Origin of the sequence: Pseudoalteromonas rubra (genome assembly GCF_005887115.1) — a bacterium.
Classification (GTDB): Bacteria; Pseudomonadota; Gammaproteobacteria; order Enterobacterales; family Alteromonadaceae; genus Pseudoalteromonas; species Pseudoalteromonas rubra_F.
The window spans coordinates 173015-230685 of the sequence record NZ_PNCJ01000017.1; the positions used below are offsets into that span (position 1 = coordinate 173015).

The following is a 57671-nucleotide window of genomic DNA, read 5'->3' on the forward strand; positions in this document are numbered from 1 at the left end:
AATTTAAAGTGGCCAATTACGCGCAACAGGTTAAACAAACCATTATGGAGCACGATGTGCCACCTGAGAAGATTGAACTTGAGGTCACCGAAAGTGTCGTGATGGACGAGATTAACACTGTGGTGCACACACTGAGTGAACTTAAGTCCTTCGGCGTTGAGGTCGCGATAGATGACTTTGGTACAGGGTTCTCGTCATTGAGCTATTTGCAAAAATTACCCTTAGCTCGACTTAAAATTGACCGTGCCTTTGTAAAAGGGATCCCTCAGGAAGACTCAGGTGCCATTGCTGAATTGGTGATTTCGCTAGGTCGTCACCTTGGCCTGAAAACTATTGCCGAGGGCGTGGAAACACAGGAACAGGTTGATATTCTGCGGGCATTAGGCTGTGATGAAGTGCAAGGGTTTTTCTTTGCCAGGCCGATGGCACAAGATGACTTGCTCGCATATTTGAAAAGCTAGTACTGGGAAGCTGTGGTGCTTTTCAGTATAATCCGCTTCTTTTTTCAGCATTGAGCCGTCATCATGAATGCGTTACAGGCAGAGCGCCCGCTTTTTTCTTATCCCAAGTATTGGGCCGAATGTTATGGTCCCGCCCCGTTTTTACCCACCAGCCGTGCAGAGATGGATGCGCTTGGCTGGGACAGCTGTGACATCATAATTGTCACAGGGGACGCTTATGTCGATCACCCCAGCTTTGGTATGGCGGTGATCGGGCGAGTATTAGAAGCACAGGGGTTTCGGGTTGGGATCATTGCTCAGCCGGATTGGTCGAGCAAAGACGCCTTTATGAGCCTGGGTAAGCCCAATCTGTTCTTCGGGGTGACAGCCGGTAACATGGATTCCATGATCAACCGTTACACCGCAGAAAAGCGTATTCGTCATGATGATGCTTATACACCTGGTAATGTGGGTGGTAAACGGCCCGATCGTGCCGTGGTGGTATATAGCCAGCGTTGTCGTGAAGCCTACAAAGACGTACCTTTGGTGATAGGTGGCATTGAGGCGAGCCTGCGCCGAATTGCCCATTATGATTACTGGCAGGAAAAAGTACGCCGCAGCATTATCTTTGATGCCAAAGCGGACTTGCTGATTTACGGGAATGCTGAACGCCCGCTGGTTGAAGTCGCACATCGTATCGCAAACGGTGAATTAATCGAAACCATACAGGACGTGCGTGGTACCGCTGTGATCCGTAAGGAGCCTTTGCCAGAATGGCGCGGTAGCGACTCAACGGCGATCGATAAAATAGGTAAAATCGACCCGATCCCTAACCCGTATGGGGCCGATGATGTGGGCTGCAGTAAGTCGGAATTTGTTCAGGCTGAAAAAGAACAGAGTGCAACACAGGCGCAGCCCATTGTGGTGCAGCCACCCAGGCTCAAACCTTGGGAAAAGGTCTATGTGAAGCTGCCAGCTTATGAGCAGGTTAGCGTAAACAAGCCGCTGTATGCTCATGCATCGCGGATCTTGCATCAGGAAACCAATCCAGGCTGTGCTCGGGCACTGTTTCAGCGCCATGGCGATCGCAGCGTATGGGTCAATCCACCTGCCTTTCCGCTGGAAACCGAGGAAATGGACGAAGTATTCGGGTTGCCTTATCAGCGTGTACCGCACCCCAGTTATGGCGATGAGAAAATCCCGGCCTATGACATGATAAAAACATCCGTGAACATCATGCGGGGCTGTTTTGGCGGGTGCAGTTTCTGCTCAATCACAGAGCACGAAGGGCGCATTATTCAGAGTCGCTCCGAGCAGTCGATCATCGATGAGATTGAACAGATCCGCGATAAAGTTCCAGGGTTTACCGGCGTGATTTCCGACCTGGGGGGACCAACGGCCAACATGTACAAACTGCGCTGTAAGAGTAAAAAAGCAGAAAGTACGTGTCGTCGTCTTTCGTGCGTGTACCCGGATATTTGTAAGCATATGGACACAGATCACACGCCAACCATAGACTTGTACCGTAAGGCCCGGGATGTTGACGGGGTGAAAAAGATCCTGATTGCTTCAGGTGTACGCTATGACCTGGCGATAGAGGATCCACGCTATGTTAAAGAGCTGGTGACACATCATGTTGGCGGTTATCTTAAGATTGCGCCTGAGCATACTGAGCAGGGGCCACTGTCGAAAATGATGAAGCCAGGTATGGGTACTTACGACAAGTTCAAAGCGCTATTTGATAAGTACTCCAAAGAGGCGGGCAAAAAGCAGTATCTGATCCCTTATTTTATCTCTGCGCATCCGGGCACCACGGATGAGGACATGGTCAATATGGCGCTGTGGCTTAAAGCCCATGACTTTAAGCTGGATCAGGTGCAGAACTTCTATCCGTCACCGATGGCCAACGCAACCACCATTTATCATACCGAGATGAATTCGCTGCGTAACATTAAAAACAACAAAGAAGTGGTGGCTGTGCCAAAAGGGGCTAAGCAGCGCCGCCTACACAAAGCCATTTTGCGTTATCATGATCCGGCTGGCTGGCCGATGATCCGTGAAGCGCTGAAGAAAATGGGCAAGGTAAACCTGATTGGACGCGGACCACACTGCCTGGTGCCTGAAGCTGGTCGCAATGAAGGTAAGAGCACTACCCGACGTAAGCCAGGCACGAAAGCACTGACCCGCCACAGTGGCTTTGGCCAGTTTAATCAGGCCAATACCAAGCCCAGAGTAGGTAAGAATAAGCCTTCAGGCCGTAGCGCCAAACGCTAGTATACTGAGTAAGAAAAAGCCGCTGTGTAGCGGCTTTTCTAGTTTAGTTACTGATTTCTTTACGGTAGGGGATCCCTGACTTGATCCAGTCTGCAGCGGGTTTGCCCATCAGATAGTGATCAAAGTAGTCCTTCATCCGGATGGAGTAGTCGACCTGGTTCGGGAACTGTTTCAGGTGGTGTGGCTCGCCTTCGTACTGCAAGAAGATCGCCTCTTTATTGTGACGACGCAGTGCCAGATAATACTGGATCCCCTCTTGCCAAGGTACCGCGCCATCTTTATCACCAAACATCAACAGAATAGGTGTATTCACCTTGTCGGCATAGAACACCGGTGAGTTCTCTATATATAGCTCAGGCGCTTCGGTGAGTGTTTTTCCAATCCGGCTTTGTCCGGTCTCATACTGGAACTGGCGTGCCAGGCCCGACTTCAGACGAATGCCGCTGTAGGCCGAGGTCATATTAGATACGGGTGCACCGGATACCACGGCTTTAAACATATCGGTTTGCGTGACGGCAAAGGCACTCTGATAGCCCGCCCAAGAGTGTCCCTGCAGACCAATTTTGCCAGGATCAGCCACACCCAGATCAATCAGCTTTTGTGCAGCATTGACTAATGTCTGCGTAGAGGAGCGACCCGGATAACCGATTTCAAACCGAATATCAGGCAGGAATATGGCGTAACCATTGGAGGTGAACATCGGCAGGTTTGGTCTGTGGTTTAGCACCATATGTGGAAAGTCGTACATGCGTTGGCTCATGTATCGATAAAAATAGAATACCACAGGGACTTTCTGGCCGGGCTGATAGTTAGCAGGTTTGATCAGCACCCCCTGTAATTGCTCACCATTGTATCCCTGATATTGCACCAGCTCCGGTTTTTGTCCCCAGGCAAAGGTACTCAGCTGAGGGTTCAGGTTGGTAATTTGGTTGCGTTTATCAAAGGTGCTGTCTGTGTGCCACAGGTCCGGAAATTCGTGATAACTCTGTCTGGTAAACAACAGCGTGTCTGCCTGCTTCGCTTTTTCTATCAGGCTGTACTTGGCTTCACCGGAGGTTAGAGTGGTTAGCTTGCCTGTTGCCAGGTTGAGTTTTGCAATGTGCGTTTGCTTGTTTGCCAGATTATGAGCTGAGAGATACACCTGCTCATCTGCAGTAAAGCCGACAAAGTCTTTATCCAGCTTGATAACCCGGTATTGTGTCTGGTGCTCCTTGCCTTGTGTCAGGCGTGTGCCCTGACCTGTTTTAGCATCAAACGCCCAGATATCGAATTTACTGTAGGCGTATAGTGTGCCGCCGTCTTGTTGCCAGCCGGCAAACCCATAGCCTGGGTTAGGCTCTGGGTAATCATGGCGATCATCTCCAAACAAGGCATCGCGAATGGCTTTGCTCACGGCCGTTTCTTTTTGCGCATGTAAGTCTTTGAGCCAAAGCTGATCATGCATAAAGTAAGCGGCGTGCTTGCCGGTGGGTGACAAGGTTGGGCGATTGGGCGCTTCTTTGACAATGAAGCTGCGTGCGCCAGTGGCAACCTGAACAGCATAATAGTCCGCATAGAAGCCCTTATACATGATCTGTTGCAGGTAGGGCTGGTCATTGCTGGCAAGCAGGAAAGTTGCTTCACGGTTGAGTGTGACATCACGGGCCGTTTCATCACTGAGCTGCGCAACACGTTGACTGTTCAAGTGGTACACCGCCTGGTAATTGCGATCACGATTTGTCTCTTCCCAGGTTTTGATCTCTCGGGGTTTGATCTGGGCGTCATTATTATGCCAGACCTTAAGTCCTGACTGCGCCATAATGGTATCCAGATCTGTCAGTGACGCCTGATCCTGATATTTTTTCTCAACCGGCTTTGGTGCCAATAGCGGGCGGTTTTCAAAGTAAAGTCGCTCGCCTTGTTCCGACCAGCTTAGTGCTGCTGATTTTGCACTGTACCAGCCTGGTGGTTGTGCGACCTCTGTCAAGCGGTCTACTTTGGCATCCCACAATCTAATCTGGTAAGCACGGCGGCGCGTATCGTCGTTGACATAATTACCCTGAGTAAAGGCCACCAGTGACGAGTAGGGGTGCCAGGCGATATGTGACAGGGTTACACCTGGTTCATCTATCAGCACACTGGCCTGAGCGCGAGCAAGGTCAAAGTACTGTACCTGATTGTCTGCGCCGTCATCACTGTGTTGGCTCATGAGTACGCCGTATTCTGCGGGGCTCAATGCATAACGGCCAACCTGCTCAAATCGGTGCTGCTGATCTGAGGTTAAGTCCACAATAACCAGTGGATAGGTTTTGTCTTTCTTATCGGCAGGGATTTTTGCGTCGTCGCTTTGCTCTGATTTTTCTGACGGCTCGGGTTTTACATCCTGGCGGTATGCCAGCCAGCGGCCATCGTCGCTCAGCTGATAGTCTTTGACCGCATCAAAGGTACGTTGTTCGCCTGTGAGGGTATTGACTAGTACCAGCGCACGTTTGAGTTCTTTACGGGCTTTTTTATCAGACGTTTCTGACGTCAGCAAGCTGGGGACTTGCGTGAAAGCAGCCCAGTTAGCGGCGCGATTAAGTTGAGCTTTGGTACCACGTTCAACGCTGGCAATCAGTCGGTTGGTTTTGAGGTCATAAACCTGGCCTGTGCTATCACCACGGTAGGGCTTGGCGCTGAGCGCAACAAAGCGTCCGTCTTCTGACAAGACTCTGCCTTGTGCATATTTAAAGTCAAATACATCACTAAACTCCAGATTGGGTTTAGCGGCCAGTGCAGAAGCGGAAAACAGCGCGGCCGTAAGTAAAGATTTAGCAAACGTCATAATATGATTCTTGTTCGATAGGAGTTGTAACTTTGTAACACTTTTATCTGGGAGACAAAACTGTGCTGCGTTGGGTGTGAGGAAAAACTGGATAAAGCCAGGCGGACAAGGCCCGCCATACAAACCACAAGTTAAAAACGTCAGGCACGCCTTATGGCAACCAGATACGCTGTAGCTCTTGCCAGTGACTGCTGAAGTTCGCTGCGGGTTTGGCTTTGAAGTCACTGCGAACAAACTGGTTCATTTTGCCTTCCACATAGGCCAGGAAAAAGTTTGCCAGGGCGGCTTCATCGCTGGCAAAGGTTTTGCCTTCGCGTAATTTGCGCTCCCGCAGTACTTGCTTGAACTGCGTCTCAAGCTTTTCAAACAAACCCTGTACACGCTCTCGTAATCGTTCCTGTTCACCCTGCAGTGCATCGCCAGTCAGAATACGGGTGATCCCCGGGTTTTTCTCGGAAAAGGTGAGTAACAGCATCAGAATGTTGTATACACGGCTTTGCGTTTCTTTCTCATTTTCCAGGATCAAATTAATGCGAGACAGTAAGGTATCTTCGATAAATTCGATCAGCCCTTCAAACATGCGGGCCTTGCTGGGGAAATGACGATACAACGCAGCCTCAGAAACACCGACTTCCGTCGCCAGCTTGGCGGTGGTAATACGCTGCCCGGGACTGGTTTCAAGCATCTGCGCAAGGGATTGAAGTATTTGCTCTTTGCGATTACTGCGTTTAGTCGCTGGCATGAGATTTCCTTTATGATTATCGTTATTTTAGTAGGAGCGGGCCCGTGAGCAGGCAGTCGTTACGCACACCTGAACGATTGCACAATGGGCCCTGTACTCAATTATCTGGCCATGTTAATGCTTTATTCAGCTTCTTTCCAGTCTTTTAACATGAACTTAATTAAGTTTACCCGCAATTGCTTTGACGACAGTAAGCGCTAACTCTGACTTGCTTGCCAGCGGTAAAGATTGTTGTTCCTTGTCCCAGAACAGGGTAAGTGCATTGTCATTGGCATTAAAACCAATCCCTGCCTGGCTCACATCATTCGCGCAGATCATATCTAACCCTTTGTTTTTCAATTTACCTTGTGCATATTGTGCGACATCCTGAGTTTCAGCGGCAAAGCCAACGGTATAGGGTCGCTGGGCGGTCAGCGCGGCAACATCGGCGATGATGTCGGGGTTCTTCACCAGCGTCAGCGTCATCTCGTCGCCCTGCTTTTTGATTTTTTGTTCGGCAATATCGGCAGCACGATAGTCCGCAACCGCGGCGCAGCCAATAAACACATCTGAGCCGGGTGCCAGCGCCAGGGCGGCTTGATGCATATCTAATGCACTGCTCACTGAATGGACGTCACAACCCCGAGGGGGAGTGAGCGTAACCGGACCTGAGATGAGGTTGACTTTGGCACCCAGTGCCAGTGCCGCCTCGGCCAACGCATATCCCATTTTGCCTGAGCTGTGGTTGCTAATATAGCGCACCGGATCGAGTGCTTCACGTGTGGGTCCCGCGGTGATGGTGACTGTTTTACCAGCCAGCAGCGGCACTTCGGGGGTGAGAGTTTTGAGTGCCAGTGACACCAGTTCATTAGGCTCCAACATACGGCCTTTTCCAACATCTCCACAGGCCTGCTCGCCCTGACCGGGCCCCCATACTGCAACACCTCTGCTTGCCAGTGTGGCGAGGTTACTTTGGGTGGCAAGATGCGCGTACATTTGCTGATTCATAGCTGGCGCAATGGCGACTTTAGCGGGGGTTGCCAGCAATAAGGTGGTTAGCAGGTCATCAGCGATACCGCTGGCCATCTTGGCGATGATATTGCTGCTGGCCGGGGCAACCAAGACCAGGTCAGCCCATTTGGCCAATTCAATATGACCCATGGCGGCTTCCGCTGCCGGGTCGAGCAATGAATCTGCAACGGGCTCGCCGGATACAGCCTGCATAGTCAGCGGGGTAATAAATTGTTTGGCTGACTCTGTCATCACGACTCTGACTTCACAGGCCTGATCTTTTAACCGTCGTACCAGTTCGGCACATTTATAGGCGGCGATTCCGCCGCTGATCCCCAGAAGAATACGCTTGTGTGTTTGGCTCATGCTCGGCCCCTGCAAATTGAAACTAGCGCTAAGATAGCATAGCCCGCCTGTGGTTTTGAATTATTCTGCTGCCCGTCTACACTCAGATCATCACAGTGACGTGATGATGAGCAATTTGCTCCCCTGTTCAGCACATTGACTTGGTTAACAAGGAGGAATTATGCAACTGATGGCAATACCGAAAGCACAGCGACCAAGAGAGCGTTTATTAAAGTGTGGCGCGGGATCACTGAGTGATGCCGAATTGCTGGCTATTTTTCTACGCACGGGTGTGGCTGGCATGAATGCGATAGAGCTGGCTCAGTCTTTAATCGAACAAAGTGGCTCGTTACACAATCTGATGAATGTCACCCTGGGTGAGTTCTGCGAATATAAAGGGGTCGGCGAAGCCAAATATGTTCAGTTACAAGCCGTGCTTGAGCTGAGTCGACGTTATTTGTTGGAAGAAGTGGTACGTGATGCGCAGTTTGGTTCGCCTCAGGCGGTCAGTGACTACCTGAAAATTCAGCTCAAAGGGCTGCATCATGAAGTCTTTATGGCGCTGTTTTTAGATAATCAGAATCGCCTGATCCGCGATGAAATTTTATTTTCAGGGACCATCAATGCCGCCAGTGTCTACCCTAGAGAAGTGGTCAAAGCGGCACTCAAATATAATGCGGCGGCTCTGATCTTTGCCCATAATCACCCATCAGGTGTTGCCGAACCCAGTGAAGCTGACAGGTTGATCACCAATAAGTTGCAGCGCGCGCTGGCTCTGGTGGATATTCAGGTACTGGATCACATGATAGTGGCAGGCAGTTGTTGCCTCTCATTTGCACAAAGAGGGCTGATATAGCGCCCGATTATGCGCTATTTGATTGGTTTTACCCCGCTTTCCTAGCATAAATTAAAAATAGTTTAATTTAAATGCAGTTTTTACTTTCCTAAGCGGCCATGGATCATTATAATTGGCCGCTATCAAATTTACCCATGAGCTGATTAGGATATCATCAGATCCTTGAACTCTGCCTGTAAATACTGTATAAAGAGCGCCCTTTGATTTTACCCAGGGCAAACAGTTTGAAGGCCTAAGGGGAAATTAAGCTCGAGCGAAGTTATTGGAGATATATAGACATGTCTAAAGTCTGTCAAGTTACAGGTAAGCGCCCGGTTGTTGGTAACAACCGTTCACACGCGCGCAACGCAACTAAGCGTCGTTTCCTACCTAACCTGCAAACACACCGTTTCTGGGTTGAAAGCGAAAAGCGCTTTGTTACTCTACGCACTACTACTAAAGGTATGCGTATCATCGATAAAAAAGGCATCGACGCGGTATTAACTGATATCCGTGCTCGCGGCGAAAAAGTATAAGGAGCTTAAATCATGCGTGATAAGATCCGTCTAGTTTCTACTGCTGGTACTGGTTATTTCTACACTACCGACAAGAACAAGCGTAACATGCCTGAAAAAATGGAGATCAAAAAGTACGATCCTAAAGTACGTAAGCACGTGATCTTCAAAGAAGCGAAAATCAAGTAATTCGCTTTCAGATTCGAAAAACCCGGCTCCGGCCGGGTTTTTTATTGCCTGTTTTTTGCCATGCTACTTTTCTTACTCATACCTACCTGTTTGTTAATTAATACCAATTTGCTTAATTAAGTGTTCTATTTTGAGGCGAGAAAATATGGTCGATAACAAGGCAAAAATTTTGCTATTTAGTTGTTCTAAATAAGAAATTTTTAACGCCGTTAGCGCCATATTAGCTCCGTCAAATTGAACATGTATTAAGTGAAATTGGTATAGGGCTTTTAGCCTGGAACTCCCACCTCTTTGAGACCTACCTGTTTAGTTGGACAGTTATTGCTTGTCAGGCAATCCCTTAGGCTATCTCCGATCGAATTCAAAAAGGAGATGGTAATGAAATATACACTGAAAACTCGGGAAAAAGGGGAAATCCAAATAGTCGAGGCGAATGCTGCACTGGGCTTGGATGCGTTGACACGAGAAGATGTACTGGAATTGGTGAAAGCCCATGGGGCGGTTTTATTCCGTGGTTTTGACACCACTCTGGATGCATTTTCAGCCCTGGTTTCCCGTGCCAGCGACAAAGTGACACTGGACCCCGCACGTAAGCATTTTTCTGACAATGCACAGCTGGTCGATGCCGGAACTGATCCGGTCGGACTGCACTTAGAAAATGGTAATGCGCCAAACCTGCCGGATCTCGCGTGGTTTTACTGTAAAAAAGCGGCGAAACGAGGCTCTCAAACAACTTACTGCGATGGCTATAGCGTGCTGGATGACCTGGATCCGGCCTACAACCAAGACTTTACTAAGCGACAAATCAAATATGCACGCCATTTACCGGAAGCATTATGGAAAAAGTATACGCTCAATGAAGTGGATGGTCTGGAGCGTATTGAGCAAGTGACCTTTGAGCACTTACAACAACTGGCTGCACATAATCCGGGTCAGACTTTTACCTTGCTTGAAGAGGGGGTGGTGTACTCAGAGCTGGTTGTGCCTGCAATCCGCCAGTCTAAGTTTAGTCAGGTTAAAGGGTTTGCCAATAGCTTGCTCGGTCCTTCCTATAACTACGAACCACCTAAGATCACCTTTGGGGATGATCAGAAAATTGATGAAGCTGTCTGGCAGCACATTAATGAGGTCACCGAAGCCCATACCAAAAACATTGACTGGCAGGATCATGATGTCGTGGTACTCGATAACACTCGGGTGATGCACGGTCGCCGCGAAATCATCGACACCGATCGCGAGTTATTCAACGCGCTCAGTTATGTGGCATAGGAGTGAACATGAAACAGGCTAAATTAACCGAGATTGTCGGACAATTTCTTCAAAATACAGAGGCGCAGCAGGTTGTTGTTAAGCAATGTGGCAGTGCACAGCAGCTGACGATGCAGGATTTTCGTCATGCACTGGCTCAGCTCAATACCAGACTAACTGCACAAGTGGCAGACATCGATCAGCATCTTGTCGCGATAGCCATAGATCCGAGTGCGAACTGGATTTTGCTGGATACCCACTGCATTGTGAGCAAAACAATCAGTGTTCCAATTCCAACTGAGTTCAGTGACGAGCAAATTGCGCATTTGCTTGAGCCGGTTGGCTACTGTTTTGTGGATGATTTTCAGGTGGCAAAACGGATCATGGCCGCAGCCCCTCAGGTTGGTGTGATCTTTTCAGATGGCACCCTGATCAAAGCCACTGAAAAAGCGCCTAATGCAGAGTTACTATCCCAGCTGCAACAGCAGGACGTGATTAAAATCATTCATACCTCGGGCACAACGTCAGCGCCAAAAGGCGTGCTGATCCGTGATGCCGGACTGGGTGGTCTGATAGACACGCTGGCGCAGGTTTATCAACATCTGGGTCCCTGGCATTACTATTCAATGGTGCCATTTTCGCTGCTGATTGAGCAGGTGCTGGCCATTTATCTGCCCTTTAGCAGCGGTGGTTCCTGCACTTTACTGCCGAGTGGTATCCGGCCTTTCAGTACCCAAAGCGGTATGGCGGGTGAATATCTGGAAAGTGTCCGTTATGCCGACTGCAATGTCCTTTACCTGCCCCCTAAGTTGCTTGAGGAGACTCTCAGCATATTACAGCGTGGTGAAATGAGTGTTGCGGATATCTTCGGTTCAAATCAGGTGCACGTTGTTACTGGTGGGGCAAAAGTGTCGGCACAGCTGCTGATTGACCTGCAAGCGTATGGACTGGAGGTCGATGAAGGCTATGGGCTGAGCGAAAACTCATCGGTGGTGGCGATTAACACTGGCGTCGGGAAAAAACTGGGCAGTGTTGGCAAGCTATTGCCCGGGCTTGAAGCGCGGATTGAAGAAGGTGAACTGCTTATCAAGAGTCCCAGTCTGTGCGCCGGCTACCTTAATCGCGATATCAGTGCGTGTGAGTTCAATGACGAAGGGTTTTTGCATACCGGTGATCTGGCTCACTTTGATGAACAGGGTTACCTCTATATTGAAGGTCGGATCAAGAATGTCATCATTTTATCCAGTGGCCGCAATGTCAGCCCTGAGTGGGTCGAGGCGACCTACAAAGAGCTGGATGATGTGGCTGATGTGGTGGTGTTCGGTGAAGCACAGGAAAGCATTTCAGGTGTGGTGTTTACGAACCAAGAAATGGACGAAGCACAGATCCAGACTGCCCTGGCACAGGTGGCCTCGAGACTGCCGTCCTATTGTCAGATCCAGCAAGTGCGGGTGCAGCATTTGAGTGAGTCACTCAGACGCCGCTACTTTACCGTAACCGGGCGTCCGATGCGGGACAAGATAGCCCAAGATTTCTTTGCCGATGTCGCGGCATAAAGGAGCAAATGATGACAGTAAAAACAACAAGCCGGACGCTGCAAAGCGCCTCTGGCGCCACTTTGACATTTGATGACGGTAGTACTGCAATTGACTTACGCAGTGGCGGTTTTGGTCATGGACAGCGCGAGATTGTCGCGGCGGTTAAGGCCCAGGTCGAGGCCATGCCATTATCAAACCGAGTAATGATCACGCCAGTATTGGCTAGTCTGGTGGACAAAATTGCACAGCTGGTGCCAGGCGAGCTGTCTGTCAGCTACATCTGTAACTCTGGGGAAGAGTCCTTTGATGGTGCGCTGAAGCTGGCCCGGGGTGCGAACCCGGATCGCGATCAGGTGGTGGTGGTATCCGGAAGCCATTTAGGTTGCCTGAGCTATGGCCAGTATTTCTCGCAATCAGGCGTGTCGCTGGATTATCTGCCATTGCGTCCTGTCTTTGTCGAAGCCAATGACAGTAAGGCGTTAGCCAGCGCCATTACTGCGCAAACGCTGGCTGTGGTCTATGAGCCGGTATTGACGCAACAGCAGCTGTTGCCGCTGAGCGAAGAATTCCTGACGACCATGCGCACCCTGTCCAAGAGTACAGGTGCCACCATGATTGCCTATGAAGTGAATACGGGCATGGGTCGTTGCGGTCGCAATTTTGCGACTGAACTGACCTCAGTGGTACCCGATGTGATGGTCATTGGTGGTGCTCTGAATGCAGGGTGTGTGCCGGTGGGTGGATATGTCACACACAAGGCACTGAATGATTTGGTCTACGGCAAGCAAAACCCATCGCTGCATGGCAGCACGACTGGCGGGAACCCGGCCAGTTGTGTGGCGGCATTACAGGCACTACTTGCGTTGGAGTCTCAGGGGATTGCGAACAGGCAAACTCAGGTTGGTGCGCAATTGGTGAGCAGCATAGGCGGACAGGCAAACTGTAAGCAGGCGGGGAGCCTGGTGCATGTTACGCTGAAAAATGCTGCACAAGCGGATGCGATGAAGCAAGCGCTCAGTGAAGCCGGGTTACTGGTTGCTACACGGGGGCAAGAACTACATCTGACTCCGCCTTTGATGATCAGCGACAGTGAACTAGCACAGGCCTGCACCACATTAAGTAAACTCATCAAGCAAATTAACGTCAAGGAGGCAGCATAATGGATCTGCAACAAACAGTAGAGACTTTAGATCAACACTGGAACCCGACAGCTGCAAGCCTGTATCGAGTGAGCCGTCGTACTATGGAACAAACCGCGCACAATACAGTGATCCGCGATCATCTTGGGAATGAGTTCCTCGACTTTGCCTGTAGTTACGGTGTATTCATCGTCGGTCATACCCAGCCTGAAATCCAGGCTGCGGTGACAGCGCAACTGGAGCAAGTATCCATTGGTGCCGTCGGGGTGGAAGACCAGCAAACACAGCGTTTGTCACAGCGTCTGGCAGAGATGCTGCCGGGCGACCTGAATCGTAGCTATTACTGTAATTCGGGTGCCGAGGCCAGTGAATTGTCTATGCGTGCGGTGATCACCGCTCATCCGAGCAGCGATCGGATCGTGGTAGCCCGTAATAGTTACCATGGCAAAACTTTGGGAGCGCTTAATATCCTTGGCCAGCGTGGTCATCGATTGCCATTTGGTAAGCTGGCAGATAACGTCGTATATGTTGATTTTGGCAACATTGCACAAATGCGTGAAGCCATTGCGGGAGGCGCCGCAGCCGTTTTCATTGAACCCATTCTGGGGGGGCCTTACCTGCAGGTGCCTCAGCTCGGTTATCTGAAACAAGTGGAAAGCCTGTGCCGGGAGTATGGCACTTACCTGGTTGCTGATGAGATCCAGACCGCGTTTGGCCGTTGCGGCAAAATGTTTGGGATTGACTATGACCAAGTGGAGCCGGATATTGTGATCCTGTCTAAAGGTTTGACCGGTGGACATGCAGCGATTGCCGTTGCGGTTTTCTCCGAGCGTCTGGACAGGCGACTACGCAATGACATTCAAGTGGATGAAGCTTTCTTCGCGACTGCCGGGGGCCACCCCTATAGTAGCAGTGCCGCTCTGGCAGCACTGGATTTTATCGAGCAGAAGCAATTGGTGGCGCGAGCGCAAAAGCAGGGTGAATATCTGCTTAGCGAGATGCGCCGGGTCGCTGCTAAATATCCTGAACTGGTATTAGATGTGCCCGGGGTTGGTCTGATGACTGGGTTAAAGTGCGCCAGTCCGGCGGTTGAAACGGCGATTACTATGATGATGGGACGTCACAACATTCATTTGGGTCACTCCATGAATGAAAAGGCAACGCATCCTGTGCTGAGGTTTTACCCGCCACTGACCGTGTCTCATGATGAGATCACCCGTTGCATCACAGCGTTGGAAGGGGTGCTTGCGACCTTAGGTAAACGTCCAAAACTATTTCTGAAGCTGATGAATGCGCTGATCAAACGTCAGTTCACCATGCCCAGAAAGTGGTTATATAAAATTACCGGTGTCAAAGCGGCGTAATCGAACAATAAAAAGACTGGCGCGAGGCCAGTCTTTTGGGCTTGGGACCACATTGGAGATGGAAGTTCACCCGCGATGACGCGGATGCACCCAATTAGTTGATCGGATAGTTAGGGAATGGATTTTGGTAACTGATATCCGGGCGTTGCTCAGTGAAAATGGAGCGCACTTTTAGCAAATCAATCTTCCACTCGCCCGGTTTAGTGGCAATCACGCCTAAGGTGTTATTGCTGACGAACAGCTGCGGCCCTAGCAGTGGTTCAAACGGCAGCTCAACATCTGTGGACTGTACAATTTCCTGATGAACCAGCACATTAAAGTTCAACTCCATTCTGCCAGTACCTGGGCGGTTACCTTCTTCATAATGGCTGATATAGAAAGAAGTCGGCGAAAAAGACGCATTTTGTCTTAGTTGTGCCAGGCCTTCTGTTGCGATCTGTATGGTGGAATCAATCCCGGTGGACAGACTGCCATTGAGATCCAGCTCAATCGCCGGGCTGACAATGTCATTAAAACAGGCTTTGACTTCATCAACCCGTACATAATCCTCCTTAAAGTTAGAGGCTTCCGGAATACACAGGAAAAAACGTCGCACAATCTGACTGCCCTCAAAATATGCATGTTGTTTATTGAGGCTGCGTAAAAAGGTTTTATTTCTGAGAATTCGTTTAATGTTAAATGGCGGCGCATCTTGTGCTTGCTGGTAAGCCATCTCATTGTCCTGCCAGTCATCGTCCTGCGCCATTGCGTTGGTTGTACCAAAAGTCAGTGCGGTGGTTGCTACCAGAGTCAGAAATTTATTCATTGTCTTTGTTCCTTAGTGTGGAAGTTGAGTTCGTTATTGTTGGTTGTCAACGTGGTGTTGACTTGCTTACCAGTCTGACCCGGAACTTTATTTCAGACTATTTCAGGGTATTTCTTTGCTTATCGCGCCATTTCACGGTGTACCTGAAACAGCGTGTTGGGTTGTGAAATATATTTCATGGCGATTGTTGATTTTAATGGGAGACACCAAAGCGGCAGACAGCAACAACAATATTGCCGCGGGCTTAATAAACCAACATCAACGGAGATAATCATGAAAACAGTTAAGCAAACCCAAGTACTGGTCGGGAATAAGTTCACTAACTTTGCACAAAACCCGGGCGTTACCACTTATGAACAAGCACGCACTATGCTGGAAACAAATGATGAACAGCTCTCGACCACCCAGTTTGTATTAGGTCAGGGGATTTGTGCGGATGCTTACCAGACGCTACTTAATTTGGCAGAGGAAAAAGGCATGGCAGCAGCGTTTGCAACTCCTTCCTTTAATAAGCTGAATAAACAGGAAACCCATAAACATCAAAAACGCAACGGTATGTTAGGGGAACCGCAACAAATTGAAGACAATGTATACCGTCTGCCTATTTATATCGACGATGCCTGCGATGAAATGGGTGACCATGTCACCGGGCACCATATTCAGGGCATGGTGCTGACAGAATCTGCACGTCAGGCGTTTTTGGCTATTACCGAACGCTATTTCCTGGCCGATGCTGAAAAAAGTTACTTCGTGATTAACTCGCTGGATAGTGAATATCTGAGCTTTGCATTTCCACTGCCTCTGGAGCTGGAATATCGCATTTTGAGCTTCACCGACAAAGGGCGCGGCACTTTGTGCTTCGATGTAGAGATGACCTTATCGCAAAACGGTCAGGATTGTGCTCGTGTGAAGACCAAGTTCAGTACCTACCCTGAGAAATTCTTGTCACGCAAAGAAGGCAGCATGGCCAAGCAGGCAGTGGAACACCTGCAAACGGCATTGGCTGAGCAAGGAGCCGTCTGTGATGTGGCAGCCTAATGTTATCGCGCAGAGACCCTGCGCGTTCTTTGACGTCGATAACACGCTTATCGACCTGAAAAGTATGTTTTCATTCGCCGATTTTTTACAGGACAAAGCGCTTTTGGTTCCGGTTGAGCGGTTCGGGGCCTGGCGCGAGCGCTTGGATCGCTTATTTGCAGCGCAGCGTCCACGCAGTGAAATCAATCGCTTTTACTACACCTTGTTTGAGGGGGTTGAAGTCAGTGCGTTTGCTGATGCAGCACAACTGTGGTTTACCACTTTACCAGCGCCTGATGCCTACACTAAGTCGGCTCCGCTGGCTGCACTGAAGGCATTACAGCAAGCCGGATATAACATCATTTTGGTTTCCGGATCCGGGTATCACCTGCTGGCACCTTTTGCGGCAGTGTGGCAGGTCAGTGATGTGTTGTGCGCGCCTCAACAGCAAAAAAATGGACGCTATACAGGCGAGCTGGATGACCTGCCGAGCATAGGTCAGGGGAAGGCACATTTTATTGCGCAGTTTTTACGTCAGCACCAGATCTCTGCCGAAAACTGTCTGGCTTTTGGTGATGACCTCAGTGACTTTCCTATGTTAAGTGCTGTTAATAAAGGGTTTCTGGTAGATCCGCCAGCGCCAACCCTGGTCGCGAATCGGGACGCCGGGTATGAAGTATTCACCACAGTTTCTGATCAGAACTGTACGTTCAGGCAGTACGTCTGCCTCTAATTTTAATCAACAATAAACGCAACTGGATAACTACAGCAGGATAACCAGAAATAAGTGCCCCGTCGCGGGGAGGCTGTTTCTGGCATCCAGGTAATGTAATTGAACACAATTTAACTTAACTAAAATGGAAGAGAATTATGTCTAAACGACTAGCAAACAAACTGGTATCTCCAATTGGCTTGGGCTGCATGGGAATGAGTGAGTTCTACGGTGAGCGCAATGATGCGCAATCTCTGGAAACGCTGCACGCTGCACTGGATATGGGTTATAACCATTTCGATACAGCGGATATGTATGGTCAGGGTCACAACGAATCATTGCTGGGCCAGTTTGTCAGTGACATTGGTAGTAAGCGTGATGATATCGTCTTTGCCTCAAAATTTGGTATTCGCCGCGATCCAAACGACAAATACAACCTGATCATTGATAACAGCAAAGAATATGTCAAAGCAGCGTGCGAGGCGTCACTGAAGCGTATGAACCTCGAAGCGCTGGACATTTATTATATGCACCGTCGTGACCCGAATGTGCCTATCGAAGAGCCTATGGAAGCGCTGGCTGAGCTGGTTAAAGAGGGTAAGATCAAGGCCATCGGTCTGTCTGAAGTCTCTGCCGATACGCTGCGTCGTGCAAACCAGGTACACCAGGTTGAAGCACTGCAGAGCGAGTATTCACTGTGGAGCCGTGATATTGAAACTGAGATCCTGCCAGCCTGTATTGACTTGGGTGTGCAGTTTATCGCTTACAGCCCGCTGGGGCGTGGTTTCTTAACCGGGCAGATCAGTAAAGAACAAATCGAGCAGGCGGACGTGGCTTCAGATTTCCGCGCCAAACTCCCTCGCTTCCAGAAAGAAAATATCGACACTAACCTGGCGCTGGTCAATAAAGTGGAAGAGATCAGTCGCGAGCTGGGCTGCTCAACAGGCCAGGTTGCACTGGCATGGCTACTGAGCCGTCATGAAAACGTCCATGTTATCCCAGGCACCAAACGTGTGAAATATCTGCGCGACAATTTTGCGGCACAGAACGTCACCCTGTCTGACTCGATCATCACGTCTCTGGATGAGCTGTTTTCTCGCGATAATGTCGCGGGTGAGCGCTACCCGGAAGCGATTCTGGCAGGCACTAACCTGTAATCCAAAGTTCCGGCACCCAGGTTTGGGTGCCCCTCAACAAAAGAGTATGTGTAATGGTTAAGCAAGTCTTAATTGTAGGGGCCGGACCAACAGGTATGGTGCTGGCGCTACAACTCAAACGTTTAGGCGTTAATGCAACCGTGATTGATTCACGTGTGGCTGCCGGGTCCGGTTCTAAAGCGCTGAGTGTGAACCCGGCTTCGTTAGATATTCTGGATGATTTGGGCGTGACGGAGCAATTGCTTGCACGTGGCAAACAAAACCAGAGTGTAAACTTAATTTATGAAGGCCAGCGTTTGTTTAAGCTGGACTTTAAACAACTGAACAGTCGCTTTGCGTACTTTTTGATGTTGCCACAACCAGATACCGAAGCAGCATTGCAGGCGCGTATGGCCGAAATGGGCTGTATGGTGGCGCGTGGCACGGCGCTGGTCGATTTGCAGCAGCAGGGTGATCAGGTACAGGTGACGCTGTCCCGAGATGGCCAGGAATATAAAGAGACCTATGATTATGTGGTTGGTTGTGATGGCGCGCGCAGTCGTACCCGGGAGTTACTCAAATTACCCTTCAGTGGGTACGATTATGATATGCATTTTGTTCTGGCGGATGTGAAGGTGCGCTGGAACCGTGACACCAGTCAGAGCTATTACATGGTCAGCGAAGATGGGTTCTTTATTTTGCTGCCACTGACCGAGGGCTATCACCGAATTGTTATTAAGGTTTCCGGGGCGTTTGACCCTAAGCAGACCATCGACTTTGACCTGATCCAGGCCTATTTACAGCGCCTTGATCCTGATCTGGAGATTTTCGAACCCAGCTGGATTTCCTCAGCCCCCTTTTATAATCGCGAAACCAGCCAGTTCAGACGTGGCAATGTGTTTATCTGCGGTGATGCCTGTCACTTATTTAGCCCGATCGGTGGCTTTGGTATGAATACAGGCATTGGTGATGCGTATAACCTGGCCTGGAAGCTGGCTCAGGTAGCTAAAGACGAAGCCCCTGAGGTGCTGTTAGATAGCTATGACACAGAGCGCCGCCAGAACGCCAAATCGTTACTGCGCCTGACTGATAAAAATACTTCCCTGATCGCGCGCCTGGACCGGCATTCGGCAGATGATGAAGCCTTATTTACACCCAAACAGAAAAACCGCCCCTTTATTCGCCAATTTGTTCAGGCGGCGGCAGGCTATCAGCTCGATTATGCTGCCGCTGAGTCAGCCAAAGGCGTAGGCCGTATTTATTTACCCCTGGATCTGCAAGGCTATCGGCACCAGGGAACGGGATACACCTTGTTCGTCAGTGATGGCGCATGTGCGGAGCGTTTGGCTCAACAAGTGGCGTATTCAGGTGAACAGGCTCGGATCCAGGTATGCCAACGAGAAACGGTGGCACACCAATTTGATCCTGGGGCCGAGTGTGTGCTGGTCCGTCCCGATAAGATCATTGCCTTCAGTGGCAATGAATTACAGTGCAGCCGTTTTCTTAACGACACACTGTTACTGGCTGAGAGTGCCTGAACATGAATGAAATAAGATCACTTGGCACTTTGGAGCGCAAAATGGCAGCCCTGCACGATGTGCAGGGGAATGCCCAGACCACGTCCTTACTGACACTTGGACAACAGCTCGACGAGACACGGTTGGCTAAAGCGATGGCACGCTGGTTACAGCTGAATCCCGCACTGATGCTGACACTGAATAATCAGCAGGATGCTTTTACAGAGATGCCTGCAACTGGCCTGCTGCACGAGCCTGATGTGGCGGAAGTTGCACATGACAAGGCTCTGGAGTCGTTGATCCAGGCGGTGTTGAACACGCCATTACAGCCGCAGCGGCAGTTATGCTCTGTTCTGCTTATCCAGCAGCAGGATACGGCGATAAGCCACATTGCACTGACTTGCCACCATGCGCTGGTGGATGGCCACAGTCTGGCCTATCTGCTTGACCAGTTACTGCATTGTTATCACAACCTGACACACAGCGAGCGCAGTGCATTGGCACCGGCGATTGAATCTCAGCTGGAGCGGGCGCGAGGCAATGTAGCGCCCCTGCCAGCTCATATGGGTTGGCCCGTTATCACCCAGGCAAAACCGGCTCAACGACACACCCGGTTTTGCCGACAAACCATTGAACGAGACGCATTGGTTGCACTGAAAGCGATTGCTAAACACAGTGGCAGTGCGCTCAATACGGTCCTGACCTACATTTTGGCGCAGGCCATTAAACAAGTGCACAGCACAGGCAAGTTACGCCTGTTAATGGCTATCTCACTCAGGCAGCGCACCGCAGTAAAAAGCGCGGCTTCTGCACTTGGGTGTTTGATTGCCGTCAGTGCTTTGGATATGCCTGGCAGCGCGAACTGGCCAACTTTTGCTCGTCAATTTGATCAGCAGTTAGCACAAACGATTGATGCTGAGCTTGGCTATGTGCCGCCAATGGATGAGCAATCTTTGCTCCGGTTACGCCAGAGTGTGGACAACCCGTCACGCTTTGGTTGTGATTTTGCCATGACAAACCATGGTGTGGTGCAGTTTGATACCGCCCGACACGGCGTTGTTGTTCGGGAGTATGCAAACTTTGCCAATCGCAATGCCGGAAACGTTGGTATTGCATGTCACCTGGCAACCTCTGGACACAGGTTGAACTGTGTCTTCACTTACTGTGAGCCTCTGATGTCAACGGCGATGGCACAGCAAATTAATGCGCTATTTAGTCGTCAGGTGAGCGCGTTTATTGAACAATATCAGGAGATTTATCATGAAGCGAGCTAGACTCACCACCTCTTTGGGCACCATCAGTTATCTGGAGTCGACCGGACGCGGCCCCACTTTGATATTTTTGCATGGAAACTCTTCGCAAGCGGCGGCGTTTGACGCTCAGATGAATTACTTCGGTGCGCATTTCCATTGTCTGGCTGTGGATTTTCTCGGCCATGGAGAATCGTCTGCTGCACATCAAAGTGATACCTACAGTTTTGCTGGGTGTGTGGCGCAATTACGTGCCTTCATCGATGCTTTACAGTTGGATGAATGTGTCATCATTGGCCACAGCCTGGGGGGGCACGTGGCACTGGATGCTTTGCCTCACTTACCTCAGATTAAAGGCGTCGTACTGGTAGGCGCCCCACCATTTTCAGCCGATACGGCCGCACAAGCGTTTAAAGAAGAGCCATCTCAGGGGCGCATTTTTCGCTCTGAATTGAGCGATGAGGATGTCGAACAGGTGTGTGGCCTGTTCGTCAATAAAGAGCAAGTTTCTTTGGCGCAGTGGCTGAACGTGTCGCACAGTGTTGAACTGACTCAGCCAGGTGTGCGCGAAGGGATCCTGGCTGGCCTGCAGAGCGGACCGCTATGTGATGAAATTGCGTTATTACAGCAAGCTCAGATCCCGTCACTGGCCATCACAGGTGCTGCAGATCCTTTTATTCACTGCGAGTATGTCACGGGCCTTGAGCAGCAAATAGCTCAGTTTCAGGCTCACACTTTTGCGGATTGTCATCATTGTCCGCATGTTGAGGATGCGCAGCAGTTTAACCGGGCACTGAGCGCTTTTCTGGAGCGATGCCTGAGTGATAAGGTCATGCGAATAAGCCGGTTAAACAGCGAGGATCAGACCTTACATCAGCAGGTTGTTGCGCGTCCTGTGGTGGCTGCCGGACAAGTGCTGGTGAAAGTGACCGGATGTGGTTTCTCGGAGCTGGATCAGCGCATTCTAGCTGGTGAATACCCCCAGCTGTTGTCGCAAAGTGCTCTGGTACCACTGAGTCAGTTTATCGGTGAAGTGGTGCATGTAGCAGATAGTCAGAGCCCGTTAAAAATAGGCGATCGGGTGTTTGGGTGTTTGCTGGCAGAAAGCCAGCGGCTGGGCGCGCTGGCGGATTTTGTTCTGGTGAGTGAACAGCATGTGATTAAAGCGCCATCGAAACTCGATGACAAGCTACTGGGTAACCTGATTTATCCTTACAGCAAAGCTTGGTTGATACGGCAAAAACTCAAACATGTTCAGCAGGGACGGGTTTTGCTGGTGGGCCGTGAGCGTTTGTCGACGACTTTGGTAGCAGATGCCTTACTCGAAGCTGGCTATCAGGTGTGTTTGTTAGCTGATAATAGACAGCAAAGGCAGACTCTTATCCATAGCCTTAACACAGGGGTTGAGGTAGTCACTACTGCGCAGCTGGAAGAAGATGCCTTACAGGGGGCGTTTACCACTGTGATAGAACTGGAGCCTGTGATTGATCCGCAGCTGCTGTTGCCACTGTGCTGTCATGACGGCGATTTCTTCACCTTTCATTATCACCGAGAGTTCCCGACCCGGGCACTCTATGGACGCGGGTTGAGCCTGCACAGCCTGGTACCGATTAACCTGTTAATGGAGCAGCTGCCGCGCTGTTCAGTGCAGGAGTTGCTGACGGATTGTCGTCGTGATATCACCCGGGTTGCAGCCATACTCAATAATGAGGCTGCCCATCAGGTCGAGCCTCAACGGGTGGGAAATGGTGACAGACTGAGTGTGGCTAGTGGTCAGGACTTTGTATTGTTTCAGCAAGTGAGTGCGCAGCCATGTTGAGGCGCACCAAAACCGCGCAGGCAAGTAATTTACTTGCCTACCTGTTGTGGGCGTCAGCCGCGATTTTTTTTCATCAGCTGACGCACATTGCCCTGTTTGAGTTACTGAGCCTGAGAATTGTCCTGGCGACGCTGATGTGTCTGGTGTTAGTGACTCTGATGGGGCAACAAAGTGCGTTGCTTGCATTGCTGCGTGCCCGGTTTAAGCTAATTGCCCTCAGTGCTCTGCTCATTGCCAGCAACTGGTTGCTGGTGATCAGCAGCATTAGCAGCGAGCAGCTCAACAGCGCCAGCCTGGGATATTATCTGGCACCGGTCCTGACTTTGCTGTTACTCAAGCTGGTTAATAGAGAAGGGTTGCAGCTCAAAGAATATGCGTGTCTGAGCTTGTGTCTGTGTGGTGTGCTGCTGTACATCAAGATGCAAGCTTATGCTGCGCTACCCTGGCAGGGGCTGATTATCGCCTTAACGTTTGCACTTTATGTGGTGCTCAGGCGGTACTTGCAGGAACCTGCGGTAGTGGTTCTGGCGGCGGAGCATGTGTGTGCAGCACTACCGGCATTATTATATCTGGCGTGGTCGCACTATACTGCGTCGGGCAGCGGTTTATCGCATCAGTTGCAGCAGGGCGACATAGTGAAGCTGTGCATACTGGGGGTGGTAACCACATTGCCTTTGTTACTTTATAACTTTTCTGTGAAACATCTCAGCAGCGCATTTGTGTCTCTGTCTCAGTACCTTAACCCGACACTGATGTTGTTGATTGCGGTGCTGCTTTTTAAAGAAGTGGTGATGGCAGGTCAGTGGCTGGGACTGGCATTTATCTGGGGCGGTATTGCGGTGTACTTTGTATTGGCTCAGCGTGCGCAGACGCAGCACGCTGTCTAGACAGTATTTAACTATGTAGTTCTGTTTACCGTCGAGATTATGAGGGATTAAAAGGAGAGCAACAAATGGGAAGCGTTCGAAAACAGGTGGAGAATTGGAACAGGCAGCTGTATCCAGTGACATTTCAGGGCTTTGTTGAACGTGTAGAGCAGCCGGTTGCGGCTGAACTGCTGGCTCTGAGTAAACAGGCGAAATTTGCAGACATAGTCTGGTCCGGGGCCGATGCCTGTATGGACGACGTCTGGGGCACGATGACAGTAGCACAGTTGCAACAGATGCTGGAGGACGGAGGCGAGGACTTACCCCGGTTATGTTATGTGCGTGTTGAACCTGAATTACTGGCAAGTAAAGTGCGGGTCGCTGATCTGATCGATACACTTGAATCGGCACTGACGCACAAAGTCTTTCGCTTCAGACTGGTATTGCAAGAGGCTTATCGCATTGGCAGCCAGGAGCTTAAAAAGGCGTTGCGGGTCTGCGACATGGTTGGTAGCGATCGGATCGCCTTTGAAGATTGCCTCGGCGGGTTTCGCCCTGCTGGGGTTGAGAATTTTATGCTGTGGCTGGCACCCAAAGCGCTGGCCTATGAGTTGAGTACGGAATTTATCTTTTATTCCTCAAATATTGACGCCCATGATAATGCACTGCGTGCAATAGAGCACGGTTGTAACTATTTGCAGGTGAGTGCACACTTTTTTAATCGAGATCGATGCGCTCTGGCGATTGGCTCCGTGCTGGAAAGCTATGGTGACTATCAGCGGTTCTTTGACCTGGCATTGCTCGAAAAATATATCTGTCTGCGTTTATTCGGTGGTGATGAGGCATTTGTAGAGCAAGAAGCGCTGCAAGTAACGCCTGCTCCCACAGCTGTAACTGCGAAAGTGCAAATGACGCCGGTGATACAAAATGACGAGCCAGTCTCACTGCGTTTTGAGGTTAGCGACAACGACTGGCATGTACGTTTGTTGCTCAAACGTGGTTCACAGAGCGTGGATCTGGGCGAGCGTGTACATCATTATATCCTGCTGTTAATGGTGCGAGAGTATCATGAGCAGGCAATGAAAGCCTGGGAAAAGGACGAGAAAGTCGACCCTTTGCTGACTGGGTGGGTTGAGCGGGAGCTATTACACCGTATGATTGGTGACAATGAAACTCAGTTCAATGTCAAACTGTGTCGTGCTAAAAAGCAGTTAAATGATGCTGCAAAAACTCTGGGTCTGGATGTATTTGAACCCTGCGCCCACAGGCAGGGTGCACTGCGGATTAACTTTGGCAATGTTGAAGTTCTCAAAGGGAATAGCTGTGAAATCCTCATAGAAAATTGGCAAATAGCGGAGCATGAACCCGATGAACAGGCAATGGCAGCTTAATATCTTGTCTATGGTGCGTTGTATTTCTGTCTCTGAGAGAATAAATACAAAGATGCAATGCGTATGTTAGTTGGTGAATGAAGTGTAAATAATGCACCATGATGGCTCACGATTAATTTCAATATTTGGTATGCACTATTTTTATAGTTACTGTTATAACATGTTGAATGTCGAATTGTTGTTGTAAATGGTATTTTTCTATTGTTGTCAATAAAAGCTAGTATTATTCTAACAATCATCTTGAAATAATATATCCACTTAAATGGGGTTGTTTTTAAGTGGATATATTATTTGTAACAAAATATATTTTGTTTCCTTTTAAGTTTTCTCTACCTAGATTATACCGAAGCTCATACCTTTTGCTATCGCCTGGGAGCGATTCACTACATTCAACTTAGTGAATATATTGGATAAATGAAACTTCACTGTACGCTCAGATATACTTAAGATAATAGCAATATCACCATTGTTCTTACCCTCTTTAGCCCATTGCAAGACTTCTAGTTCACGTTTGGACAGTTGCGGCATGCCAATTTTTCGTCGAGTGTTTTCACCATCGCGTGAAAAAAGCTCGTGAAAGTGCGGTGCGATATAAGACAAGATATGCGCATCTGCTTTATTGGTTATGGCCTCGGTAGAGATAGACAGTAAGGTAGAGCCACTGTGGTTGTTGACAACAATAGACAAGCCATGACTACCCACATATTTCTGGGACAAAAACTGAAAATCACTGGAGTATTGCTCCTTCGCAGGAGAGAACTGAAACGCACTTTGCCAGTCAACCACCTGGTTACTTTGAGAAAGCGCATTAAGAACGGGATCCTGTTGATAAAACTTACGCTGAAAATAGATATCCTGCCACTCGTTGCTCAAGTTGTAGGAAAATAGCTGAGAGGGACTCGTGAGTTGAAATTGATTTTGTACATCGATGGCTAAAATCGCAGTTTTGATGGGAATGAGTTTGTCTAGTTTATTAAATAAGTTGTTTACTGAAGTACTGTCATTTTCCGATTTTACACAGCTATCGACAAAATCCAGTGTTTGGATCAATTTATCCTTATCAATCATATTAAGCACACCATAGTTACGTTTTAATGAGAATATTTATTCTATGGTGAGTGCATGGTTAGTCAAGTGTTAATTTGTGAAGTTTTTGTCCCGGGTACAGCTTGGTTACTGGAACGGGTGGTAACCAAGCTCCGGCTTTTTATATTTATTTTATGCAGCTTGCAGGTAAGATATATTTTCTGCCGGCTCTGGTGTGGTATTTGTCAGATAAAACTGGTTACAGGCAGAAATAAACTGGCGTACATCAATTTTGGCTGCAACGGTTCTAACACCATCTGGCATGGTCACTGTTTTACCCAGTACCTCACATGGTAGGCCTTTACGTTTTAGTAATGACAAAATCTGTCTTGAAACAACGATATACCAGTACTGAATATTATTTTGCTGAGCATGTGCCAGTAATCCTTTTATCAATAAGTCACACACTGTAAAGGTGTCTTTTACCTTGGCATCACGAGAAATGATATCGACTGCAAGACGTGTTACTTCTGCGCTGTTTTTCTCAAACTGATAGTTTTTATCCTCAATCAGAAAGCTAAATGTGTCATTCAGCAGCCAGGGCGAGTGCTCAGGAGTGATACGCATGTAACCTTTCACAGTCTCTTCCTGATAGGCCATGACATGAGTGCTGGCAAAATCGTATTTATCGATTTCCATTTTACTTTGTTCTGTTTTTACCCAGCGGAGTTCTTCAGAGAAAACACTGTGTCTGAGTTTAAAGCAGTCGATAAGTTTGTTTGATGCACGTGTTACCAATACCTGCCAGTTGTTTTCGATGATTGAGATTGCCTTAGTCATGGTTTAGTTCCTTTTTAATTAAGCCGTTTCGCATTAGTACGTTTTTTGTTAAGCCGTGTTGCTTCAATACGACCCATTATAGGGAGCGCAAAAAATCGCATAACCGATCCAATGGGCAGCTGTACTGTTGGACAGTGAAAGGCCATGAAATATACAAGCTCTATATGTAATTGCATGAAATGAAAAGAAATATTGCGTTGTGTCTGTAATGGGGATTGGGCAGTACAGTGGACAGGTAATCACAAACTAGCATAAAGGAAATATCATGACTGCAATCGAAAACTGTACACAAACACTGTCCACAATTAATACCATAAATCCTGACTCATCCTGTTTTTCTATTCTTAAACAACTGGTCGCGAGTCACTATGAACTGGTTCATGAGGCCATCATTGAGCCTAAGGTCGACGAGTTCGTCTCACTGAAAAAGAGCGCCAATGGCTGTGAAGAGTATTTGGCAGCCTATGGGATCACCTACGCGGCGAACAAAGCTTTATTCTCGGAGCAATATATAGAAGGAGATAACATTGAAACCCATGTACTCGACACATTAGGTATAGAGCTGTCTCGTCAGGAAATTTGTGAAATTGGCGCATTTTCATCTTTTAAGGGACGGGGCGGCGCGCTCAAACTATTGGAGTCTTTACCTTATATCATGTGGTCAAAGGGTCAGAAATATACCTTAGTGACTGTCACCCCCATCGTTGAAAAAATGATTGGCCGACTGGGGTTCTATTTCCATGAAGTAGCGCGGGCCAGCGTTGAGATGTTACCGCCACAGCAGCAATCGACTTGGGGGCGTTATTATGAACATAACCCCAAAGTACTGTTAGTTGACCTGGCCGCCAGTTTGCAAAGTACCTTGCCCTTGTTATTTGGTAAATATCAGGTTGCTGAGTTGAGGTTGAATGAACATGGTAAGGTGCTGAATCATTTGGAAGTGGCTGCATGAAAGGTGCAGCCTGAATGCCACCAAATGGCTTATCTGAGCAAACCTGACTGCCTGGACAGGTGCACAAAAACAGCGTCGTATTAGCATATGACTGGTTGATTCATTACATTTAATCAGGAGCAAATATGACGAACATTACGACTATGAAGGCCCTCAGAATTCACGAATACGGTGGGCAGAGTAAACTGCTTGAAGAGCAGGTTGCACTGCCCAATGTTGCTGAGGACGACGTACTAATTGAAGTGGCTTATACCAGTGTTAATCCGGTTGACTGGAAAGTCCGCGAAGGCTGGTTAGCAGAAGAAGAGCTTCATCAGTTGCCTTTGATCCTGGGTTGGGACGTTGCAGGAACCGTGGCTAAAGTCGGTGAGAATGTAACGGGCTTTCAGGTTGGCGAGCCGGTCTATGCATTTGGCGATCTGACCAAGGACGGTGCTTACGCACAGTTTATTAGTGTGAATGCTGCTTTGGTTGCGAAAAAACCACAGAAGCTGGATTTTGCACAAGCTGCATCTGTCCCTCTGACTTCTTTGACCGCCTGGCAGGCGATCAATCAACTGGCTGATATCAATGCTGAGACATCGATCCTTATTCATGGCGCCAGCGGCGGTGTTGGCAGCTTCGCTGTGCAGTTTGCAAAGCGCCTGGGGGCCACCGTTACGGCAGTTGCATCAGCAAAAAATCATGACTACTTGCGTACCTTAGGTGCAGATCAAGTGGTTGACTACAACACACCGGACTATCTGCAATCATTGGGTCAGTTTGATGTGGTATTTGATATTGTCGACAACGATGTTGCGGGGATTTACGACACAGTCAAAGCAACAGGTAAATATATTTCAACACTCAAAACACACGAGTTACCAGCCCGATATGACTTTGCCCACGAGCGCGTACTGGTGATGCCAAACGGCGGCCAGCTTAGTGAGATTGGCGCATTAATTGACAACGGAGAAATCAAGCTTCCGGAAATTGTAGAAATGCCTTTTACAAGCATCGGCGAAGCCCATGCCTTATCAGAAACCGAGCATGTGCGCGGCAAGATTGTCATTAGCATCTAATTTTTCAGCTCAATGTTGCGGCCCATTTTGTCCAGGTAAATACCTGTAGACCTTGGAGCCGCAGATACGCTGTTAGCCCAATAGGATAAAAGGAACAAACACCATGAACAAATTGATCATCGGACTTTTGTGTGCCACCGGATTGTATATTGCACCTCAAACGCAAGCCCAGCAAAATGAACACGATAAACAAATTATTGCCAAACGCACTGTAAAAGGTCATCTAACCACAGGGGTAAATAACTACTGTGGTCGTAAATTATTCGAATTCCCAGCGGCTTACGATAGCCTTAATGACCTCTCTTTTCAGTTTGTTGGTGAATACGATCCAACGCCAGGCGCGCTGGACGCCAAACCATTGAGTGCAGAAAACTGTGAGGCAGATACTATTCTTGCTTCAACGACCGATCCTATTAATGTAGCCTGGTTGCAGAGTTTTCTGGATATGCCAGACGCCGATCCCAGACTTAAAAATCGTCCCATTATGGATAAGCCAACCTATGTCGACCTGATCGGTAATCATGGCTATATTGAACGTCGTTTACCAGAGCACTCGAACCCTGTACCGTTTTTTGACGGGCCGAAAGAAGAGATCACCTTAGGCTCATGGTCTAAAGCGCGTGGTCGCTACAAGTTTCAGTGTTATAACGATAATTCGGCGAAAACTGTGGCCAGATTCAAGCGTTTGTTTCCCAACTCAATGTACTCGATGCTGGCGGTCTGGGATCGGGCAGGAGAGTTAGTGGTACAGCCTTTTGGTGGCCTGCCGAATGTATTTATCACAGACAAACGTGGTAATGCGCGTTATGAAAAAGAAATTAACGGCTGTCCTTTACTGCCTACTGAGGATGGCAGCTCACTGTTGTATCTGATCATCAGTTATCACCCGAATGCGTCTATCACAGGTGCCTCTTCCTTTATAACCGCAGCACCTGCAACAGTTATTGACAAAGATGGCAGTGTGTTTGAAAGCACGCAACCACCTGGCATCGTGATCCACGATCAAATCATGTTCCCTATTAATGGTCTGGAGAAAATCCAATATGACCAACCACTAATAGCCAAGTAAGCCGGAGGTCTGAGTGGATATTGCAACTTTATCATTGCGCACTCAGGCTGACTTGATAGCGTCTGGTGCGCTATCAAGTGAAGCGCTGGTGCGTCATTATCTGGATATGATTTCAAAACATAATGGTGAAGTGAACGCCATTGTTCAGGTGGCCCGGGTTGAGGACCTGATTGCACAGGCACAAGCCGCGGACGAAAAGGTACGCAGCGGTGCACCACTGGGTCGTCTGCATGGTGTGCCCATGACAGTCAAAGACATGTGTAAGGTCGCCGGTTTCCCCTGCACCATGGGGACGGAGGGTCTGGCGGGATTTGTGGCCGAAGAAGATGCCACCATAGTGGCGCGGGTCAAAGCGCAAGGAGCCATTATTCTGGGCATTACTAATGTGCCTGAATTACTGATGGCGTTTGAGACGGATAACCTGGTCTATGGCCGAACCAATCATCCACTTGACTCGCAGTTATCACCCGGTGGCAGCAGTGGGGGGGAAGCCGCAGCCATAGCATCAGGATGTTCGCCAGCCGGACTCGGTTCAGACTCTATGGGCAGTGTTCGTGTACCAGCCAGCATGGTGGGTATTGCCGGATTAAAAGTCACACAAGGTCGTTTGCCACAAACCGGACGGGTGCCCATGGAAGGGGCCAGTCTGCACGTAAGATCGGCGTCTTATGGCCCTATGGGTCGTTATATTGACGACGTGGCTTTACTGTTGGAGATCATTGCCGGGCCAGATGGCATTGATCCGAACACCATGCCTGTACCCGTGCAGGATTACCAGCGCTGTGATATCTCGACGCTGGATGTGGCCTGGTATGAAAATAATGGCTGGTGCGAAGTTCAGCCGGAGATCGCGCAGGCATTGCGACGTGCTGTCGATACACTTGCCCCGTTTGTTGGCTCAGTGACCAATGACGCGCCGGCATGTCTGAATAAGGTTAAGTCGCTGGCTCTGGAGATGATTGCGTTTGGTGCTGATGGCGGGCAAAGCTGGTATCAGGGGGCGAAATTAATGGGGAGCAAAGCTTTGTCACCCCTGTTTGAGGCCTTTTTGGAGTCGGCATCGTCTTGTCAGCTGACGGTCACTGAATTGCGTGGCCGACTGCGTGAGTGGGATCAATACAATTTTGCCATGCAGGCCTTTAGCCAGCGTTATCCAATCACTTTGTGCCCGGTTAGTGCCACAACGGCACAAGCCCACGGACACTCAGTAGGCCAGATTGACAATTACACCTTTACCATGGCTTACAGCTTAAGTGGCCAACCAGTTGCAACTGTTTGTATTGGAAAAGATAATAACGGTTTGCCGATCGGGGTACAGGTGGTTGGGCAGTTATGGTGTGAGCATCAGGTGCTGGCAGTTGCATCGGTACTGGAACGTGCCTTTTCTCAATCAGATGCAGCCAATTAATAAAAGGAGTGTTTGATGAAATATATGATTATGTTAGTGGCGTGTGGTTTTCTATGGGGATCTCAGTATATTTTTAACGCCATTGCCCTTGAGAGCATGCCAGCTTTGTGGATCGCAGCATTGCGCTCTACCATTGGCGCACTGGTGCTGATTGTTGCTTGTTACTTTCTGGGCTTGAAGCGTGAGCCAGGTCACTGGCGATTACTGTTTGTGATTGGATTGCTAGAAGCCACCTTACCCTTCTTGCTGGTTGCCTGGGGTCAGCAAACGACGGCGGCGTCTCACGCTGCTGTCATCACAGGCATGAACCCGTTACTGACGATTTTGCTGGCGCCTTTGTTACTCAAGGACAGTGATTTTAGCGTCAAAGGCATCCTGTGCGGATTAATAGGCTTTGCCGGTTTGCTTTATCTGTTTTTACCTCAGCTTCAGGCGCAGTCAGCATCCCAGTTTGTCGGTGCCGCGGCCATCTTTATTGCAGCACTGAGTTTTGCGCTGAGCTTAATTCTGGTGAAAAAGCTTGAGCATTTGCATCCGGTTGTAGTTGCCCGTGACGTTATTGCACTCTCCGCATTGCAATTGCTACCGTTAGCGATGTTGTTTGCGGATCTTAATGTCACACAGATAAGTGTCGATGCGATGCTTGCCAGTGGTTATCTCGGCGTGTTCTGTGGTGGTGTAGTGTATATTCTGTTTATGCAATTGATCATGAGTAAAGGACCTGCATTTGCTTCGTTCAGCAATTACCTGGTACCAACAGTTGGAGTATTACTGTCTTATCTGGTGACGGATCAGGCATTTGACTCGCGGATCCTGGTGAGTCTGGCGATTATCATGTTTGCGATTTTTGTCTATCAGTATCAGGGCAAACGCAGCAGTGCGGCACAAGAGGCGCCGTCAGCGGTACATAACAGCTAGCAACAAAAAAGCCCTGATATGATCAGGGCTTAATTTAGGGTTACCGACAGTAATGCGGATTATGCAAACGCATCCTGTAGTGGCGGAACGACCTGCTTTTTACGGCTCAGTACGCCATCCAGCCATACCCGGCTATTTTCAGGGGTGACCTGGTAGGCTTTTTCTACAATGCTTTCGTCGTCAGATGCGATCAGCATTTGTGAGCCTTCTTTCATGATATCGGTCAGCAGCAGTAATACTGAGTGACGGCCACCTTCTTCTTTCAGCTTGGCAATGTCAGCTTCCAGGTCGGCTTTGATGTCATCAAATACAGACAGGTCAATCACTTCCAGCTGGCCTATACCAACCAGTTTGCCATTCATGTTGAAGTCTTTAAAGTCACGCATAACCAGATCGCGTGCCGGTGTACCTTCAACCGCTGATTTTACTTTGAACATATCCATGCCCAGTGCTTTAAAGTCTTCTACGCCTGCAATTTCAGCCAGCGCTTCAACACATTTAATGTCTGCTGTCGTACAAGTCGGTGACTTAAAGATCACGGTATCGCTCAGGATTGCACACATCATCAGGCCTGCGATATCTTGTGGGATCTCTACGCCGTAGAAGTCATACATCATTTTGATGATGGTGTTACTACAGCCAACCGGACGGATCCAGCACTCAAGCGGCGTTGAGGTCGTCAGGTCGCCCAGTTTATGGTGATCAACCACACCGACAACGGTTGCTTCATCGATGTCATCCGGGGCTTGAGTCTTTTCGGTATGGTCAACGATATAGACGTCTTCACCCGCATAACTCAGTTTTAGCTCCGGCGCTTCAAAGCCAAAGCGGTCCAGAATAAACTGAGTTTCAGGAGAGACATCGCCCAAACGTGTTGGGATTGCCTCTTCACCGATCTGGTTTTTCAGGTAAGCCAGTGCAATTGCACCACAAATTGAATCTGAGTCAGGGATCTTATGTCCCACTACATACATTGCCATTGACGGTTCTCCAAAAAAATTTGGAGCCATTCTAGCAAAAATTAACCACAAGAAAACAGCATAAGCGGGGCTAATCGCAGCTTTTTCATGTCGTGTATGGCTTCACATTGAGGGTGATAAGTTTTGGGGGGTAACAACAAGGCATGCGATTTGACAGGGCACTTACTCCGTTTATAGTGAGTAACCGCTTCTTTATGTTCCGATTTTAGCACTAAATCGATAAAATAAACCTTACTTTAAATTGTAAATAGGTACGTAATGCACAAACTGCTCGTAGCATCAATTAGTTTACTCATAGTAACGGGATGCAAAACAACTGCACCACTCAATGGTTATGCTCTGGATAAAGAGGGCCAGCGTATTCTGTTCGGAGAGGGTCAAGGCTTTCTTAATCAGCGAGTGATCAGTCGAGAACTACATAATGTTGATTTTGACTCTTTTGCTGTCATTGACAAGCATGGCTATGCCAAAGATAAGGCATTAGTCTATCACTATGGGCGTTCGATCCCGTTTGCCGACCCTGCTACATTCAGGAAACTGTCAGAGGATTATGCTATCGATAAAAAGCACGTTTTTCATCGTGCTAAAATCGTTAAGGGTGCGGATCCTGCCGATGCTTATGTGATCGATGATGAAGATGACTTACTAGATACCGATTATCTTGCAAGTGGTGGTCGTGTCTTTATTAACAACGTTGATGCTTTTGTGCCCTGCGATATTGACTCTTTCAAAGTACTGAGCAAAAACCGTTTTGCTAAAGACAAACACTGCGTTTACTTTATGGGTCAAAAGTTGCAGGATGCATCTCCAAACACCTTTAAGACGAAGAGTTCATATCACTCGTTAGATCATCGCAATGTCTATTACGAAGACAAAAAAATCGCTGGTGCTAATGTAAAAAAGTTCCGCGAAATTAATCTCGACTATGCAACAGACGGGCAGCATGTGTTTTATCAGGGGGGGCGGATCGACGCTTCACCAATTGGATTTAGAGGGCTCAGCGGTGGTTATGCCAAAAATAAAGAGAGTGTCTTTTACGAAGGCAGACCATTGCCTGGATCGGATCCAACGTCTTTTTCTCGTTCTTTTATGAGCAGCTTTGCACGTGATGATAACCAATGCTATTACAACGGGGAGCTCGCGGATTGTGAGACTAAAAAGCCTTTTGGCAATCGCGGATCAGCTCGCCGCTCTATGCTAGACGGCGTTGATTTCGAAAGTATGGCAACATCACGGCAAGGCCAGGATGAAGCCGTTTCTAAAATAGTTAGCAATATGCTGGAGATGGATCAGGCGGTAAAAGGCCGACTTGAGGAGCAGCTACCGGAATTAATTGAGACGTTAAAAGAGTCGCTTGATCATAGGTTTCTTACACCAGACAAAGTGGCTCAAATAGATTTGAGCCAGTTGCCTGTTGGCCATAGTTTTTACTTGTGGAAAGGCGCTGCAATTGCAAACTATGTTCAGTATGAATTGCGTACCGTTGAGAACGGCATTGCGACTTTTGTGTTGCACACCCCAAATACACGAGGCGCTATGTTTGAACAGCGTACGGTGAACGGGCAAGTATTACTGGATTCAGAGTCATTATTTAAGTCGGCCCTGAGCTATCGCTATAGTCCACACCAGTGCCTTTATACGCTGGGTACTTGTGCACATACGCGCCAGTCTTTAGCGCTTTCGGGAGACCCTGTCGTGTCATCTTATGAGACGCATTATGACAATGGCGTTTGGGTAAGAAAAGGAGCAGGCAATGTTGAAGAGCATTTTCTTTTCGATGAGTTTGGTTTGCCTGTTCTGAGTGCAACCAAACGGGATGGTAAGTTAACTGAACTGTGGTACCGCCGCGCTAACTGAGCGTAAGCTGCTTTGTGTGTTTACTCATGTCGGGTGAACACACATGACCCAGATAATTGATTATCCTAAGTTTCATCGCTACATTACTGAACACATATGTTTGTTCTGGTAGGGCCAAGGAGGCGTTAAATGGAAAAGACTTATCTGGTGCTGGCCTGGCTAGGGTTGGCGATTTTTTTGTATTCCATTGCTATTCGCCAGCTGAATCGGGCGGAATTTACCGGGCCGATGTGGTTTGTGCTGTTCGGCTGTGCGCTGGGGTGGTACTTTCAGGAGTCTCTGGCGCTGCGTCTTGAGAGTTTGCGTGAGTTTTTGCCGCTGGTGGAGCTGATCCTGGCCATTTTTCTTTTCTCTGATGCAGCAAAAACACGGCTCAGAGTCTTGTTGCACTCTTATCAACTTCCTCTGTTATTACTGCTGGCATTGCCTCTGACTATGGGCCTGGCCGCACTCGGGGCACATTGGATACTCTCACTGCCCTGGTTGCCGGGACTGATTTTGGCCATCATGTTGACACCGACTGATGCGGCGCTGTGTCAGAGCTTTATTCAGGATAAACAAGTACCAGCGAAACTCCGTGAGGCCATCAATGTCGAAAGTGGTCTGAATGATGGCTTGTGTGTACCTGTTTTTCTGTTTTTATTAAGTAGCAGCCTTCATACTCAGCAGCCTTCAGGAGACTCACTTTTGATGCTGTTTCTGCAGGAAGTTGGAATAGCACTTGCTGTTGCACTGGTGTTAACCATTGTCGCAATATGGCTGATAAAATTGACCTACCGTCATCACTTTTTTGCCGCTAAAAGCAGCCCGTTTTTATTTATCGGCATTGCTATTGCCATCTTTTCGCTTACTCAGTTATTGGGGGGAAGCGGCTTTATTGCGGTGTTTATCAGCGGCTTGTTGTTTGACTATGGATTTCGTGATGCCTTCAAAGACAAATTAATAGAGGAAAGTGAGCAAATAGCAGAGTTAGCCGCCTATGTCCTGTGGGTCATTTTTGGGATTAGCGCCAGTGTGTTGTTATTTACTGCTTTTGAATGGCAGGTATGGCTTTATGCCCTGCTGGCTGTCGTCGTGTTTCGTTTTATCCCTGTCATGCTGCTGTTAATGCCGACTCGTTTGGACTGGCGAGCACAGGTGACGCTGGCCTGGTTTGGGCCCAAGGGGCTTGCCTCTGTAGTGCTGAGTCTGATGCTGTTAGGATCCAGCCTGACGTATAGTTTACTATTGACGAAGATTACCGCTGCGACGGTATTGCTAAGTATTTTTATCTTTGGTGTAAGTGGCCATCTTGCAGGTTCTTTTTTGATGAAAAAACAATAGTGCATTTACACAAAGTGTCACCCAGCTGAAATAAAAAAGTCATCAAGTGTCCCTAAACTGTGCCGCGGCTCAGATGATTACGTTTTAGGAACACTACAATGAATAAAAAGCTATTAGCAGTGGCGGTATCTGCCGTCTTATTGACCGCATGTAACGATGACGACACCAGAACGGTTGAAGTCGTCAAGGAAGTCGAAGTTGCAAAAGAAGTCGAAGTTGAAAAAGAAGTAGTAAAAAAAGTTGAAGTCGTAAAAGAAGTGGAAGTCGTAAAAGAAGTAGTTAAAGAGGTAGAAGTGCCTCCGACTCCCGTGACTCAGGTTAAGAATGTGATCCTGATGATTGGCGACGGTATGGGTGCTCAGCAGGTTGGTTTACTGGAAGAGTATGCTCGCCGTGCACCTAACTCAACATATAATACTAAAAACAACCAAACAGCACTGTCTAAGCTCGCTGCTGGTGGTCATTTGGGTCTTTCTCTGAACGCACCTCACGGTGCAAATGGCAGCCTGGTTGTAGACTCAGCGTGTTCAGCAACTCAGCTGGCGACTGGTAAGGCATCGGGCTCAGAGATGATTGGCCTGGATGACCAGGGCTACATCATTGAAACGATTCTTGAAAAAGCGAAAAAAGCCGGCAAAGCGACAGGTCTGGTTTCTGATACTCGCCTAACGCATGCAACGCCAGCGGCCTTTGCAGCGCACCAACCACACCGTTCCTTAGAGCCTGAAATCGCCGTTGAAATGGTTGAAAGTGGCATGGTCGATGTCATGCTCTCTGGTGGTGCACGCGTTTTTATCCCATCTGATATTAAAGAAGATGCTGCTGACCAACAAGTACTTGCCGGTCTGGGTATGCCTGCCAGTGTCTATAAAAAATCTAAGCGCAGTGATGACCGTAATGTGGTTGTTGAAGCAAAAGAAAAGCATGGCTATGCATTGGCGTTTGATAAGGCGCAGTTAGCAAAAACGGATACTGACAAACTGCTTGGCTTGTTTGCCAACTCGGGTATGGCAGATGGTATTGCTTACAGAGACTGTAAAGCAGATGACAGCTGTACGCAGCCGTCTCTAAAAGAGATGACGGTTAAGGCACTGGATATCCTGTCTAAAGATGAAGACGGTTTCTTCCTGATGATTGAAGGTGGTCAGATTGACTGGGCAGGCCATGCGAATGATGCCGGCTGGATGTTGAACGAACTGCTGAAGTTTGATGAAGCTGTTGAAGCCGTTCATGAGTGGGCAAAAGAGCGCACAGATACGCTGGTTTTGGTTACCGCTGACCATGAAACCGGCAGCTTTGGTTTTAGTTACTCAAGCCACAACAAACCAGAAGGTGTATTGTTGCCAGGTGATGGTATGAAGGGTGCCGAGTATAAGCCTAAGTTTAACTTTGGTGGACTGGGCATTCTGGATACCTTATATGGACAAGAGGGCACCTTCTACGACGTGCTGGGCGAAGTGAATGGTGATTACAACTACACGGATGCGACAGATCAGCAATGGAAAGAGGCTATTGAGAAATACACGCCATACACAGTGACATTAGAAGAAGCTGCAAAAGTGAATGCCTCTGACGCTCTGAATAGCAGCAACTATCCACTGCCTAAATTTGAAGATTTCTCAGACTTCTATGTATATGACACAGAAGACTTTACTGCAAAAATCGGTCGTGTTGTGGCGAAGCAACAGAACGTAGTTTGGGGCACAGGTACGCACACTGCGGCACCAGTACCTGTCTATGCCTTTGGTCCGGCGGGCGTGACTGAGCAGTTCTCTACGCTGCAACACCATGTCGACATCGGTACTAAGATGATCAAAGCGCTGGGTTTACAAAACGCAGAGTAAGTACTGACTTTTAAGGATAATCCATAATAACAAACATGTAAGATCTGGAGATCTTGTTAGGCCACTGCATTGCAGTGGCCTTTTTTGTTTTAATTGTACATGCAGAAAATACGCTCAGATGCATGCTGGCGGACGGGGTAACCCGATTGTACGACTATTTTTAGAGGTTGGTGGCCATAAACACAATGCTCAAGATTCTCATGATGCAATTCAAACTAAGGCAATGTATGAAGCACTGTTATGATACTTGGGGTAGGTTAAATACACATGCGTGAACTTTGAATAGTCCTAGTGATAATCGAGTAACTGTTATCTGATTTTCGCACTTTTTAGCTTCTGTTGGTGTCTGGACAGCACTTCATGAGGAGGAAGAGCAGGTAACTCCCGCGGTCAGATATTGTACCGGGCCCCCGCAGTACTTTATTGATGAGATTATACGCAGAGGCTGTATTCCACTGGGCCCTGTGCAAAGAAAACACCTGCCGTTTGGTTGCACCATACCACCAGAGGGCTCGATACCAAGTTATCCTTACTGCTAAGAACAAGCTATAACGTCGATCACAGTAGCGCAATTTATTACAGCTACTGTGATTTCTCTAACAACAAAGCCTCCAAACCCGCCTGGCTCATCGGTTTGGCGTAAAAGTACCCCTGGCCATAGTCACAGCCTGCTTGCTTGAGCAGTTCATGCTGCGTGGCGGTTTCTATGCCTTCGGCAATCACCTTAAGGCCCAGTTGATGCGCCATCATGATCATGGTTTCACACAGTACCAGGTCGTCTTCATTATGCTCAATGCCGTCGACAAAGCGTTTATCTATCTTGATAAAGTCGGTGTCCATCTGTTTCAGATACGCCAGCGATGAATAGCCGGTGCCAAAGTCATCCAGTGCGACCGAAAAGCCTTGCTGGATAAGCTGACCAAGTCGTGCCTGACTGCGGCCTTCACCTTGCATCATTAAGCCTTCAGTGATTTCTATGACCACGTCCTCGGGTTGCAAATTGGCGTCGCTGAGCTGAGCCTGCCAGTTTAACAGGCTGGTGTGTTTGGCATTGAACTGCACCGGCGATACGTTCAGACTGATCTGGAACGCACCATGGCGTTGTTGCAGGCGGCTGAGTGTTTGCAGGGTTTGCTGGAAGGCAAACTCTCCCAGTTGATGGATCAGCTGAGTTTCTTCCGCCAGCGGAATAAAGTGGCCGGGGCTGATCATGCCTTTATCGGGATGCTGCCAGCGGATCAGGGCTTCGGCTTTATGGATCTGCTGATCTTGCATGGCCACAATGGGCTGGTAATACATCACGAACTGTTCGTCAGATAGCGCCTGGCGCATATCTCTGAGCATTAACAGGCGTTGCTCGCTCTGCTGACGTAAAGTCGAGTCGAAACACGCATATCCGTTACGGCCCTGATCTTTGGCCCGATACATGGCCTGATCGGCCGCTTTTAGCAATAACTCACTGCTGTCACCATCACGGGGGCTCAGTGCGATGCCAATGCTGGCACCAACTTGGCAGGACTCTCCATCCAAAATAAAGTCCTGTTTAAACAATTGCTGAACCCGCTCTGCCAGGACAACGGCTTTTGCCTCACTATTGCAGTGCTCACAAATGATGACAAATTCATCACCGCCGATCCGCGAAAGAGTGACGCCAGTCTGCTCAAGTGATTGCAATGCTCTGGCAACCAGAGTGAGGAGTTGATCGCCGTAGTAGTGCCCCAGGGTGTCGTTGATATCTTTAAAATGGTCAATGTCCATTAACAGTATGGCCAGTTGCTTACCAGGCTCTGCAAGCAGATTATTGAGATGCTTTTTAAGGCTGGTCCGGTTGGGCAGATCGGTCAAAGAGTCATAGTGGCTTTGTCGCCAAAGTTGCTCATCTTTGAGTTTATTATCGGTTATATCGGTGAAAATCGCGACTCGGCGATAAGCTTCCTGTTGCTCATCGTAGACCGTATCTATAGTCAGCCACTCAGTATACAGTTCCCCATTTTTTCTCTGGTTAATAATCTCGCCCTGCCAGCGGCCGGTATCACTCAGTGCGTGCCACATTTGGCGGTAAAACGCACGATCGTGTTTGCCTGAATTCAGGATAGCGGTGGTTTTGCCTATTGCCTCGTGTGCAGAGAAACCTGTTACCTCAGTAAAGGCGCGATTCACATCAAGGATATAACCGTGGGCATCTGTGATCACCATGCCTTCACTTGAGTTGTTGTAAACCAGCGCAGCCAGATTCAATGCTTCTTCCTGTTGCTTGCGATGACTGATATCTCGGATAACAATGACGGCTTCTTCAGCGTGACTCATGCCCTGAACTCTGACCTCGTAGCCCTGCTGGTTTTCACCTAATGTGTATTCCAGTAGCAGGTGAGGCTGCTCTTTGAGTAGGGTCAGCGCAACACGGATCCGTTTATGAATATGATGGGGAAATAGCTCACTCAGTGTATTGCCTTGCTGTACCAGTACACCATGCTTGGCAAGTACCTGGCCCTGAGCATCAACGCGTAAGTAACTATCGGGTAGTGCCGACAGCAAGGTTTGTAGTTCGGTATGTTTATGCGTTAATTGTTGCTCGGTTTGCAGGCGCACGTTGGCCATGTTTTCAAAATGCTCGCCCAGTAAGGCCAATTCCTGAGGCATAGTATGGCTGGTGAGATCCAGCGTGCGCCCCTGCGCGAGCGCGGCAATGGCCTGTCGGAACTGTGTCAGTGGTTGTAACAGGGTTTTGTGCAGGCGGTAACGGGCCAGCCAGATAAGCAGGCACAACAAGATAAAAAAGCTACTTAAAACCAAGGCGAAGTGACGCTGTGTCTGTTGCCAGGCATCTTCAAAGGGGAAGGCGAAATAAATAGCCAGTTCACCTCGTGCTGCAAGCAAAGGCAGACGAATGTAGACGTGGTGATGACCGTTAGCATCGTTGAGCAGCACCGCCTGTTCATTCAGGCCTTCAGGCCAGTCTTCGCTAACGGCTCTGCCTAAAGGCGCGTTGCTGTAGGGATATTCTGCGACAATCGCTCGGGTATGATCGGCTACCATCACGCGTGTACCCTGCGGCAGCGTGAGCCTGGATAGCGAACGGCTCCAGTGTGACAGACGTTTAACGGCAATGATCACCATGGCGAGCTGTCCGTCCTGATAGACGGGGTGAGCAAAATTGAGTGTTGCACTGTTAATACTTCTGTCATGCTGGTATTCACCAATGCTGAATGTACCTTCATCGATCGCTTGCTGAAAGTAGGGGCGATCGGCAATCGAAATCGGACCTGATATTCGAGATAGCGAGCAGGTGACATTACCATCCGGCGTAGCCAGGCCAAAATTAGCAAAGCTGGGTGACAAATGCTGTGCACTCGATAGCAGCTGCGGACATACCCCAGGCTGGTGTTGCAACTCTCTTGGCTGATAGGCTAATTGCTGCAGCAATCGTTGTGTTGAGGCAATTTCAGCATGTTGCAGTGTGGCAACTTGGTTGGCATACATTAACGCTTGTTGTTCCTGCATCTGTAGCATATTGCTTCGCTGTGCAAATAGCAGAGCCAGGATCAATAAAAATCCAGGCAGACTGAGCACTAGCATCAATCGGTAAAATCGCTGTTTTATTGATATTTCTTTAATAATACAAACTCGCCTGGTTATGAGGTGGCGGCATGATACAAGCGCAGCGCGCTTTAACCAACCCGTTTAACCTAAATACTAGTCTAGAGTTATTAAATTTTCGGCCTTTTGGTAACACCATCAGGCGTAAAAATCTCATGAATGAAATATTCTATAGTAGTCAAATAAGGTACATTTTTCGGTCAAAAGATCTCGAATTATTCGTCTGCCCACATTTTCCCACCGATTTCATGGAGTTCCGTAAAACCCGCGATTTTTCTGGCCTGTAGGCCAGTCAAGCTGAGTGATCCAACTTGACAAAAAGGCTTGTCAAGCCCTAGACTGTCATCCTGTGGGAAAATGTGGGTTAGAGTGGATCAAATTGGATCAAAGATTCGTTTATCATAGCAGGCCAAGCGGGTAAGTATGTTCCGCGGCGCAAGCTCATTGAGCCTCGATGACAAAGGGCGCTTTTCGATACCAACTCGGTATCGCCAGCCACTGCTGTCTGAAGAACAGGGCGCTGTGATTTGCACTATTGCGATCAACGAACCATGCCTGTGGCTGTATCCACTTTCTGAGTGGCGCGAAATTGAATCCAGATTACAACGACTATCCAACACCAACCCCAGAGTCAGACGCTGGCAGCGCATGCTTTTAGGGCATGCGGAAGAATACCAGCTGGACAAAAATGGTCGCATTTTACTGGCGCCCACGCTACGCGCTCATGCCGGCCTTGGCAAAAAGCTAATGCTGGTCGGACTGCTCAATAAGTTTGAGATTTGGGATGAAGCGCGCTGGTATGAACAAATGCAGGCCGATACTGAGATTGAGCGCAGTGGTGACGTGGAAGCGTGTCCTGAGCTTGACGACTTTTCTTTATAACTGGGGTGAAAACCAAATTTTATGGCGACAGAATGGCAACATATTTCAGTGCTGATGGCTGAAACGCTGGATGCATTGAATATCCAACCCGATGGCACTTATATCGATGGCACATTCGGCCGCGGTGGTCACTCGGGTGAAATACTTAAGCGGCTGAACGAGCAAGGCAAATTGCAGGCCATCGATCAGGACCCGCAAGCGATTGCCGCAGCGCAGAAGTTTGCTGATGATCCGCGTTTTAGTATTGCCCACAATCGCTTCTCTCACATTGAGAGCGTTGCCCGTGATGCCGGTCTGCTGGGGCAGGTTGATGGCATTTTGCTGGATATTGGTGTTTCTTCACCGCAGCTTGATGATGCCGAGCGTGGCTTTAGCTTTATGAAAGATGGTCCGCTGGATATGCGCATGAACCCCACAGCGGGGCGCAGTGCCGCACAGTGGTTAGCGGAAGCCGAGCTGGAAGACATGGTGTTTGTGATCAAAAAATATGGCGAGGAAAAATTTGCCCGCCGTATTGCGACCAAAATCATAGAAACCCGAGCGCACACAGAGATCACGTCAACCAAGCAACTGGCGGAGCTGATTGATGAAGCTGTGCCGGTAAAAGACAAGCATAAGCACCCTGCTACCCGCACCTTTCAGGCAATTCGTATTTATATCAACAGTGAGCTGGAAGAGATCCAGACAGCATTGCAGGCTGCGTTGACGGTATTAAAACCGGGTGGGCGCCTGGTCGTGATCTCGTTTCATTCGCTGGAAGATCGCATCGTTAAGCAATTTATTAAAAAACAAAGTAAAGGCGAGGCTGTGCCACGCGGTTTACCCCTCACTGATGCACAGCTTAAACAGAATCTGACGTTAAAGGCTGTAGGCAAGGCCATCAAGCCGAGTCAGGCAGAAATTGATGCGAATCCACGAGCGCGCAGCTCGGTGCTGAGAATTGCTGAGAAACTGTAATGAAAAAGCATCAACGTCAGCCCAAATTATTTTTAGAAATGTGCCAGTTGTTACTGGCCAACAAGCTGACGTTTTTGTTGCTGGCATTGACCTTAGGATCGGCACTTGCGGTGGTGCAGGTGACCCACCTAACCCGCCAGCAATTGATTGAGCAGGATAAATTATTACAAAAACGAGATGAGCTGGATCTGGAATGGCGCTACTTGTTAGTTGAAGAGGAGTTTTACTCGCAACATGCACGTATTGAAGAAGTGGCCAGAACCCAGTTGCAGATGAAGCGACCAACCAGTAAAGAAGAGCAGGTGATCGTACTACCATGAGCCCGGCGAAAAAGACCACAGTCAATTTAATCAGCTGGCGTTTTGCGTTGGTTAGCGTGATGCTGGTGCTGGTGTTTGCCGCCTTGATCGCGCGTGCTGCTTATTTGCAGGTGATTGAGCCCGATAAAGCGCGTTCTGAAAATGCTAAACGCACCGTACGGGTTGAGACTGTGCGGGTACAACGCGGGATGATCTTCGATCGCAATGGCAAGGAACTGGCGGTCAGTGTGCCAGTGGTCAGTGTTTATGCTGATCCCAAGGCGCTGGATAAGGCATTATCGAAAAAGGTGCTTAGAAAAGCCCGTCGTAATGGTGAAGATACTCAGGCATTAGCCGACAACGCAGCAGAGCTGAGTGCCCGTAAACACGCTTTTTATCGGGACGAAGTGCGTTGGCGGGAACTGGCAGATGTACTGCAAATCAAACAAGAAAAGATAGATAAACGCCTGCGCGACAATCCTAAGCGTCGCTTTGTGTATTTAAAGCGTCAGGTCACGCCTGCGGTGGCCAACTATATTCGTCAGATGCGCTTGCCCGGGATCCACTTACTCGACGAGTCGAAACGTTATTACCCCAATGGGGAAGTCACGGCCCATGTATTGGGTGTCACCAATATTGATGGTATTGGCATCGAAGGCATTGAAAAGCTCTATGATAAGGCGATGACGGGTACTGAAGGCCGTCGCACCATACGTAAGGATGCGCAGGGCCGGGAGGTTCAGGTTTTGGCTGAAGAAGAACGCGTAGAGCCGGAAGATGTGCACCTGAGTATTGATTTACGTATCCAGGCAATTGCTTATCAGGCACTTAAATCAGCTGTACTGACTTATCAGGCAACCTCTGGCTCGGCCATGGTGGTGGATGTTCACACCGGCGAAATTCTGGCCATGGTTAATAGTCCAAGCTTTAATCCCAATGATATGAGTGATGCGGCGCCATATAAACGCCGTAACCGCGCCATAACCGATCTGTTTGAGCCGGGCTCCACGCTCAAGCCGTTGGCTGTGCTGGCCGGGTTAGATCATGGCGTGATCCAGGCTGACGATACCATAGATACCTATCCTGGCTGGATGCGCCTTAATGGCGGCCTGGTCAAAGATGAGCGTAATCACGGTGAAATGACACTGCGTGAAATCCTTAAGATCTCCAGTAACATGGGGGTGGCTAAAATCAGCCAGATGCTGCCCAAAGAATATTTTGTTGGCCTGTATCAGCAGGTTGGGTTTGGCGAAGACACCGGCACTATGATGATTGGCGAAAGTTCGGGCCTGTTTTACCCTAATCGTCGCTGGTCTGACTTTGAAATTGCTACCTTGTCATATGGTTACGCGGTTTCAGTCAGTACTGCACAGGTAGCCAGACTTTACGCCACGTTTGGTGCCGGCGGGATTTCCCGACCACTGACCATAATGAAGCAGGATGGACCTGTGCCGGGGGAACGTCTGTTTCGTGAAGAAGATGCACTGGCTGTGGTTGAGATGATGGAGTCGGTGTTTGAAAAAGGCGGGACGGCCGCGAATGTCATAGTCGATGGATATCGAGCTGCCGCTAAAACCGGTACTTCGGAAAAGGCCATTGCCGGCGGGTATGGCGACGAATATGTCGGTTATTTTGCCGGTGTTGCGCCTGTCAGTAATCCCCGTCTTGCGGTGGTTGTGATGATCAATGAACCCGGCGGTGATGTGTATTATGGAGGTCATACGGCGGGGCCGGTATTTGCCGAAATCGTTTCCAATGCATTGAGAATTTTAAATGTGGCACCGGACAAAGACCGTGTCGCTTATTTGTCGAGGCCTGATAATGATACATGACTTGAGCCTTGCACTGGCTAATATTGGGGTGTCATCCCCAGCTATATCAGTTAACAATTTACGCCTGGACAGCCGAGATGTGTGTCCGGGCGATTGCTTTATTGCACTTAGGGGTCATCAGCAAGATGGTGGTCGATATGTCGGTGCGGCGCTAAAGCGTGGCGCAGCTGTGGTATTGGCCGATACAACCTGTGCCCTCGATGCAGAAGATGAACGAGTATTACGGATCAATGCACTGGCAGACAAAGTAGCTCTGCTAGCGGCGACATTTTATGGTGAGCCCAGTCGTACCCTGAAACTCGTTGGTGTTACTGGGACCAATGGTAAATCAACCACGACAGCAATGATTGCACACCTGGCTAGTGCGTGCGGCTTACCCGGTGCGGTGATTGGCACGCTGGGTTATGGTGCTCCAGATGCGCTGACACCATTGAACAATACCACGCCGTCTCATGTTGATTTGCAACGTATTTTAAACGAGCTGCGTCACAGCTACCAACTGGCTGCCATGGAAGTATCGTCTCATGGGTTGGTACAAGGGCGCGTTGCACAGTGTCAGTTTGATGTGGCGGTATTTACCAATCTGAGCCGCGACCATCTTGATTATCATGGCACAATGGAAAGCTATGCCGAGGCTAAGCTACAGCTATTTACTGACTGCCGGCCAGACTACGGGGTAGTCAATATTGACGATCCCTGGGCACAGGGTTGGCTAGGCGCAGGTAAAATTGCTCACCCAATTGGCTTTGGTCGCAAGCCTGCAGATGTCACGCTGGGCGAGACTGTGCAGCAGTTTGTTTATTTTAGTGACGCACGCTTTGACAGTCAGGGCATACATGTCAGATTGTACACCAGCTGGGGCGATGCGGAGGTTAGCACGCCTTTGTTCGGCGAGTTTAACCTGTACAACCTGTGTGCAGCATTTGCTGTATTGTTGGTTCAGGGGATACCACTGACTCAGCTGGTTAACGGGGCTGCGCAATTACAACCTGTCACCGGCCGGATGCAGGCAATTGAAGTGGCCGGGCAGCCAACTTGTGTGGTCGACTATGCCCATACACCCGATGCGCTGGCGCTGGCGCTTCAGGCGTTGCAGCAGCATGTACCAGGCAAAGTGACCTGTGTATTTGGTTGTGGTGGTGAGCGCGACAAAGGCAAGCGCGCGTTAATGGCACAGGCGGCTGAACAATACGCAGATTCTGTGGTGATCACCAGTGACAACCCGCGTGGTGAGGATCCGTTAGCAATAATTGAAGACATTAAGGCTGGGCTCAGTAAGCCCGAGTATGCTCTTTGTCAGCCTGATAGGGCGAGTGCCATACGTGACGCAATTCGGAGCGCCGATCAACACAGTGTGATCCTGATCGCCGGTAAAGGGCATGAGGACTATCAGATTATAGGTAACCAACGTCTGGCTTTTAGTGATATTGGCTGGGCTCAGAAAATATTATCAGGGGAAAGTGCATGATCAAGATGGATCTCTCTTGGCTTGCGGATGTACTGAAGGCCCCTTTTGACGGGCAAAACCGCAGTGTTTTAAATATAAATACAGATACACGCACAATTAGCGAAAACGAAGTGTTTCTGGCATTAAAAGGGCCGAATTTTGACGGCCACAAATTTGTTGCCCAGGCGCAGCAAAAAGGCGCGATTGCCGCCATTGTTGATCATCCGGTAGACGTTGATATTGTGCAGTTTGTGGTGAAAGATACACGACTGGCGCTGGGCCAGCTCGGTCAGGCTGTGATTCAGCAGGTAGCGCCAAAAACACTGGCCATTACAGGGAGTGTCGGCAAAACCACAGTGAAAGAGATGTCTGCGGTCATTTTGTCTCGGTTGGGCAAAGTATTAGCCACCGCTGGCAACTTCAATAACGACATTGGTGTACCACTGACGTTATTGCGCCTCAGTGAAGACGACGAGTTTGCTGTGATAGAACTGGGTGCAAATCATATTGGTGAAATTGCTTATACCAGTGCATTGGTAAATCCAGATGTTGCGGTTGTTTGCAATGTGGCACCGGCACACATTGAGGGCTTTGGCTCGATTGAAGGGGTTGGGCAGGCCAAAGGGGAAATATTCTCCGGTCTGAAAGAAAACGGCGTAGCTGTGCTGAACTGTGACTGTCGCTTTGCACCGATGTGGGAGCAAAGTCTGACAACACAACGTACCAGCCGATTCTCCATGACACAACAACTTGATCTTTGGGTAGAAGATATCACTCTGGATACACTGGGCCGTGCTACTTTTACACTGTGTCAGGGGACACAACGCGTCACCATCACACTACCTTTACCCGGTGAGCACAACGTTATGAATGCCCTGATAGCAGCCTCTTGCACTGTGCAACTGGGCGCGACATTGGAAGATGTCAAACTGGCGCTGGAAAACATGGCAGAGGTAAAAGGTCGCGTCAATCTGATCGAGGTATCAGACACGCTGCGGATCATTGATGATAGCTACAACGCGAATGTTCGTTCAGTCAAAGCCGCCATTGATTTGTTAGCCAGCATGCCGGGTTATCGTGTATTCGCGTTAGGTGATATGGGCGAGCTGGGAGAAGAGGCGCGTCGATACCATGAAGAAGTGGGTGAATATGCCAAAGAAAAAGGCATTGATGCACTGTTTTCATTAGGTGTGTTGAGTCGTTATGCCAGCGATGTACTTGAAACTGCCAATCGGCATTTCTCACAAAGAGAGCATATGCTGCAGGCAATTGTACAATTACTGGCACAACGCGATGAGGTTTGTACCGTGGTCGTAAAAGGATCACGCAGTGCACGTATGGAGTTACTGGTTGCAGATCTGGTGGCAGTCGGGCAAGCATCCAATAATCGCTCTGACAGTGAAGAGGAACGCCCATGTTAGCCTGGTTAGCGGAATATCTGACGCAATATTACAGTGGCTTTAACGTTTTCTCCTATCTGACGCTGCGTGCGATCCTGGGGATCCTGACCGCGTTAATGATTTCTTTGTATTTCGGGCCAAAGCTTATCCGCGCGTTACAGCGGATGCAGATTGGCCAGACAGTTCGGGATGATGGTCCTGAGTCACACTTATCTAAGTCAGGCACCCCAACCATGGGTGGGTTGTTGATCTTGGGGGCTATTTTTGCCAGCACCTTACTATGGGGTGATCTTGGTAATAAGTATGTCTGGATCACTTTGTTTGTGATTGGATCGCTGGGCGTTGTCGGATTTGTCGATGACTACCGTAAAGTGATACGCAAAGACAGCAAAGGCTTGATAGCCAGATGGAAATATTTCTGGCAGTCAGTAATTGCCATTTCGGTCGCAGCCTTTATTTACTTCACTTCCTCAGATCCGTCGGAAACTGTGCTCGTCGTGCCATTTTTCAAAGACGTATTGCCTCAACTGGGTTTGTTTTATCTGGTGATGAGCTATTTTGTGCTGGTAGGCACGTCAAATGCCGTAAACCTGACCGATGGACTCGATGGTTTGGCCATAGTGCCGACCATTTTAGTGGCGTCGGCACTGGCTATTATCGCTTATGTAACCGGAAATGCTGTATTTGCAAATTACCTCCATATTCCTCATATAGCCTCTGCCAGTGAGCTGGTAGTAGTCTGCACGGCAATTGTTGGCGCCGGGCTTGGCTTTTTGTGGTTTAACACTTATCCGGCGCAAGTCTTTATGGGCGATGTTGGTTCACTTGCACTCGGCGGGGCGCTTGGGATCATCGCTATTTTAGTGCGCCAGGAGCTGGTGTTGCTGATTATGGGCGGGGTATTTGTTATGGAGGCACTTTCTGTGATTCTACAGGTGGGGTCTTATAAATTGCGTGGTCAGCGGATTTTCCGCATGGCGCCGATCCATCATCATTATGAATTAAAGGGTTGGCCGGAGCCCAGGGTAATTGTGCGATTTTGGATTATTTCGATCATATTAGTGCTGGCGGGGCTGGCAACTTTAAAGATCCGCTAAAGCAGTACACTAAGGTCAGGATATGGGTTATTTAGACACCTTAAAGAATAAACATATTACTGTGCTCGGGCTGGGAGTTACCGGTCTGGGCATAGTACGTTTTTTGGTACGCCATGGGATAACCCCTAAGGTAGTTGACTCACGACCTGTGCCTCCCGGAGCCGATTGGATGAATCATAATCTGCCAGAGTGTGAAGCGGTATTTGGTCCCCTTGCAGAAGCGGCACTGAGTGCCACTGATTTGGTCGTGATCAGCCCGGGTGTGCCTTTGTATGAGACCTGTGTTGCCCAGGCCATCGCTGCCGGCGTTGAAGTTATTGGTGACGTGGAATTATTTGCTCGTCTGAATGACAAGCCGGTGATTGCTGTGACAGGCTCGAACGGTAAGTCAACCGTAGTCAGCCTGGCTGCCGAGGTATGTCAGCAAGCTGGTCTCAAGGTTGGCTTGGGCGGGAACATTGGTACTTCGGTGCTGGATCTGCTGGAGCAAGACTTTGATGTGTTTGTGCTGGAGCTGTCGAGTTTTCAGCTCGAAACTACCCACAGCTTGCACTGCATGAGCGCGATGATTCTTAACATCACCGAAGATCATATGGACAGGTACCCGGACTTTGCCGCCTACTGCGAAGCTAAATTACGCATCTATCAACAGGTCGACTGTCTCGTATATAACGCCGAAGATGCCCGCACCTATCTGCCTCACGATAACACATTGAGTGTAGCGCTTGAGGGGGCAACGTGCTGCTTAATAGAAGAGGCTGGACTGAGCTATTTTTCGCTTAATGGCAAAAAACTGTGTCCGGTTGATGAGCTTGCCATGCCTGGTAAACATAATCAATTTAATGCTCTGGCTGTAATGGCGCTCTTGTCTCCTCTGTCTTTGCCAGAGAGTGCTTTCATCAGGGCATTTAGAGCATTCAAAGGGTTGCCGCATCGCTGTCAGTTGGTTGCCGATGTAAAAGGGGTTCGTTATTTTAATGACTCCAAGGCAACCAATGTTGGTGCGACAGTAGCGGCGTTGGAAAGTCTGGCCGGTGAGCAGGGGCAGATCCTGTTGATCGTTGGCGGTGATGCCAAAGGCGCAGACCTGTCTCCACTCAAGCAGCCTTTACAACACTACTGCAAAACCATCTTTTGCTTTGGTAAAGATGGCGCGGATTTCATGCCTTTGCATCCTAAAAGTCAGATGGTCAACAACTTGAGTGAAGCGGTAGCGCTGGCGGCCCAACAGGCTACGCCCGGGGATCTGGTGTTACTGGCGCCTGCGTGCGCGAGCATTGACATGTATGCCAATTATATGGCCCGAGGCGAGGAATTCTGCCGACTGGTTGAGGGGCAAGCATGCTGAGTATGACCGCTCTGCGGCGCTCTTTTACCCCGACCCCTTCGGATTCGTTGTTCGACGTTCCGCTGCTGTACGCCATGTTGTGTCTGGTGGGGATCGGTTTTGTGATGGTGACGAGTGCTTCTATGCCTGTGGCAGAGCGTTTGTACGATAACCCGTATCATATAGTGACGCGCCATGGCATGTTTCTGGTCATGGCGTTAGTGCTGTTCTGGCTCAGCACCACAGTGCCGATGACCTGGTGGAAGCGCTTCAACCCCTACCTGCTGTTGTTGGGGCTGGTGTTATTGGCGGTTGTGTTGGTTGTCGGGCGTGAAGTAAATGGCTCGAAACGCTGGTTGCCCGTTGGGCCGATAGGTTTCCAGGTCGCTGAAGCTGCGAAACTCTTTTTCTTTAGCTACATTGCCGGTTATCTGGTGCGCAAGCGTGACGAAGTGCAGGAAAACCTCAAGGGGTTTGCAAAACCCATTATTGTATTTGCGGTCTATGCATTTTTAATTCTGATGCAGCCTGACTTAGGCACTGTGGTGGTGATGTTTGTGACTACGGTTGGTTTGTTATTTTTAGCCGGTGCAAAACTCTGGCAGTTTTTTGCGCTGATGCTGACCGGTGTGTTGCTGGTTGTGATGTTGATTATTTTTGAGCCTTATCGAATGGCCCGGGTAGTCGGTTTTTTAGAACCCTGGGAAGATCCCTTCGGTAAAGGGTATCAGCTGGTACAGTCTCTCATGGCATATGGTCAGGGGGGCTGGCTGGGACAGGGTCTGGGCAATAGTGTACAGAAGTTACAGTATTTACCTGAGGCTCATAATGACTTTATTTTCGCTGTTGTCGCTGAGGAACTTGGTTTTATTGGTGTGATTTGTGTTCTGATGACACTGGCAACATTGGTATTCAGAGCCTTACTCATCGGGCAAAAAGCGTTGAAAGCGGGCAAAGAATACGAAGGTTATCTGGCTCTGGGCATAGGTATCTGGTTTGCTTTTCAAACCGTAGTGAACGTCGGTGCGAGTGCAGGAATGTTACCAACGAAGGGGTTAACGTTACCTTTCATATCCTATGGCGGTTCTAGCTTACTGATTATGACGATCGCCGCAGGTTTATTGCAGCGCATTGATTTTGAAACCAAACTGTCGACGCGACAAGCGACTTCCCGTGGAGGTAAAAAATGACCAAGCGGTTACTTGTGGTCGCCGGTGGAACGGGCGGGCATATCTTTCCGGGTATTGCGGTGGCGAAAGCACTCGAAGCACAGGGCTGGGAGATTTCCTGGGTGGGCACCGCTGACAGAATGGAGGCGCAGGTTGTGCCTGCACATGGCATTGAAATCGATTTCGTCGATGTTAAAGGGGTGCGTGGCAATGGCCTAAAGCGGTTGCTGATGGCGCCATGGATGGTGATAAAAGCCATCTTTGCCGCCAAAATCATCATTCGCAACCGTCGCCCAGATGTGATCCTCGCCATGGGTGGCTATGTTACAGGCCCTGTCGGGGTAGCAGCAAAACTAACCCGAGTGCCTCTGGTAATTCATGAGCAAAATGCGGTGGCCGGGTTGAGTAACAAACTACTTGCTCGTATTGCCAACAGAGTATTAGCGGCATTCCCGCAGGCTTTTGCTGAGCGTGACCATGATGTTGTCGGTAATCCTGTACGTGCAAGTGTGGCACAGCTTAGGCCGAAACAACCTAGTACCTCTGTCAATGTGTTGGTTGTAGGTGGTTCTCTGGGGGCGAAAGTACTCAATGACACTGTGCCTGAAGCGATGGCACTCCTGAGCAAGGCGACCTCTGGTGATATCCAGATTTGGCATCAAAGTGGTAAAGGTAACCATGTCGGTCTGGAGGACAACTATCAGCGCTACGGTTTACACGCCAAAGTGGCTGAATTTATTGAGGATATGGATCAGGCATACGACTGGGCTGATGTGGTGATTTGTCGTGCGGGGGCGCTGACTGTGAGTGAGATTGCCGCCGCAGGTAAAATGGCTATCTTTGTGCCTTTACCCCATGCGGTAGACGACCATCAGACTGCCAATGCACGATTTTTAGTAGACGAATCGGCGGCGCTTTTGATCCCTCAGCCTGATTTATCTGCGCAGCATTTATGTGACACTTTACTCCCATACTGTCGCGATCAGGCACTCATTTGGAACAAAGCAAATAAAGCTAAAGCCTGTGCGCAGCTGTCTGCAACTCAGTCAGTGGCAGCCATATGCGAAGAAGTAACGAATTAAAAGAGAAAACAGTGAAAGAAATAAATAGACGCAGAGCCATGAGACGTATTAATACCATCCACTTCATTGGCATAGGTGGTGCTGGTATGGGCGGTATTGCAGAGGTGCTGGCTTTTGAAGGGTACCGAATTACCGGCTCTGACATTGCCCAGAATGCGATGACGGAACGTCTTATCCGCGCAGGGGCTGAGGTGTTTATTGGCCATGATGAAAACAATATTAAAGATGCCGATGTAGTCGTGGTTTCCAGTGCCATTGATACCAGCAACCCAGAGATCCAGGCTGCCAAGCGCGCCCGGGTACCTGTGGTCAGACGCGCCGAAATGCTGGCCGAATTGATGCGCTTTCGCCATGGTATTGCGGTTGCCGGAACCCATGGCAAAACCACAACAACCAGCTTGATTGCCAGTATTTTCGCTGAGGCGAGATTAGACCCAACCTTTATTATTGGTGGTTTGTTAAACAGTGCCGGCAGTAATGCGAAGGTGGGGAGCAGTGATTACCTGATTGCAGAGGCCGACGAAAGTGACGCGTCATTTTTACATTTGCAGCCCATGGTATCGGTGATCACAAACATTGAAGCCGACCATATGGATACCTATGACGGCGACTTCGAAAAGATGAAAGACACCTATGTCGAGTTCATTCATAACTTGCCTTTTTATGGTTTAGCTGTGGTGTGTACCGACTCTGATGTGGCAAAAGAGTTGTTACCTCGCTTTGCTCGCCCTGCCATCACCTATGGGGAAAACCCAGAAGCGGATTACCGCATGGTGGATTTTGAGCAAACGCAGAGCCGCAGCCGATTTAAAGTTGTGCATAAATCAGGCGAGCAGCTTGAGGTAACACTCAGCATGCCAGGAAAACACAACGCACTGAACGCCACCGCGGCCATTGCCGTGGCAAAAGATCATGATATCGGTAACGAAGCGATCTTATCGGCGCTGGAAAAGTTTGCGGGTATAGGTCGGCGTTTTCAGCATTATGGCGTGTTTGAAAATGAACGCGGTGAAGTCATGCTGGTTGATGATTATGGTCATCACCCGTCGGAAGTGGCCGTGACTATTCGTGCAGCACGCGCTGGATGGCCTGATAAGCGTCTGGTTATGTTGTATCAGCCACATCGTTATACCCGTACCCGGGACCTCTATGAAGACTTTGTGAAAGTCCTCAGTGAGGTCGATCAATTGCTGTTATTAGACGTGTATAGTGCCGGGGAAAGCCCCATTGTTGGCGCCGACAGTAAGAGTTTGTGTCGTAGTTTAAGACAGCGTGGTGTTGAACCTATCCATGTCACTGACGGTCAGGATTTACAGGCGGTTTTGGCGGATGTATTGCGAGATAACGATCTGGTGATCACCCAGGGCGCCGGTAATATTGGGCAAATCGTTAAACAACTGGCGGCCACTGAGCTGTCGGTCGAAAAGTTAAAGCAAGGTGCACTATGAGTGAGTTTGGCAAAGTTGCGGTATTGCTGGGTGGCTTGTCTGCCGAGCGCGAAGTGTCGTTGAAGTCGGGTCAGGCGATCATCAATGCACTGCAAGAAGCGGATGTAGACGTCGTGGCATTCGACCCGGCGGAGCGTAACTTGTGGGAACTTAAAGCACTCGAGGTTGACCGGGTGTTTATTGCCCTGCATGGCCGTGGCGGTGAAGATGGCACCGTACAGGGGGCGCTGGAGTTTATGGGGCTACCCTATACCGGCAGCGGTGTACTGGGCAGTGCGCTGGCGATGGATAAGATCCGCTGTAAACAGCTATTTGAATCTGCCAAATTAAGCACGGCACGTTACTGTGTGGTCAAAGCGTCTCAGGATATAGACGCCGCTGCGCTGATGGCTGACTTTGGCAAAGTGATGGTAAAACCCAGTCACGAAGGTTCCAGCATCGGCATGACTCAGGCAACGTCAGCACAGGAGCTGCAAGCCGCTCTCAGTGAAGCGTTTAAGTATGACAATGAAATTCTCATTGAACAGTGGATTGAAGGTCGTGAGTTTACTGTAGCTATGTTAGGAAACGAGGCTTTACCTGTCATTGAAATGCGCACGCCTCGGGGCTTTTATGATTACCAGGCTAAGTATCAGGCTAACAGCACTGAGTATTATTGTCCGGCAGATATCATTACAGCGTACACCGAGCAGCTCCAAGTGATGGCGAAACATGCGTTTGAGCTGGTTGGCGCAACGGGCTGGGGCAGAGTGGATGCAATGCAAGATAGTAATGGCCAGTTTTACTTGCTGGAAGTGAATACGGTGCCGGGCATGACAGAAAAATCTTTGGTGCCAATGGCTGCGAAGCAAAATGGGTTGTCATTTAAGCAATTAGTTATTCGCATTTTGGAGCAAACCCTTTAATATGCGTGCTCTTTTGGGAAAAATCGCCGCTTTCAAGCACAGTGTCAACTGGTCACTGTTGTTTGGTGTGGGTTTTTTCCTGATTGTGCTAATAGGCCTTTTGCAAACTGGACTGTGGGCTCGTGACTGGTTGACTCAGCACAGAGATACCCAGATCAAGACCCTGACGGTACTTGGCCAGCCCTATTACACGGCTAAAAATGACATTGTAGCAGCGATCCGAAAAACGGATCTGTCGAGTTTCTTTGAACTCGATGTAAAGGCAGTGCACGATCAGGTGCAAGCCTTGCCTTGGGTGGCGACTGTCTCAGTCAGGAAGCAGTGGCCAGATGCCCTTCAGGTGTATGTTGTTGAGCATCAACCAGTTGCTGTGTGGAATAGTGACCTGTTATTGAATAGTGCAGGTGGTGTGTTTCAGGCAAGCAGTACGCGATTACCAGAGACTTTACCTGAGCTATATGGCCCGGAAGGCAGTGAAGTCGAAGCCTGGCAGACGTTTTTACAACTAAAAGAAATGTTGGCTGTAAATCAGTTTAACTTGATCAGCCTGGCGCTTTCAGAGCGCTTTGCCTGGCAGTTATGGCTGGACAACGGCATTCGGCTCAATCTGGGCCGGGAAGATAAAGCACAGCGTGTGCAACGGTTTATAGATGTTTATCCGAGGCTGGAAAAGCCAGAGGGCGCTCAGGTAGATGTGATCGACCTGAGATATGATACGGGACTGGCGGTTAGCTGGAAGTTCAGCCAGAACGAAGACAATAAAGATAAGAGTAAAGCATGACCAAGTCGGCAGAGAGAAACTTAGTGATTGGACTGGATGTAGGTACCTCTAAGGTGGTTGCAACAGTTGGGGAGATCACAGCAGACAACCAGCTGAGTATAGTGGGAGTCGGGAATCAGGTTGCCCACGGTATGGACAAAGGTGGCGTCAACGACCTCAATCTGGTATCAGATTCCATCAAGCGTGCTGTTGACGAAGCGGAACTGATGGCTGATTGCCGGATCAGCTCTGTCTATCTCGGTATTTCGGGTAAACACATTCAGTGCCAAAACGAAAGTGGCGTAGTGGCCATTAATAATAATGCAGAGATCACCGATGACGACATTGCCAATGTGATCCACATCGCCCGCTCTGTACCTATGTCTGCCGAGCGTAAAATGCTGCATTCACTGCCTCAGGAATATAGTGTAGATATGCAAGAAGGCATTAAGAATCCACTGGGCATGAGCGGTGTGAGAATGGAAGCCAAAGCGCACATTATTACCTGTTCAAACGACATGGCGAAAAACATCGAAAAGTGCGTTGAACGCTGTGGCTTACAGGTCGATCAGCTGACTTTTACAGCCCTGGCATCGTGTTACTCAGTGCTGACTGAAGATGAAAAAGAGCTGGGTGTTGCAGTTGTTGATATTGGCGGCGGTACTATGGATATTGCGATTTACGTCAATGGTGCATTGCGTCATACCGCCGTTATTCCGGTGGCAGGTAACCAGGTGACTGGGGATATTGCAAAAATTTTCCGCACCCCTATTTCTCACGCGGAATCGCTGAAGGTACAATATGCCTATGCGAGCAGCCAGATGGCCAGTAATGAAGAAACGATTGAAGTACCCAGCGTAGGTGGAAGGCCTGCGCGGATTATGTCTCGGCACACCTTATCGGAGGTTGTTGAGCCCAGATTTCGAGAACTATTTGAGCTTGTACTTGAAGAAATTCGTCGGTCTGGATTTGAAGATCAAATTGCCGCGGGGATTGTACTCACCGGCGGTAGTGCGAAAATGAAAGGGGCACTGGAAGTGGCGGAAGACATTTTTCAGATGCCCGTTCGTGTTGGTAAACCTGTAGGGATAACAGGGTTAACCGATTATGTTGATGATCCGGCATACGCAACAGCGGTAGGTTTGTTACAATATGGCCGAACGCTGCAAGTCAAGAATGCACACAGGACGAAAGCGGATGCCGAAGATGGTTGGTGGAACCGGATCACTAAATGGTTCCAAGGTGAGTTTTAAGCT

General features: G+C 49.0%; 47 protein-coding genes (1 of these 47 cut by a window edge). 39 read left to right on the plus strand and 8 right to left on the minus strand.

Translation table 11 applies throughout. The features are described 5' to 3' along the window. Both CWB98_RS12970 and CWB98_RS12975 read left to right on the plus strand, forming a co-directional pair. A protein-coding gene (locus tag CWB98_RS12970) for a bifunctional diguanylate cyclase/phosphodiesterase (RefSeq protein WP_138545258.1) crosses the window boundary here: on the plus strand, positions 1-461 show its final stretch. The gene continues 1726 nt to the left of window position 1, outside the view; 461 of the gene's 2187 nt are visible here — the last part of the coding sequence; its start codon lies beyond the left edge, outside the window; its stop codon occupies positions 459-461. A 63-nt stretch (positions 462-524) separates the two neighbouring features. Beyond that, positions 525-2714: a YgiQ family radical SAM protein gene (locus CWB98_RS12975; RefSeq protein ID WP_138545259.1), complete on the plus strand. Its 2190-nt coding sequence runs from the start codon at positions 525-527 to the stop codon at positions 2712-2714. A 43-nt stretch (positions 2715-2757) separates the two neighbouring features. On the opposite strand, the gene CWB98_RS12980 is transcribed toward CWB98_RS12975, so the two are convergent. The 3 genes from CWB98_RS12980 to coaBC all read right to left on the minus strand — a co-directional run bounded on the left by CWB98_RS12980 (position 2758) and on the right by coaBC (position 7615). Beyond that, positions 2758-5517 carry an alpha/beta hydrolase family protein gene (locus tag CWB98_RS12980; protein WP_138545260.1) on the minus strand — a complete coding sequence of 920 codons (2760 nt, stop codon included), beginning with the start codon at positions 5515-5517 and terminating at the stop codon, positions 2758-2760. 151 nt (positions 5518-5668) lie between these two features. Beyond that, positions 5669-6259 (minus strand): nucleoid occlusion factor SlmA, encoded by a 591-nt coding sequence (slmA, locus tag CWB98_RS12985; protein ID WP_138545261.1) that lies wholly within the window; start codon positions 6257-6259, stop codon positions 5669-5671. A gap of 156 nt (positions 6260-6415) precedes the next feature. Next, entirely contained in the window at positions 6416-7615 is a 1200-nt protein-coding gene (gene coaBC / locus CWB98_RS12990) for a bifunctional phosphopantothenoylcysteine decarboxylase/phosphopantothenate--cysteine ligase CoaBC (protein WP_138545262.1), read from the minus strand. 160 nt (positions 7616-7775) lie between these two features. Between coaBC and radC the strand changes: the two genes are divergently transcribed. The 7 genes from radC to CWB98_RS13025 all read left to right on the plus strand — a co-directional run bounded on the left by radC (position 7776) and on the right by CWB98_RS13025 (position 14422). Further along, positions 7776-8450 carry a RadC family protein gene (gene radC, locus CWB98_RS12995; RefSeq protein WP_138545263.1) on the plus strand — a complete coding sequence of 225 codons (675 nt, stop codon included), beginning with the start codon at positions 7776-7778 and terminating at the stop codon, positions 8448-8450. 278 nt (positions 8451-8728) lie between these two features. Beyond that, positions 8729-8965 carry a 50S ribosomal protein L28 gene (rpmB, locus tag CWB98_RS13000; protein WP_010383680.1) on the plus strand — a complete coding sequence of 79 codons (237 nt, stop codon included), beginning with the start codon at positions 8729-8731 and terminating at the stop codon, positions 8963-8965. Positions 8966-8977: 12 nt separating this feature from the next. Next, positions 8978-9133, plus strand: coding sequence for a 50S ribosomal protein L33 (gene rpmG / locus CWB98_RS13005; RefSeq protein ID WP_005493124.1), 156 nt, complete (start codon positions 8978-8980; stop codon positions 9131-9133). 378 nt (positions 9134-9511) lie between these two features. Further along, entirely contained in the window at positions 9512-10402 is an 891-nt protein-coding gene (locus tag CWB98_RS13010) for a TauD/TfdA family dioxygenase (RefSeq protein WP_171045646.1), read from the plus strand. A gap of 8 nt (positions 10403-10410) precedes the next feature. Continuing rightward, entirely contained in the window at positions 10411-11937 is a 1527-nt protein-coding gene (locus tag CWB98_RS13015; protein ID WP_138545265.1) for an AMP-binding protein, read from the plus strand. Between the two features lie 8 nt (positions 11938-11945). Beyond that, positions 11946-13079 carry an aminotransferase class III-fold pyridoxal phosphate-dependent enzyme gene (locus CWB98_RS13020; RefSeq protein WP_138545266.1) on the plus strand — a complete coding sequence of 378 codons (1134 nt, stop codon included), beginning with the start codon at positions 11946-11948 and terminating at the stop codon, positions 13077-13079. After that, the gene (locus tag CWB98_RS13025; protein ID WP_138545267.1) at positions 13079-14422 is read left to right on the plus strand and encodes an aspartate aminotransferase family protein; all 1344 of its coding nucleotides are present in this window, start codon (positions 13079-13081) and stop codon (positions 14420-14422) included. Before CWB98_RS13020 ends, CWB98_RS13025 begins: the two co-directional genes overlap by 1 nt. Before the next feature lie 94 nt (positions 14423-14516). Here the strand turns inward: CWB98_RS13025 and CWB98_RS13030 are convergent, their stop codons facing one another. Beyond that, positions 14517-15227, minus strand: coding sequence for a hypothetical protein (locus CWB98_RS13030; RefSeq protein ID WP_138545268.1), 711 nt, complete (start codon positions 15225-15227; stop codon positions 14517-14519). A gap of 273 nt (positions 15228-15500) precedes the next feature. On the opposite strand from CWB98_RS13030, the gene CWB98_RS13035 reads away from it, so the two are divergent. The 8 genes from CWB98_RS13035 to CWB98_RS13070 all read left to right on the plus strand — a co-directional run bounded on the left by CWB98_RS13035 (position 15501) and on the right by CWB98_RS13070 (position 24935). Continuing rightward, positions 15501-16265, plus strand: coding sequence for an AfsA-related hotdog domain-containing protein (locus CWB98_RS13035; protein ID WP_171045647.1), 765 nt, complete (start codon positions 15501-15503; stop codon positions 16263-16265). Then, a complete protein-coding gene (locus CWB98_RS13040) occupies positions 16252-16977 on the plus strand; it encodes an HAD family hydrolase (protein ID WP_249364678.1) in 726 nt (241 codons plus the stop codon). The genes CWB98_RS13035 and CWB98_RS13040 overlap by 14 nt, the downstream gene beginning before the upstream one ends. 137 nt (positions 16978-17114) lie before the next feature. Further along, on the plus strand, positions 17115-18113 hold the full coding sequence (locus tag CWB98_RS13045; protein ID WP_054014836.1) for an aldo/keto reductase: 999 nt from the start codon (positions 17115-17117) through the stop codon (positions 18111-18113). Positions 18114-18166: 53 nt separating this feature from the next. Continuing rightward, on the plus strand, positions 18167-19630 hold the full coding sequence (locus CWB98_RS13050) for an FAD-dependent oxidoreductase (protein WP_138545271.1): 1464 nt from the start codon (positions 18167-18169) through the stop codon (positions 19628-19630). Positions 19631-19632: 2 nt separating this feature from the next. Then, positions 19633-20883 (plus strand): condensation domain-containing protein, encoded by a 1251-nt coding sequence (locus tag CWB98_RS13055; protein WP_138545272.1) that lies wholly within the window; start codon positions 19633-19635, stop codon positions 20881-20883. Further along, positions 20870-22678 (plus strand): alpha/beta fold hydrolase, encoded by a 1809-nt coding sequence (locus tag CWB98_RS13060; protein ID WP_138545273.1) that lies wholly within the window; start codon positions 20870-20872, stop codon positions 22676-22678. The genes CWB98_RS13055 and CWB98_RS13060 overlap by 14 nt, the downstream gene beginning before the upstream one ends. Further along, entirely contained in the window at positions 22672-23565 is an 894-nt protein-coding gene (locus CWB98_RS13065) for an EamA family transporter (protein ID WP_138545274.1), read from the plus strand. The genes CWB98_RS13060 and CWB98_RS13065 overlap by 7 nt, the downstream gene beginning before the upstream one ends. 65 nt (positions 23566-23630) lie before the next feature. Further along, entirely contained in the window at positions 23631-24935 is a 1305-nt protein-coding gene (locus tag CWB98_RS13070) for a hypothetical protein (RefSeq protein ID WP_138545275.1), read from the plus strand. Between the two features lie 333 nt (positions 24936-25268). Here CWB98_RS13070 and CWB98_RS13075 read toward each other — a convergent pair whose 3' ends face one another. Further along, a complete protein-coding gene (locus tag CWB98_RS13075; protein WP_138545276.1) occupies positions 25269-26003 on the minus strand; it encodes a helix-turn-helix transcriptional regulator in 735 nt (244 codons plus the stop codon). Between the two features lie 150 nt (positions 26004-26153). Next, complete coding sequence (locus tag CWB98_RS13080) at positions 26154-26801, minus strand: acyl-homoserine-lactone synthase (RefSeq protein WP_138545277.1); 648 nt, start codon at positions 26799-26801, stop codon at positions 26154-26156. 265 nt (positions 26802-27066) lie between these two features. Here CWB98_RS13080 and CWB98_RS13085 point away from each other — a divergent pair, with 265 nt between their 5' ends. The 5 genes from CWB98_RS13085 to CWB98_RS13105 all read left to right on the plus strand — a co-directional run bounded on the left by CWB98_RS13085 (position 27067) and on the right by CWB98_RS13105 (position 32209). Continuing rightward, entirely contained in the window at positions 27067-27753 is a 687-nt protein-coding gene (locus CWB98_RS13085; protein WP_138545278.1) for a thermostable hemolysin, read from the plus strand. Between the two features lie 125 nt (positions 27754-27878). Beyond that, the gene (locus CWB98_RS13090; RefSeq protein ID WP_138545279.1) at positions 27879-28814 is read left to right on the plus strand and encodes an NADP-dependent oxidoreductase; all 936 of its coding nucleotides are present in this window, start codon (positions 27879-27881) and stop codon (positions 28812-28814) included. Positions 28815-28917: 103 nt separating this feature from the next. Then, positions 28918-29883, plus strand: coding sequence for a hypothetical protein (locus CWB98_RS13095; RefSeq protein ID WP_138545280.1), 966 nt, complete (start codon positions 28918-28920; stop codon positions 29881-29883). 13 nt (positions 29884-29896) lie between these two features. Next, complete coding sequence (locus CWB98_RS13100; RefSeq protein WP_138545281.1) at positions 29897-31291, plus strand: amidase; 1395 nt, start codon at positions 29897-29899, stop codon at positions 31289-31291. Between the two features lie 15 nt (positions 31292-31306). Then, on the plus strand, positions 31307-32209 hold the full coding sequence (locus tag CWB98_RS13105) for a DMT family transporter (RefSeq protein WP_138545282.1): 903 nt from the start codon (positions 31307-31309) through the stop codon (positions 32207-32209). Between the two features lie 59 nt (positions 32210-32268). Here CWB98_RS13105 and CWB98_RS13110 read toward each other — a convergent pair whose 3' ends face one another. Beyond that, positions 32269-33189, minus strand: coding sequence for a manganese-dependent inorganic pyrophosphatase (locus CWB98_RS13110; protein ID WP_138545283.1), 921 nt, complete (start codon positions 33187-33189; stop codon positions 32269-32271). 258 nt (positions 33190-33447) lie between these two features. Between CWB98_RS13110 and CWB98_RS13115 the strand changes: the two genes are divergently transcribed. The 3 genes from CWB98_RS13115 (at position 33448) to CWB98_RS13125 (ending at position 38213) form a co-directional block, all read left to right on the plus strand. Further along, the gene (locus CWB98_RS13115; RefSeq protein WP_138545284.1) at positions 33448-35046 is read left to right on the plus strand and encodes a DKNYY domain-containing protein; all 1599 of its coding nucleotides are present in this window, start codon (positions 33448-33450) and stop codon (positions 35044-35046) included. A gap of 129 nt (positions 35047-35175) precedes the next feature. Next, a complete protein-coding gene (locus CWB98_RS13120; protein ID WP_138545285.1) occupies positions 35176-36369 on the plus strand; it encodes a cation:proton antiporter in 1194 nt (397 codons plus the stop codon). Between the two features lie 98 nt (positions 36370-36467). Next, positions 36468-38213, plus strand: a complete 1746-nt coding sequence (locus CWB98_RS13125; protein WP_138545286.1) for an alkaline phosphatase — start codon at positions 36468-36470, stop codon at positions 38211-38213. 582 nt (positions 38214-38795) lie between these two features. Here the strand turns inward: CWB98_RS13125 and CWB98_RS13130 are convergent. After that, on the minus strand, positions 38796-41789 hold the full coding sequence (locus CWB98_RS13130) for an EAL domain-containing protein (protein ID WP_138545287.1): 2994 nt from the start codon (positions 41787-41789) through the stop codon (positions 38796-38798). Between the two features lie 444 nt (positions 41790-42233). Here CWB98_RS13130 and mraZ point away from each other — a divergent pair, with 444 nt between their 5' ends. The 14 genes from mraZ to ftsA are packed head-to-tail and all read left to right on the plus strand — an operon-like array spanning position 42234 to position 57668. Further along, positions 42234-42692, plus strand: coding sequence for a division/cell wall cluster transcriptional repressor MraZ (mraZ, locus tag CWB98_RS13135; protein ID WP_046004813.1), 459 nt, complete (start codon positions 42234-42236; stop codon positions 42690-42692). 21 nt (positions 42693-42713) lie between these two features. Continuing rightward, positions 42714-43649 (plus strand): 16S rRNA (cytosine(1402)-N(4))-methyltransferase RsmH, encoded by a 936-nt coding sequence (gene rsmH, locus CWB98_RS13140; protein WP_138545288.1) that lies wholly within the window; start codon positions 42714-42716, stop codon positions 43647-43649. After that, the gene (gene ftsL, locus CWB98_RS13145) at positions 43649-43969 is read left to right on the plus strand and encodes a cell division protein FtsL (RefSeq protein WP_054014818.1); all 321 of its coding nucleotides are present in this window, start codon (positions 43649-43651) and stop codon (positions 43967-43969) included. Before rsmH ends, ftsL begins: the two co-directional genes overlap by 1 nt. Next, positions 43966-45780, plus strand: coding sequence for a penicillin-binding transpeptidase domain-containing protein (locus CWB98_RS13150; RefSeq protein ID WP_138545289.1), 1815 nt, complete (start codon positions 43966-43968; stop codon positions 45778-45780). Before ftsL ends, CWB98_RS13150 begins: the two co-directional genes overlap by 4 nt. Further along, on the plus strand, positions 45773-47248 hold the full coding sequence (locus CWB98_RS13155; RefSeq protein WP_432765889.1) for a UDP-N-acetylmuramoyl-L-alanyl-D-glutamate--2,6-diaminopimelate ligase: 1476 nt from the start codon (positions 45773-45775) through the stop codon (positions 47246-47248). Before CWB98_RS13150 ends, CWB98_RS13155 begins: the two co-directional genes overlap by 8 nt. After that, positions 47245-48648 (plus strand): UDP-N-acetylmuramoyl-tripeptide--D-alanyl-D-alanine ligase, encoded by a 1404-nt coding sequence (locus tag CWB98_RS13160; RefSeq protein WP_138545291.1) that lies wholly within the window; start codon positions 47245-47247, stop codon positions 48646-48648. The genes CWB98_RS13155 and CWB98_RS13160 overlap by 4 nt, the downstream gene beginning before the upstream one ends. Then, positions 48642-49724, plus strand: coding sequence for a phospho-N-acetylmuramoyl-pentapeptide-transferase (gene mraY / locus CWB98_RS13165; protein ID WP_054014815.1), 1083 nt, complete (start codon positions 48642-48644; stop codon positions 49722-49724). The genes CWB98_RS13160 and mraY overlap by 7 nt, the downstream gene beginning before the upstream one ends. A 22-nt stretch (positions 49725-49746) precedes the next feature. Then, complete coding sequence (gene murD / locus CWB98_RS13170; RefSeq protein WP_138545292.1) at positions 49747-51072, plus strand: UDP-N-acetylmuramoyl-L-alanine--D-glutamate ligase; 1326 nt, start codon at positions 49747-49749, stop codon at positions 51070-51072. Beyond that, positions 51066-52241 (plus strand): cell division protein FtsW, encoded by a 1176-nt coding sequence (gene ftsW, locus CWB98_RS13175; protein WP_054014813.1) that lies wholly within the window; start codon positions 51066-51068, stop codon positions 52239-52241. The genes murD and ftsW overlap by 7 nt, the downstream gene beginning before the upstream one ends. Further along, positions 52238-53302 (plus strand): undecaprenyldiphospho-muramoylpentapeptide beta-N-acetylglucosaminyltransferase, encoded by a 1065-nt coding sequence (murG, locus tag CWB98_RS13180; protein WP_138545293.1) that lies wholly within the window; start codon positions 52238-52240, stop codon positions 53300-53302. The genes ftsW and murG overlap by 4 nt, the downstream gene beginning before the upstream one ends. Further along, positions 53281-54750, plus strand: coding sequence for a UDP-N-acetylmuramate--L-alanine ligase (gene murC / locus CWB98_RS13185; protein WP_138545294.1), 1470 nt, complete (start codon positions 53281-53283; stop codon positions 54748-54750). The genes murG and murC overlap by 22 nt, the downstream gene beginning before the upstream one ends. Then, complete coding sequence (locus CWB98_RS13190) at positions 54747-55655, plus strand: D-alanine--D-alanine ligase (protein ID WP_138545295.1); 909 nt, start codon at positions 54747-54749, stop codon at positions 55653-55655. Before murC ends, CWB98_RS13190 begins: the two co-directional genes overlap by 4 nt. 1 nt (position 55656) lies before the next feature. Then, positions 55657-56436 carry a cell division protein FtsQ/DivIB gene (locus CWB98_RS13195; protein ID WP_138545296.1) on the plus strand — a complete coding sequence of 260 codons (780 nt, stop codon included), beginning with the start codon at positions 55657-55659 and terminating at the stop codon, positions 56434-56436. Beyond that, the gene (gene ftsA / locus CWB98_RS13200) at positions 56433-57668 is read left to right on the plus strand and encodes a cell division protein FtsA (RefSeq protein WP_049863436.1); all 1236 of its coding nucleotides are present in this window, start codon (positions 56433-56435) and stop codon (positions 57666-57668) included. The genes CWB98_RS13195 and ftsA overlap by 4 nt, the downstream gene beginning before the upstream one ends. Positions 57669-57671: the final 3 nt, after the last annotated feature.

Bases quoted from the DNA above. Each gene is read 5' to 3' on its own strand.
- CWB98_RS12975 (WP_138545259.1), top strand. From the start codon at position 525: ATGAATGCGTTACAGGCAGAGCGCCCGCTTTTTTCTTATCCCAAGTAT.
- CWB98_RS12980 (WP_138545260.1), bottom strand. From the start codon at position 5,517: ATGACGTTTGCTAAATCTTTACTTACGGCCGCGCTGTTTTCCGCTTCT.
- slmA (WP_138545261.1), bottom strand. From the start codon at position 6,259: ATGCCAGCGACTAAACGCAGTAATCGCAAAGAGCAAATACTTCAATCC.
- coaBC (WP_138545262.1), bottom strand. From the start codon at position 7,615: ATGAGCCAAACACACAAGCGTATTCTTCTGGGGATCAGCGGCGGAATC.
- radC (WP_138545263.1), top strand. From the start codon at position 7,776: ATGCAACTGATGGCAATACCGAAAGCACAGCGACCAAGAGAGCGTTTA.
- rpmB (WP_010383680.1), top strand. From the start codon at position 8,729: ATGTCTAAAGTCTGTCAAGTTACAGGTAAGCGCCCGGTTGTTGGTAAC.
- rpmG (WP_005493124.1), top strand. From the start codon at position 8,978: ATGCGTGATAAGATCCGTCTAGTTTCTACTGCTGGTACTGGTTATTTC.
- CWB98_RS13010 (WP_171045646.1), top strand. From the start codon at position 9,512: ATGAAATATACACTGAAAACTCGGGAAAAAGGGGAAATCCAAATAGTC.
- CWB98_RS13015 (WP_138545265.1), top strand. From the start codon at position 10,411: ATGAAACAGGCTAAATTAACCGAGATTGTCGGACAATTTCTTCAAAAT.
- CWB98_RS13020 (WP_138545266.1), top strand. From the start codon at position 11,946: ATGATGACAGTAAAAACAACAAGCCGGACGCTGCAAAGCGCCTCTGGC.
- CWB98_RS13025 (WP_138545267.1), top strand. From the start codon at position 13,079: ATGGATCTGCAACAAACAGTAGAGACTTTAGATCAACACTGGAACCCG.
- CWB98_RS13030 (WP_138545268.1), bottom strand. From the start codon at position 15,227: ATGAATAAATTTCTGACTCTGGTAGCAACCACCGCACTGACTTTTGGT.
- CWB98_RS13035 (WP_171045647.1), top strand. From the start codon at position 15,501: ATGAAAACAGTTAAGCAAACCCAAGTACTGGTCGGGAATAAGTTCACT.
- CWB98_RS13040 (WP_249364678.1), top strand. From the start codon at position 16,252: ATGTGGCAGCCTAATGTTATCGCGCAGAGACCCTGCGCGTTCTTTGAC.
- CWB98_RS13045 (WP_054014836.1), top strand. From the start codon at position 17,115: ATGTCTAAACGACTAGCAAACAAACTGGTATCTCCAATTGGCTTGGGC.
- CWB98_RS13050 (WP_138545271.1), top strand. From the start codon at position 18,167: ATGGTTAAGCAAGTCTTAATTGTAGGGGCCGGACCAACAGGTATGGTG.
- CWB98_RS13055 (WP_138545272.1), top strand. From the start codon at position 19,633: ATGAATGAAATAAGATCACTTGGCACTTTGGAGCGCAAAATGGCAGCC.
- CWB98_RS13060 (WP_138545273.1), top strand. From the start codon at position 20,870: ATGAAGCGAGCTAGACTCACCACCTCTTTGGGCACCATCAGTTATCTG.
- CWB98_RS13065 (WP_138545274.1), top strand. From the start codon at position 22,672: ATGTTGAGGCGCACCAAAACCGCGCAGGCAAGTAATTTACTTGCCTAC.
- CWB98_RS13070 (WP_138545275.1), top strand. From the start codon at position 23,631: ATGGGAAGCGTTCGAAAACAGGTGGAGAATTGGAACAGGCAGCTGTAT.
- CWB98_RS13075 (WP_138545276.1), bottom strand. From the start codon at position 26,003: ATGATTGATAAGGATAAATTGATCCAAACACTGGATTTTGTCGATAGC.
- CWB98_RS13080 (WP_138545277.1), bottom strand. From the start codon at position 26,801: ATGACTAAGGCAATCTCAATCATCGAAAACAACTGGCAGGTATTGGTA.
- CWB98_RS13085 (WP_138545278.1), top strand. From the start codon at position 27,067: ATGACTGCAATCGAAAACTGTACACAAACACTGTCCACAATTAATACC.
- CWB98_RS13090 (WP_138545279.1), top strand. From the start codon at position 27,879: ATGACGAACATTACGACTATGAAGGCCCTCAGAATTCACGAATACGGT.
- CWB98_RS13095 (WP_138545280.1), top strand. From the start codon at position 28,918: ATGAACAAATTGATCATCGGACTTTTGTGTGCCACCGGATTGTATATT.
- CWB98_RS13105 (WP_138545282.1), top strand. From the start codon at position 31,307: ATGAAATATATGATTATGTTAGTGGCGTGTGGTTTTCTATGGGGATCT.
- CWB98_RS13110 (WP_138545283.1), bottom strand. From the start codon at position 33,189: ATGGCAATGTATGTAGTGGGACATAAGATCCCTGACTCAGATTCAATT.
- CWB98_RS13115 (WP_138545284.1), top strand. From the start codon at position 33,448: ATGCACAAACTGCTCGTAGCATCAATTAGTTTACTCATAGTAACGGGA.
- CWB98_RS13120 (WP_138545285.1), top strand. From the start codon at position 35,176: ATGGAAAAGACTTATCTGGTGCTGGCCTGGCTAGGGTTGGCGATTTTT.
- CWB98_RS13125 (WP_138545286.1), top strand. From the start codon at position 36,468: ATGAATAAAAAGCTATTAGCAGTGGCGGTATCTGCCGTCTTATTGACC.
- CWB98_RS13130 (WP_138545287.1), bottom strand. From the start codon at position 41,789: ATGCTAGTGCTCAGTCTGCCTGGATTTTTATTGATCCTGGCTCTGCTA.
- mraZ (WP_046004813.1), top strand. From the start codon at position 42,234: ATGTTCCGCGGCGCAAGCTCATTGAGCCTCGATGACAAAGGGCGCTTT.
- rsmH (WP_138545288.1), top strand. From the start codon at position 42,714: ATGGCGACAGAATGGCAACATATTTCAGTGCTGATGGCTGAAACGCTG.
- ftsL (WP_054014818.1), top strand. From the start codon at position 43,649: ATGAAAAAGCATCAACGTCAGCCCAAATTATTTTTAGAAATGTGCCAG.
- CWB98_RS13150 (WP_138545289.1), top strand. From the start codon at position 43,966: ATGAGCCCGGCGAAAAAGACCACAGTCAATTTAATCAGCTGGCGTTTT.
- CWB98_RS13160 (WP_138545291.1), top strand. From the start codon at position 47,245: ATGATCAAGATGGATCTCTCTTGGCTTGCGGATGTACTGAAGGCCCCT.
- mraY (WP_054014815.1), top strand. From the start codon at position 48,642: ATGTTAGCCTGGTTAGCGGAATATCTGACGCAATATTACAGTGGCTTT.
- murD (WP_138545292.1), top strand. From the start codon at position 49,747: ATGGGTTATTTAGACACCTTAAAGAATAAACATATTACTGTGCTCGGG.
- ftsW (WP_054014813.1), top strand. From the start codon at position 51,066: ATGCTGAGTATGACCGCTCTGCGGCGCTCTTTTACCCCGACCCCTTCG.
- murG (WP_138545293.1), top strand. From the start codon at position 52,238: ATGACCAAGCGGTTACTTGTGGTCGCCGGTGGAACGGGCGGGCATATC.
- murC (WP_138545294.1), top strand. From the start codon at position 53,281: ATGCGAAGAAGTAACGAATTAAAAGAGAAAACAGTGAAAGAAATAAAT.
- CWB98_RS13190 (WP_138545295.1), top strand. From the start codon at position 54,747: ATGAGTGAGTTTGGCAAAGTTGCGGTATTGCTGGGTGGCTTGTCTGCC.
- CWB98_RS13195 (WP_138545296.1), top strand. From the start codon at position 55,657: ATGCGTGCTCTTTTGGGAAAAATCGCCGCTTTCAAGCACAGTGTCAAC.
- ftsA (WP_049863436.1), top strand. From the start codon at position 56,433: ATGACCAAGTCGGCAGAGAGAAACTTAGTGATTGGACTGGATGTAGGT.